Origin of the sequence: Xanthomonas sp. WHRI 1810A (genome assembly GCF_040202885.1) — a bacterium.
In the GTDB taxonomy this organism is placed as follows: Bacteria; Pseudomonadota; Gammaproteobacteria; order Pseudomonadales; family Pseudomonadaceae; genus Aquipseudomonas.
On sequence record NZ_JBEGED010000007.1, the window covers coordinates 56,085 to 113,065 of the forward strand.

A 56,981-nucleotide genomic window follows, 5' to 3' on the forward strand; every position below is an offset into this window, starting at 1 on the left:
CCGGCTTCAAATCCTTGCGATCAACCTTCTGCCCGTGACCTTCGGCCATGGCGTTGGAGGTGCGCGGCAAATCGACTTCGCTCACGTCATTGAACGCATATTTAACCAAACCGCTGCAATCGAACCCTTTTGTTGGGCTGGTACCGCCCCAACGATAAGGAGTACCGATGGCATTCACTGCGCGGTTGACCACGCTGTTGCTTTGTTTGGTGTTGCCCGGTCCGGCATTGGCCAGAGCGACAGTGTTCTTGGAAACCTTGTGAGACGACACACGGGTCGACGTCTTGGTGTTCCGGGTCTTGCGCTTGGAGTTGGCCAGGGGAGTGGCGGTCTCTTCAAGCGCAGCCATCGCGGCACGTTGGGCGGCGACATTGCGGGTGACTGTTTCCGATGACTGCGTCTTGGCGGTGAAGCCGTTGAAGCTTGCAGGTAACGGTTGCTCACGGTTGGTGGCGTGGGCGGCCAGTGGCACAAATAGGCAAATAGTTAGCCATGTCTTGAAAAATGGACGCATTAGGCAGGGCTCATAGTGGTCAGCGCGCAACTTTATAACAGCTTTTTTTGTCAATTCAGACCCTTCGGTCGAATCATTTATTGCCCCACGGGTCAATTTTGACGTCAATAAAGCCGCGTGACTGCGAGTATCCCCTTTAGTTACAAGGGTTTGCCGAATGCCTGGGAGGTTCCCGCCATACGTCGGATCGAGTCACAAAAGTCACAATCACGACGTCTATTTTTTTCTATCAGCACAAATGAGGCTGCAGATGAATACCTATCAAGTGGACGTTCAACGTCCGGATACACACAGCAAGGTCATGGGCTATTTGCTCTGGATTGTCGGCTTTACCGGCGCTCACCGGTTTTATTACGGCAAGCCGGTCACCGGGACGATCTGGTTCTTCACCTTGGGCCTGCTGGGGATCGGCTGGCTGATCGACCTGTTCCTGATTCCGGCGATGGACCGTGAGGCGGACCTGCGCTTTACCGCAGGCACCACCGATTACAGCGTCGCCTGGATTCTGCTGACGTTTCTGGGCGTGTTTGGCGTGCACCGGATGTACCAGGGCAAATGGATCACCGGGATCATCTACGCGCTGACGGGCGGGTTGTTCTTTTTGGGGATTTTGTACGACTTCTGGACGTTGAATGACCAGATCTCGATGAAGAATGCACGCAGGACATAAAGTTGGAGCATGGGCTTGTAGAAGCGAATTCATTCGCGAAGCTCTCTTAAAGACGCCAATGCAATGGCGTATGTCTAAGCGTCTTCGCGAACAAGTTCGCTCCTACAGCGTGAGGTGTCAGACGGTGTAGCTGATCCGCCCATCCACAAACGTGTACTTCACCGCACTCGGCAGGCAGTGGCCGAGGAAGGCGCAGTTATCGCCTTTGGACAGCCACCGCTCGCCCGCGACGGTTGAAGCCGCCGGGTCGAACAGCACCAGATCGGCCGGCGAGCCCGCCGCCAACCGTCCAGCCGGCAGGCGCAACGCCGCCGCAGGACCCGCACTCAGACGCGACAGCAGCGTCGGCAGGTCCAGCAAGCCATCCTCCACCAGCGTCATCGCCAGGGGGAGCAGCAGTTCAACACTGCTCATGCCGGGCTCTGTCGCGCCGAACGGTGCCAGCTTGGCGTCACGTTCGTGGGGCTGATGATGGCTGGAGATCGCCTGGATCACCCCCGACTTAACGCCTTCACGCAGCGCATCACGGTCGGCGCGGGTGCGCAGCGGTGGTTGCACGTGGTAAACGCTGGAAAAGTCGATCAGCGCCTCGTCCGTCAAAATCAATTGATACAGCGCCACGTCAGCAGTGACCGGAAGCCCTCGCGCCTGGGCCTGCGCGATCAGTTCAACACCGCGTGCGCTGGTCAGCTGGCTGAAATGCGCGCGTACGCCGCTTTGCTCCACCAGTAACAAGTCACGGGCCAGCGCCACGGTTTCAGCCGTTTCCGGAATGCCTGCCAGACCGAGGAACGCCGCTGTCGGGCCGTCATGGGCCAGACCGCCTTCGGCCAGGTCGAAGTCCTGGGAATTGAAGATCACCGTCAGGTCGAACGTTGCGGCGTATTCCAGGGCGCGGCACAGCGTGCGGTTGCTGCGAAAGCTCACCAGACCATTGGTGAACGCCACACAACCGGCGTCGCGCAGCGCGATCAGCTCGGCCAGTTGCTCGCCCTCCAGGCCTTTGCTCAGCGCGCCAATCGGGAACACCTTGCTGTGCCCGGCTTCACGCGCGCGATCCAGGATCAGCTCGGCGACAGCGGAGGTGTCCAGCACCGGTTTGGTCCGTGGCGGGCAGCACAGGCTGGTGACGCCACCGGCAGCGGCGGCCCGGGTTTCGCTGGCGATGCTGCCTTTGCGGCTGTAGCCCGGTTCGCGCAGTGAAACGTTGAGGTCCACCAGCCCAGGGGCCGCGATCAGCCCCTTGGCGTCGATGGTCTGCGACGGGACGAAGTCGGCGGGCGCGGCGCCAAAGGCCAGGACCTTGCCGGCCTCAAGATGTATATCGGTGACCTGATCCAGACCGATGGTGGGGTCGATGACGCGAGCGCCGAGGATGCTGAACTTCACTGCGCGTTCTCCTGCTCGAACTGACGTTGCGCGGTCTGGCCGCTCATGGCCATGGACAGCACCGCCATGCGCACGGCAATGCCGTACGTGACTTGATTGAGGATGACCGAGTGCGCGCCGTCGGCGACGGCCGATTCGATTTCCACGCCGCGGTTGATCGGGCCCGGGTGCATGACGATGGCATCCGGCTTGGCGCCCGCCAGTCGTGCGGTGGTCAGGCCGAACAAGCGGTAGAACTCGCCCTCGCTGGGCAGCAGCCCGCCCGACATGCGCTCACGCTGCAGGCGCAGCATGATGACGACATCGACGTCCTTCAGGCCTTCGCTCAGGTCGGTATAGACCTTGACGCCATATTGCTCGACGCCAATGGGCAGCAGGGTTTTCGGCGCAACCACCCGAATGTCCGGGCAACCCAGCGCCTTGAGGGCGATCATGTTCGAGCGCGCCACGCGTGAGTGCAGGATGTCGCCGACGATGGCCACCGAAAGGTTCTCGAAGCTGCCCTTGTGCCGGCGAATGGTCAGCATGTCGAGCATGCCCTGAGTCGGGTGAGCATGACGCCCGTCGCCGCCATTGATGATCGCCACTTGCGGGGAGACGTGTTCGGCAATGAAGTGCGCAGCGCCCGAGTCGCCGTGGCGCACGACGAACATGTCGGCGGCCATGGCTTCCAGGTTGCGCAGGGTGTCGAACAGCGTCTCGCCCTTGCTCGTCGAGGACGTCGACACGTTCAGCGTGATCACGTCCGCAGACAGCCGCTGAGCGGCGAGTTCGAAGGTGGTGCGGGTGCGTGTCGAGTTCTCGAAGAACACGTTGCACACGGTCTTGCCGCGCAGCAACGGGACCTTCTTCACCGCCCGCGCCCCGACTTCCAGAAAGGAGTCGGCGGTGTCGAGGATTTCGGTGAGTAACTCGCGGGGTAAACCGTCGAGGGAAAGGAAATGCTGCAGCTGACCCTGATGGTTGATCTGCAGCGGGCGCTTGGCGTCGAGAGGCGTCATCGCAAGGGACTCGTGTTAGAGGGCGGCGGATTCGGTAGACAGGTCTTGCAGCTCGAGCGTCAGCGGCGTGGGGCCTGACAGCTTGACGCGTTCGGTGGGGGCCAGCGACAGGGTCGCGCCCACGACGTTGGGCCGAATCGGCAACTCGCCGGCGTCCAGATCCAGCAACGACACCAGGGTCACGCTGGCCGGGCGGCCGTAGTCGAACAGTTCGTTGAGCGCGGCGCGAATCGTGCGACCGCTCATGAGCACGTCGTCGACCAGGATCAAGTGCTGGCCTTCGATCTCGAACGGCAGCTCGGAAGGGCGCACTTGAGGGTGCAAGCCGTTCTGGCTGAAGTCATCGCGGTAGAACGAGACGTCCAGCGTGCCCAGCGGCGCATCGCTGCCCAGCGCTTCCAGCAACGCCTGGGCGACCCAGACGCCACCGGTGCGAATGCCGATGAAGCGGGTTTCAGTGATCCCGCGTTTATTCAGGTGCGCGGTCAGATCACTCGCCATCTGGCTGATCAGTTCGGCGGGGTTGGGCAGGCTCATGGTTGCTCCTTCAGGTGCCCGAGGGCGTTCGCGTGAACGCTCGGGTCAAAACTCGAATTCGGTAGGGCGCTAAGGTCAGACGTTGAACAGTGCGGTATTGGCGTCCAGCCAGCCCTGCAATAACAGTGCGGCGGCGATGGCGTCCACCGGGTTGTCCCGATAACTGCCGCGCTGCCCGCCACGGGCCATGCGTTCGCCCTTGGCTTCAAAGGTGGTCAGGCGCTCGTCATGGGTGTACACCGGCACGTTGAAGCGGCCGTTAAGCTTGCGTGAAAACTTTTCGGCGCGGGCGCTCATGTCACTGGGCGTCCCGTCCATGTTCAGGGGCAGGCCGACCACAATGGCGTCTGGCTTCCATTCGGTGATGAGCGCCTGAACCTGGTCCCAGTCCGGGACGCCGTTCTGGGCTTTCAGCGTGCACAGCTCACGGGCTTGACCGGTAATCACCTGACCGACCGCGACGCCGATCTGTTTGGTGCCGTAGTCGATACCCAATAACAGGCGCAGGTTGGCCATCAGGCGTGGCCCGCCTGGCTGGTCAGCAGATTCAGGTTGATGCCGAGCTTGGCAGCCGCTGCGTCAAGGCGCAGTTCGCTGTCGACGTCGAACAGGATGGCCGGGTCAAACGCGCAGTTGAGCCAGGCGTTGGCCGCAAACTCCGCCTCCAGTTGCCCTGCGTCCCAACCGGCATAGCCCAGGGTGATCAAATTTTGATCAGGCCCGTAGCCGTCGGCAATCGAGAACAGCACGTCCTGGGACGTCGACAGCGCGACACCGCCCAGATCAACCGTGGCCTGGAAGACTTGCCCTGGTGGATGCAGCACGAAGCCGCGATCGGTCTGAACCGGGCCGCCGAGGTGAATGGGGATTTGCTGGCAACGCACGGGCGGGGCCATTTCCGGTCGCAACTGCTCAAGAATGTCCGCCAGGGACAGGCTTTGCGGACGATTGATGATCAGGCCCATGGCGCCATCGGCGTTGTGCTCGACGATGTAGGTCAAGGTCTGAGCGAAGTGCTGATCGTGCATGTGGGGCATAGCGATCAGGAACTGATGCTTGAGGTAGGACGCAGTGACGTTTTTCATGAGCCCTAGTGTGGCGCCGTGTGGCAGCGCTGACAACTGGCAGATAGAACCGCTTTGCGTATTTGGGACATTGGGCGGTTCGGTGTTTTTTGGCGTGGCGAATGTGTAGGAGCGCGCTTGCCCGCGATTACGGTATTTCTGGCGACGAATAGGTATGCGCCACACCGACGCCATCGCGGGCAAGCGCGCTCCTACAAGTGTTATCACCTACAGGCAGTATCAATTGCTGGACAGCTTATCCCCGCGGGCAAACTTCCAGGTGCGGATGATCTCCAGCCGGTCGATGTCGGCCAGATCACCGGTGAACGGCGAAAAAGGCGCGGCCAGGCGCACGATCTTCTGCGCGGCCTGATCCAGCAACGGCTGGCCGGACGATTCCAGAATGAGCACTTCATACAGCGAGCCGTCATGATTGATCGACACCATCATCCGCAGGCTGCCGTAGATCTGCTTGCGCCGCGCTTCTTCGGGGTAATTGAGGTTGCCGACGCGTTCGATCTTCTTGCGCCAGTCCTCTTTGTACCAGGCGCCCTTGTCCTTCATGGTCGACGCGGCGCTCAGGCGATGAATCTTCGGGCGCTTGGCGTAGGCCTGCTGCTCGTTGGAGAGCTCGGCCTCAAGGCTGGCGATCTCGCTGTTCAGTTGAGTGCTGTCGAAGGTCGGGGCAACCTTTTTGGCTTCTTCGGGCTTGACCTCTTCGCGCTTGGCGACGGTCTTCTCCTTGGCCGGCGCCTTGGTGGCGACCGCGGTCTTCGGCGCTTCCTGCTTGACCACCTGCTTGGCGGAAGGGGGCGGCGTGACCTTGTTGATCTCGGTGTCCTGGTACTGCGCGACCTCGGTGACCTTGGGCACCGCTTTTTTGTCGAGCGTGCCGCTGCCCTGCTGGTTTTCCTGAGCGAGGAAATCCGCATCCTTGGGCTTGGTGTCGCTTTTGAAGGGGGCGAGGGTAATCTCGAGGGTCTGGCTGATGGTCTCTGGTTTGACGTAGCTGAACCCTACGCCAAGGATCAACGCCAGGTGCACCAGCGCCGCAATCAACAGGGTAAAACCCAGACGATCAGCGGGGCGCACGCCGGGGCGGACGAAATCCATCGGGAGATCTGTGTCGACCGCCGCGTTCATCGGCGGTCCCGGATCACAAAAGCCAGCATTGCAGGACCAACCTGAGGCGTATTACGGGCCGCGCATGATAACGCACTGTTCGCGGATTTCAGGGCTTTGATGCGGGCGGGCCGATTAGTGGGTGGGGTGGCATGTAATTCTGTAGGAGCGAATTTATTCGCGAAAGGCCAGCGTCTGGCGACGCATCGCTGTGTTCACAAAACCGATTCGCGAAAAAATTCGCTCCTACAGACAGGAGTCATGCCTTTTGCAGCTTCTTCTCGATCACATCCATCAACATCCCGCCGATATCGGTGCCGAACGCGTTGTCGATCTCGCGGATGCACGTCGGGCTGGTGACGTTGATCTCGGTCAGGTGCTCGCCGATCACGTCGAGGCCGACAAACAGCAGGCCTTTTTCCCGCAGGGTCGGGCCGATTTCGGCGGCGATCCAGCGATCACGGTCGGTCAGCGGGCGTGCTTCGCCCCGGCCACCGGCTGCCAGGTTGCCACGGGTTTCACCGGCAGCGGGGATGCGCGCCAGGCAATACGGGACTGGCTCGCCGTCGACCATCAGGATGCGCTTATCGCCGTCCTTGATCGCCGGCAGGTAGGCCTGGGCCATGATCTGCTCCTGGCCGTGCTTGGTCAGGGTTTCCAGAATCACCGACAGGTTCGGGTCTTCAGCGCGATGGCGGAAGATCGACGCGCCGCCCATGCCGTCCAGCGGCTTGAGGATCACGTCGCCGTGCCTGGCGGCGAACTCGCGCAGGATGTCCGAACGACGGCTGACCAAGGTCGGCGGCGTGCACTGCGGGAACAGCGTGGCGAACAGTTTCTCGTTGCAGTCGCGAAGGCTCTGGGGCTTGTTCACCACCAGCACGCCGGCGCGCTCGGCCTGTTCCAGCAGGTACGTGGAATACACGAATTCCATGTCGAACGGCGGGTCCTTGCGCATCAGGATCACGTCCAGATCGTCCAGGCCGCTGTCGACTTCGGCCTCCAGCTCGAACCAATGCGCAGGGTCGGCAAACACTTTCAGCGGTTTCATCCGCGCCCGGGCCTGGCCCGCGTCTTGATACAGGTCGTGCTGTTCCATATAGAACAGCGACCATCCGCGCGCTTGCGCTGCAAGGAGCATGGCCAGCGAGCTGTCCTTTTTATAGGAGATGCGCTCGATGGGGTCCATGACAATTCCTAGGCGAACGCTCATGGGCAAATATCCTCTGGTCGGTAATGGCCGCAATGGCCTGAAAACAGGCGTCAGGGTGGCGCCGTGCTTGCTCCGGGTCAAGGGGCACACGCTTTATGGATTGCGTCTGGAGAGTGTGCTAAAAAGGCTCGGCATCCGGCGTCACGCCCGTTGCCTTTGACCCGTCTAGATCGGGGTTTGACGATCCCGGCCCGTACCATACACCCGGCGCAAGGCGATCCATCTGATTCGCCGCGGCGAGGGTAAAGCAGACATGGAACAGCATCCAGCCCCACTGAAAGTGATGGTCATCGACGATTCCCGGACGATTCGTCGTACCGCCGAAACGCTGCTGAAGAACGTCGGCTGCGAGGTCATTACCGCCATCGATGGTTTTGACGCGCTGGCCAAAATTGCCGATAACCACCCGAGCATCATCTTTGTCGACATCATGATGCCGCGCCTGGATGGCTATCAAACCTGTGCCTTGATCAAGAACAACCGGGCGTTCAAGTCCACCCCGGTGATCATGCTGTCCTCCAAGGACGGACTGTTCGATAAAGCGAAGGGCCGAATCGTCGGCTCCGACCAGTTTTTGACCAAGCCTTTTAGCAAGGAAGAACTGCTGAGCGCGATCAAGGCGCACGTGCCGGGTTTCGTCGCAGTGGAACAACAACTATCTTGATACCGACCCACTGTTAATGGGCGGCTGTTCCTATTGGGGATTCACCATGGCTCGAATTCTGATCGTCGATGACTCGCCGACCGAAATGTACAAGTTGACCGGTATGCTCGAAAAGCACGGTCACGAAGTCCTCAAGGCTGAAAACGGCGCCGACGGTGTCGCTCTGGCGCGTCAGGAAAAGCCCGATGCCGTATTGATGGACATCGTCATGCCGGGCCTCAACGGCTTCCAGGCTACCCGCCAGCTGACCAAAGACGCTGATACCAACATGATCCCGGTGATCATGATCACCACCAAGGATCAGGAAACCGACAAGGTCTGGGGCAAACGCCAGGGCGCCCGGGATTACCTGACCAAGCCGGTGGACGAAGAAACCCTCATGAAAACCCTGAACGCGGTTCTTGCGGGCTGATCGCCGGCAGGTAGCCATGGCTCAGTCGCAAACCGCCTTTCAACTGCTGCTCGATATCGATCAGCGATGCCGCTCGCTTGCCGCCGGTCTTCCCTTGCAGGAGACCCGGCAGCAAGGCTGGACCGGCATCGGCTTTCGCATGGGTGAGCGTTTTTATGTCGCGCCCATGGGGGAAGTCAGTGAAATTCTCCACGAACCGCATGTTGCCGCGCTGCCGGGCGTCAAGCCTTGGGTCAAGGGCGTGGCCAACTTGCGCGGGCGATTGTTGCCGGTCATGGACCTGTGCGCCTTTTTCGGTCTTGAGCTCTCGGCGCAGCGTAAACAGCGGCGCGTGCTGGTGATCGATCATCAGGATGTGTTCGCCGGCCTGCTGGTCGATGAGGTGTTGGGCGTGCAGCACTTTAACGAGCGCAGCCTGATGCCTGAGACACCGGGCGCGTGCGAGGCCAATGTGGCCACATTCGTCAGGGGGCAGTTTTTGCGCGAACAGGCCTGGTTGGTGTTCAGCCCCGGGATGTTGGCGCAATCGCCTGGTTTTATGGAGGTAGCGCTGTAATGTTGGGCGTCAATGACGTGCTGAGACTTTTCCCACGCCCGATTGCGGCGCGTACAGGCGAGAACCTGAGTTCATGAGTACCACCGGCCGATCACTCGAAGGCGCGCGCAGTCGCTCGCTGATCCTTGCGCTGTTCGTCGCGCTGATCATCTTCATCATGCTGTTGTTTGCCAACTTCGCTTACCTGAGCACGCAGTCGAACTACGACAAGCAGTACATCGGCCATGCGGGCGAATTGCGTGTCTTGTCCCAGCGTATCGCCAAGAACGCGACGGAAGCGGCGGCCGGCAAGGCTGCCGCGTTCAAGTTGCTGGCGGATGCGCGCAACGACTTTGACGTGCGCTGGCAAATTCTGAGGAAAGGCGACAAGAACACGGGCCTGCCTGCCGCGCCGCACGCGGTTGAAGAGGAACTCAAGGCGGTGCAGACCGACTGGGAAAACCTGCGCAAAAGCACCGACGTGATTCTTTCCCGCGAGCAGACGGTGCTGTCCCTGCATCAAGTGGCGGCAACCCTGGCCGAGACCATTCCGCAGTTGCAGATCGGCTCCGAAAAAGTTGTCGACATCCTGCTGCTCAACCGCGCCCCCGCCAGCCAGGTGGCGTTGGCGCAGCGTCAGTCGTTGCTGGCCGAACGCATCCTCGGCGCGGTCAACACCGTGCTGTCCGGCGATGAAACCGCAGTCCAGGCCGCTGATGCTTTCGGTCGCGATGCCAATCAGTTTGGCCGCGTGCTCAACGGCATGATCAACGGCAATCCCGCCATGAAGATCGCTCAGGTCGAGGACCCCGACGCCCGCGCGCGTCTGGCCGAGATCGCCGAGCTGTTCCAGTTCGTATCGGGATCGGTGGACGAAATTCTCGAGACCTCGCCCGAGCTGCTCGACGTGCGCGAGGCGGCCGGCAACATTTTCAATCTGTCCCAGACCTTGCTCGATGAAGCGTCGGTCCTGGCCAACAGCTTCGAGCACATGGCCGGCGGTCGCTTGCTGCACAGTTACGGCGGCTATCTGCTGGGCTTGCTGGCGCTGGGCTCGATCATCCTGATCGGTCTGGTGATGGTTCGCGAAACCAACCGCCAGTTGCGCGAAACAGCGGAAAAAAATGAGCGAAACCAGACGGCGATCATGCGTCTGCTGGATGAAATCGAAGACCTGGCCGACGGCGATCTGACGGTGGCCGCTTCGGTGACCGAAGACTTTACCGGCGCCATCGCAGACTCCATCAATTACTCCATCGACCAGCTGCGCGAGCTGGTGGCGACCATCAACCTGACCGCTGAACAGGTCTTCGGCGCCGTCAAGGACACCCAGACCACCGCCACCCAACTGGCCGCTGCGTCCGAACATCAGGCGCTGCAAATCGCCGCCGCGTCGAACGCCATTCACGACATGTCGGCGTCCATCGAGCAGGTCTCGGCCAATGCGTCGGAATCCTCGTCGGTGGCTGAGCGTTCCGTGGCAATCGCCAACAAAGGCAATCAGGTGGTGCACAACACCATCAATGGCATGGACAACATTCGCGACCAGATTCAGGACACCTCTCGGCGCATCAAGCGGCTGGGCGAGTCTTCTCAAGAAATCGGCGATATTGTCAGCCTGATCGACGACATTGCCGATCAGACCAACATCCTGGCGCTCAACGCCGCCATTCAAGCCTCGATGGCCGGTGATGCCGGTCGCGGTTTTGCCGTGGTCGCCGATGAAGTGCAGCGGCTGGCCGAGCGTTCATCCTCGGCCACCAAGCAGATCGAGACCCTGGTGCGGGCGATCCAGAACGACACCAACGAGGCGGTCATCTCCATGGAGCAGACCACCACCGAAGTGGTGCGTGGAGCGCGATTGGCGCAGGATGCGGGAGTGGCCCTCGAAGAAATCGAAGGCGTGTCCAAGGTGCTCGCGGCGCTGATCGAAAGCATCACCAACGCGGCGCAACAGCAGGCCGCGCTGGGGCAGCAGATTTCAGAAACCATGACCGTGATCCAGCAGACCACCACGCAAACCACCTCGGGCACGGCCGCGACCGCCAAGAGCATGGGCAACCTGGCGAAGATGGCCAGCGAAATGCGCCGGTCAGTGTCCGGTTTTACCTTGCCCACCCGAGAACGGCATTGATCGCCTTGAGTAATGAGCGGAGTCATCATGGCTGATCGGCACGACTACGTGGCCCTTGAGTGGGTCAAGGGCGAAATAGCCGAGACCCTCAAGCAGGCCAGACTGGGGTTGGAATCCTTCGTCGCGAGCCCTGATGACTCGACGGCAATGGACGCCTGCCTGGACGCTATCCATCAGGTTCACGGCAGCCTGCAGATGATCGAGTTCTACGGCGCAGCGTTGCTGGCCGAAGAAATCGAGCAACTGGCCCTGGCACTGCAACAGGACCGCGTCGGGCAGCACGCCGAGGCCGTCAGACTGCTGACCTTCGCGCTGGGCCAATTGCCGGTGTATCTGGACCGCATTCATTCGGCGCGTCGCGATCTGCCATTGGTGGTGCTGCCGCTGCTCAACGACCTGCGCAGCGCCCGAGGCGAAAGCCTGCTGTCGGAGACAAGCCTGTTTGCCCCGCAGCTGCTGTCGGTGCCGGAGCTGGACGCCCAGACCCTGGCCCGCCGTGACTCGCCCGAATTACCGACCTTCCTGCGCAAGCTGCGCCAGACCCTGCAAACGGCGCTGGTCGGCTTGCTGCGCGAGCAAGACCTGCAAACGCAATTGGGCTACATGACCAAAGTCTTTGCCCGGCTCGAACTGCTGTGCAAAGACGCACCACTGGGCCCGTTGTGGCGCATTGCGTCGGCGTTGGTGGAAACCATGGCCAGCGGCAATTTCGCCAACAGCCCGGCCCTGCGCAGTCTGTTCAAGGACGCCGACAAGGAACTCAAGCGCCTGCTCGACCAAGGCATCGTCGGCATCAACCAGCCAGCGCCGGACGAGCTGCTCAAAAGCCTGTTGTTCTACATCGCCAAGTCCGACAGCCAGGCGCAGAAGATGCTGGACCTGAAGGATCAATACGGGCTCGCCGACGCCCTGCCGCACAACGCGTTGGTCGATGAGGAGCGCGCGCGCATGGCCGGCCCCGACCGCGACGCCATGCGCTCGGTGATCGTGGCGCTGTGTGACGAGCTGGTGCTGACCAAAGAGCGGCTGGACGTCTTCGTTCGCGGAGACCGGCAGCACGTGAGTGAACTCAGTGCCTTGCTGCCGCCGTTGCGGCAGATCGCCGACACGCTGGCCGTATTGGGTTTTGGTCAGCCGCGTAAAGTAATCATCGACCAACTGGCGGTGGTGCAGGGCCTGGCGCAAGGGCAGCGCGAAGCAAGCGACGCGGCGTTGATGGACGTCGCCGGCGCCTTGCTCTACGTCGAAGCGACGCTGGCGGGCATGGCCGGCACGGTGGACCAGAGCAGCCGCGAACAAAGCCGCTTGCCTACCACCGACCTGAGCCAGATTCACCAGCTGGTGATCAAGGAAGCCCGCGTCGTTTTGCAGCAGGCCAAGGATGTGATCGTCGATTACATCGATGGCGAATGGGATCGCGAACGGCTGGCGCCGCTGTCGGCATTGCTGGTCCAGGTGCGTGGCGCGCTGGCGATGATTCCGCTGGCGCGTGCCTCCGGGCTGTTGTCAGCGTGCAATGACTTCATTCTCGAGCACTTGCTGGTGGAAGAAGGGCGCCCGGCCCAGCCGCAGCTCGACAGCCTCGCCGAAGCCATCACCGGCGTCGAGTATTACCTCGAACGCATGGCCCAAGACCCGGAAGCGCCGGGCGAACACGTGTTGGACCTGGCCCAGGCCAGCCTGGCCAAACTCGGTTACTCCCCGGCATTGGATGCCGTCGATCTGCCCGTGCTCGAAGAAGTCGTCAGCGATCAGGAAATGCTCGATCTGCGCGCCCGCCAGGCGCTGGTCAGCCCGACCCAGACCATCGCCGAAGTGCTGGCTGTTCCGGTGCGGGCCGTTAACCCGCCTGCGCGTTACGTACCGGCCAGTCTATTGCCGCCGCCCATGGGCGAAGAGGCCGTGGATGAGGAACTGCGCGATGTCTTTCTGGAAGAAACCGATGAAATGCTGGCCGCGCTGCACCGCTATCTGCCGCGCTGGTTCGCCGACACCGACGATTTCCCTGCGCTGACCGAAATACGCCGTGCGTTCCACACGCTCAAGGGCAGTGGCCGCATGGTGCGGGCGCTGATCCTCGGCGAACTGGCCTGGTCGGTGGAAAACCTGCTCAACCGCGTGCTGGAAGACAGCGTCGAGCCGGGTCCCGGCGTGCTTCAATTGCTGGCGGACGTGCAGGTGATACTGCCGGACGTCATTCGTGATTTCGCCGAAGATGTGCAGCGCCAGCGCGACGATGTCGATGTGTTGGCCGCCCGCGCCCATGCGTTGTCCCGAGGCCTTGAGCCCATGGACGGCGACTTGGCGGCGGAAATTACTGAGCCGGTGGTTGAAGCTGTGCCCGCCGACGGGGCCGAGGAGGGCTTCGACCCGCAGTTGCTGGAGATCTTCCGTCAGGAAGCCCAGACCCACCTTGAAACGCTCAATCGCTTTACCGATTCGGCCCACGATCTCGACGCGCTGGCGTTCAGCGATGAACTGCTGCGCGCGCTGCACACGCTCAAAGGCAGCGCGTACATGGCGGGCGTGCTGCCGATGGCCGAACTGGCGAGCCCGCTGGATCAATTGGTGCGCGAGTTCAAGGCCAATCAGATTGCTGTCGCCGAGTCCGAAGTCGAGCTGTTGCGCGCCAGCGAGCCCTTGTTCCGGGCCGGGTTGGCGCAGCTGGATGAAGACCCGTTGCGGCCTATTCCAGGTGCGATGCAGTTGATCGAGGCGGCCCGTGCCCTGCTGGACGAACGCCTGGCAACCGCTTTGAGCGCCGCCGATAACGGTTTGCGCACGCGGCGTGATCCGACGTTGATTGAAGCCTTTCTGGCCGAAGGCATGGACATCCTGCTGGACGCCGAAGGCTTGCTCAAACGCTGGCGAGCGCATCCCGGCGAGCGCCAGGAACTGACTGCGTTGCTGGAGGAATTGACCACCCTTGGCCATGGCGCGCACATGGCCGATCTGCCGCAGATGGATGAGCTGTGCGAAGCGTTGCTGGATTTGTATGGTGCCGTTGAAGAAAGCAGTCTGGGCGTCAGTGAACGCTTCTTTCATGAGGCCGAGGCGGCCCATGAAGCGCTGATCAACATGCTCGATCAGGTGGCGGCCGGGCAGCAGGTCGAGGCCTGCCCCGAGCGTATTCGCGCACTGCGGGAATTGCTCGATGAAGCACTGGACCCCGGCGCCATGGGCGTGATCAAGACCGAGGACGACGGCACGCTGACCCTCTCGGATCTGCCCCCTGTCCCGGCGCTGCCTGAACCCCCTGCGCCGCAGGATTCGCGGGATGCGCTGGACCAGGAAATCGTCGAGATCTTTCTCGAAGAGGCCGTCGACATCCTCGACAGCGCCGGGCAGGCCTTGCAGCGCTGGCTGGACGATCCTGAAAACCCGATGCCGCTGTCCTCACTCCAACGGGACCTGCACACGCTCAAGGGCGGCGCGCGGATGGCGGAAATCCAGCCGGTGGGTGATCTGGGCCATGAGCTGGAATCACTGTACGAAGGGCTGATTGATCGACGCTGCGGCTACAGCCCCCAATTGGGCGAGCTGCTGGTGCGCAGTCACGACCACCTGGCGCTGATGCTTGAACAGCTGCAAGACCACCAGCCGCTTTCCGCCCCGGAGTCGGTGATCGACGCGATTCGCACGTTCCGGCAGAACAACTGCTACGGCGCCCCTAGTGACCCCGAACACCCGCCGTCGACGCGCAACGTCGAGTCGATGATCCAGACGCTGGACGAGCGCGATCCCGAGTTGCTGGAGATCTTTCTCGAAGAAGGCTACGACATCATCGACAGTTCCGGCGCGGCGCTGTTGCGCTGGCAAGCCGACCCGCAGAACACGCTGGAAGTGGAGAACCTGCTGCGCGACCTGCACACGCTCAAAGGCGGCGCGCGGATGGTGGAAATCGCGCCCATTGGCGACCTGGCCCACGAGCTTGAATCGCTGTATGACAGCCTGGCGTCCGGTGGACTGAAACAGAACAGCGCGCTGCTCAATGGCCTCCTGCAAAGCGGCCATGACATGCTGGCGGACATGCTCGACGCGGTGCGCGGCTTTGAGCCGTTACCCAACCCGGCCTTGTTGATCGACAGCATTCGCCAGTATTCGGCGTCGGGTGGGCTGAGTGAGGCGGCTAACAAACCGCTGGAAGCACTGGCCGCCGCACCGTTATCGGCGGACACCCCACCAGCCACAGCCAACGCCGATGGCGAGCGTTCCGGCCCGGAAATGGTAAAGGTCCCGGCTGAACAGCTGGAGGATCTGGTCAACCTGGCAGGCGAAACGTCGATCTTCCGGGGTCGTATCGAACAGCAGGTCAGCGACGCCCAAGGCACGCTGGTCGAGATGGAAACCACCATTGAACGGATGCGCGATCAGTTGCGGCGTCTGGACATCGAAACCCAGGGCCGGGCCGTCAGCCGCGACCAGCATCATGCGGACCGGCTGGGCTACGAGGAATTCGACCCGCTGGAAATGGATCGGCATTCGATGCTGCAGCAGTTGTCTCGCGCGCTGTTCGAGTCCGCGTCCGACCTGATGGACCTCAAGCAGACCCTCGACACCCGTGCCCACGACGCCCAGACCCTGATGCAGCAACAGGCGCGGGTCAACACCGAACTGCAGGAAAGCCTGATGCGCACGCGCATGGTGCCGTTCGAGCGGATGGTGCCGCGCCTGCGTCGCATCGTGCGGCAGGTGTCCGGCGAGCTGAACAAGAAGGTCAAGTTCGACGTCGTCAATGCCGAAGGCGAGATGGACCGTAACGTGCTGGAACGCATGGTCGCGCCGCTGGAACACATGCTGCGCAACGCCATCGATCATGGCCTGGAGAGCGCGGAAAAACGCCTCGAAACCGGCAAACCGGAAACCGGGCATATCACCCTCAGCCTGTCCCACGAAGGTGGCGACATCGTCATCGAAATGAGCGATGACGGCGCCGGGGTCGATTTTGAGGCGGTGCGGCGCAAGGCGATCAAGCGCGGAATGATCGGGCCCAATGCCGTGCTGAGTGACCACGACACCCTGCAGTTCATCCTGCAGGCCGGCTTCTCCACCGCCGAAACCCTCACCCAGATTTCCGGGCGCGGGGTCGGCATGGACGTGGTTCACGCTGAGGTCAAAGAGCTGGGCGGGTCGATGGTTATCGACTCGCAATCAGGGCAGGGCGCGCGCTTCAGGATACGCCTGCCGTTCTCGGTGTCGGTCAACCGGGCACTGATGGTGCAGTGTGGCGATGAACAATATGCCGTGCCGTTGAACAGCATTGAAGGCATCGTGCGCGTGATGCCCAATGAACTGGAGACCTATTACCAGGCCAGTCCGCCGCGCTATCAGTACGGCGGGCGTACGTACGAATTGCGTTATCTGGGTGAGCTGCTGAGCAACGCCCATCCGCCCAAGCTGATCGGCCAGACGCAACCGCTGCCGGTGCTGCTGGTGCATGTGCATGACCAGTGGCTGGCGGTGCAGGTCGATGCGCTGGCGGGTTCGCGGGAGATCGTGGTGAAAAATCTCGGCCCGCAGTTTGCCGGGGTCCAGGGGATTTCCGGCGCCACCATTCTGGGCGATGGGCGGGTGGTGTTGATCCTGGACCTGTTCGCCCACATCCGCAGGTTCCACGCGCAAGAGCTGGCGCTGCGCGCGTCCGGCCAGGCCCCGACCCGCTATGTCGAGGCCGAGCAGGTGAAACCGCTGCTGGTGTTGGTGGTGGACGACTCGGTCACCGTGCGCAAAGTCACCGGGCGCCTGTTGGAGCGTAACGGCATGAACGTCCTGACCGCCAAAGATGGCGTCGACGCCATGGCGCTGCTGCAGGAGCACACGCCGGACATCATGCTGCTGGACATCGAAATGCCGCGCATGGACGGGTTCGAAGTGGCCAGCAGGATTCGCGCGGACGAAGGCCTCAAGCATTTGCCGATCATCATGATCACCTCGCGCTCCGGTCAGAAGCACCGCGACCGGGCCATGGCGGTCGGAGTCAACGACTACATGAGCAAGCCTTATCAGGAAGCCGCGCTGCTGGAGAGCATCGCCCACTGGAGTCATGCGTATGTCTGACACCTCCAGCCAGACCGCGCGCCTGTCTAGCCTGACCGGCTTGCTGCTGCCGCTCAGCGATCGGCATTTGCTGCTGCCCAACGTAGCCGTGGCTGAGCTGATCGACTATCAGGACAGCGTCGCCGACCCCGCTGCGCCACAGTGGTACCTGGGCCCGATCCACTGGCGCCATCGCACCTTGCCGTTGCTCAGCTTTGAAGCCGCGTGCGGCAGCCGGGCACTGGTAGGCGGTCGAGCACGGATCGTGATCCTCAACGCCCTGGGCGGCCGGCCGGACCTGAAATTCGTCGCACTGCTCACCCAAGGCATCCCCCGCTCGTGCAAGGTCGACAGTCAACTGAGCTACGTCGACGTGCCGTTGGACGCACTGGAACTGGCCGCTGTGCAAGTCGGCGACACCGTCGCGAAAATCCCCGATCTAGTGGCGCTGGAACAGCTATTGGTGGATGCCGGACTGGTGCAGGTGGTCGAGCCGGGGATTTAAGGCGGGAACGATCAAGGTTTCAACAACGCCGCATCTTTCATTGTGGGAGGGAGCTTGCTCGCGATGGGTTGTGCCAGGCGACAAAGAGGTGCTGGCTGTAACGCCCTCTTCGCGGACAGGTCCGCTCCCACCAGTACGATGCCATCCTGTTGGAGCGAGGTATGCCCGCGAATGGGTGTGATCGTCCCCACGCTCTGCTTGGGAACGATCAAAATTTGAGCAGCGCCAGAAACCCCATGTGGTGCGATGCCATCCTGTTGGAGCGAGGCTTGCCCGCGAATCGATGTGCTTCTGCCGAAGGCGTGGGAGCGCGACTTGTTCGCGATCTGGCGCGAAGCGGCAGCAAAGAGGCTGGACGGTGAGCCGAATAGAAGCCATATTCGGCTCATTGTGTGAGCCGAATACAGCTATTATTCGGCTCATCTCCTTAAAGTCTGCAGCGAACGAAATGAACGACTGGATCTGGCAACACCCCCTTTGGCCCGGCTTTACATGGGATGTCGATCAGTTGGCGGCTGTCCTCCGCGCCTGTTCCCAGGCTCAAGGCCGCTTGCTCGGTATGCTCGAAGCGCAAGGTCTCGACGCCAGCGCGCAGTCCGAACTGGACGCCTTGCTACAAAACATCATCACCTCATCGGCGATTGAAGGCGAACAGCTCAATGTCGGTTCAGTCCGGTCGTCGCTGGCGAAACGATTGGGCCTCACGGCCGATCATCGCGTCAGCCCTCGCAGTGAGGGGCTGGCCGAATTGATGCTGGACGCCACGCAACAGCACCACCTCCCGCTGACGCTGAAGCGATTGCTTCACTGGCACCAACTCCTGTTTCCGACCGCCGAAACATTGGTTGCCCACAAAATAAGCGTCGGTGCCCTGCGGGGTCAGGAACCGATGCAGGTGGTGTCCGGGCGCCTGGATCGACCGGTCGTGCATTTCGAAGCACCCCCGCGCGAAGGCCTTGAGCAGCAACTGGAGAATTTCTGCGACTGGTTCAAAAACAGCCAGTCAGACGCCACACTCGACCCACTGCTCCGGGCCGGCATTGCGCACTTCTGGTTTGTGACCCTGCATCCGTTTGACGACGGCAACGGCCGCTTGACCCGCGCCATCACCGACCTGGCACTGGCGCAGGCAGAAAACCAGTCCATCCGCTTTTATGCGATGTCCGCCAGTATTCTTGCCATGCGCCAAGACTACTACCGTATCCTTGAAACCACGCAAAAAGGCGGAATGAACATCACCGCCTGGCTCAAATGGTTTCTCCAGACCCTGCTGCATACCCTTGAGCAAGCGGCCCAGCGCATAGACCGCGTCCTGGCGAAGGCGCGCTATTGGCAGCGGCACCGCGACCAGTCGCTGTCCGCCGAACAGATGAAAGTCCTGAACCGGCTGCTCGACGGCGATCTGCTGTCAGACAAACCGGGATTCGAGGACGGCATCAACGCGGCGCAATACCAGGCCGTCGCCAAAGTCAGCAAAGCCACCGCCACCCGTCACCTTGCCGACTTGCTGGAGAAGGGCTGCCTGCGAAAACTCCCCGGCGGCGGGCGCAGTACCCGCTATCAAATAAACCGATCAACCTGATCGTTACCTTCAGCGTAACGATCGCGCCTTATGCTTGATTGATGCGCCATACCCATCGCTCCTAAGGTGACCCACGACAGCGAACTCGTGGAGTCAGCATGACAACGTTCATGACTACAAAAACAACGAAACTCGACCCGCGCTGGTCGCGTCGTCGCAGCGAAAAACTGCGGCGGCTCGAGCTGGTGCGTTCACTCGCCGATGGCGTGGTGTTGCCGACCGACAAGATCGTCGCGGCGCTGGAAGCGCTGATTGCGCCCGGTGATCGCGTGGTGCTGGAGGGCAACAATCAGAAGCAGGCGGACTTCCTGTCACGCTCTCTGGTCAAGGCCGACCCCGCCAAGTTGCATGATCTGCACATGATCATGCCCAGCGTCGGCCGATCCGAACACCTGGACCTTTTCGAACGCGGCATCGCCCGCAAGCTCGACTTTTCGTTCGCCGGTACGCAAAGCCTGCGCATCAGCCAGCTGCTGGAAGACGGCCTGCTGGAAGTCGGTGCGATTCACACCTACATCGAGCTGTATTCCCGCCTGCTGGTGGACCTCATTCCCAACGTCGTCCTGTCGGCCGGATTCATGGCTGACCGCGCCGGCAATATCTACACCGGCGCCAGCACCGAGGACACCCCGGCACTGATCGAGCCGGCTGCGTTCAGCGACGGCATCGTCATCATCCAGGTCAACGAGTTGGTGGACGACGTCAGCGACCTGCCCCGCGTCGACATTCCCGCGTCCTGGGTCGACTTCGTGGTGGTGGCGGACAAGCCGTTCTACATCGAGCCGCTGTTCACCCGCGACCCGCGCCACATCAAGCCGGTGCACGTGCTGATGGCGATGATGGCCATCCGCGGCATCTACGAAAAACATAACGTCCAGTCCCTCAACCACGGCATTGGTTTCAACACGGCGGCCATCGAACTGATCCTGCCGACCTACGGCGAATCCCTCGGCCTCAAAGGCAAGATCTGCCGCAACTGGACGCTCAACCCGCACCCGACGTTGATCCCTGCGATTGAAAGCGGCTGGGTCGAAAGCGTGCACTGCTTCGGCACCGAATTGGGGATGGAGAACTACATCGCCGCGCGGCCGGACGTGTTCTTTACCGGCCGAGACGGCTCCATGCGCTCCAACCGGATGATGTGCCAGCTGGCCGGGCAATACGCCGTGGACCTGTTCATCGGCGCGACCTTGCAAGTGGACGGCGACGGGCATTCCTCCACCGTCACCCGTGGCCGCCTTGCCGGGTTCGGCGGCGCGCCGAACATGGGCCACGATCCCCACGGCCGTCGCCACGCGACCCCGGCCTGGCTCGACATGCGCCAACAAAGCGGCGACGGACCGGACGCTTACCTTGAGCGCGGCAAGAAACTGGTCGTGCAAATGGTCGAGACGTTCCAGGAGGGCGGCAAACCGACCTTCGTCGAAACCCTCGACGCCGTGGAGGTCGCCAGGAAAAGCGGCATGGCCCTGGCGCCGATCATGATCTACGGCGACGACGTCACCCACTTGCTCACCGAAGAAGGCATCGCCTATCTGTACAAAGCCCGCAGCCTGGAGGAGCGCCAGCAAATGATCGCCGCCGTGGCGGGCGTGACGTCCATCGGCCTGCGCCACAACCCCAAAGACACCGCCCGCATGCGCCGTGAAGGGCTGATCGCGCTGCCCGAAGACTTGGGCATCCGCCGCACCGACGCCAGCCGCGAACTGCTCGCCGCCAAAAGCATCGCCGAGCTGGTGGAATGGTCCGGTGGTTTGTACAGCCCACCTGCGAAATTCAGGAGTTGGTGATGCGTGCTCACAACACAGCTGTCGAATACCCGCGTCAGCAGCAGTCGTTGGCTGACAGGCTGGCTGATTTAGCGGTGGACGCGCTGATCGATGAAGCCGACCTGTCGCCCAAGCCCGCGCTGGTGGACCGGCGCAGCAATGGCGCGCACCAGGATTTGCACTTGGGCTTGATGCACGCGTCGGCGTTGTCCCTGTGGCCTGCGTTCAAGGGGATGGCCGAAGCCGCCCTTGAGATCGGTGAGATCGGCCAGACCCTGCGCGACGCCGTCGGGCGCATCGGCCGGGACGGTGAGGCCGCGATGATGCGCACCACCCAAGGTATCAACACCCATCGTGGCGCGATCTGGGCGCTGGGTTTGCTGGTCGCCGCCGCGGCGCTCAAGCCCGATGATTTGTCCGCCGCGGGTCTGAGCCTGCGGGCGGCAAAACTGGCGTTGATCGATGACCGTCATCTGGTCACGCAACCCCCCAGCCACGGCACCGAAGTGGCCCGTAAATACGGTGCGAAGGGCGCCCGCGAGCAAGCGCAGATGGGCTTTCCGGCGGTGATCCAGTACGGCCTGCCGCAACTGCAGCGCAGCCGCGCGGCCGACAGTGGCGAGCAGAACGCTCGGCTCGACGCGTTGCTGGCGATCATGACCACGCTGTCCGACACCTGCGTGCTCTACCGTGCCGGGGAAACCGGACTGACCGCCATGCAAACCGGTGCGCAACGTGTGCTCGATGCCGGCGGCAGTGCCAGCCTGAGCGGACGCCGCTGCCTGAACGAACTGGACCAGCAACTGCTCGGCCTGAACGCATCCCCCGGAGGCGCCGCTGACTTGCTCGCCGCCTGCCTGTTTATCGATTGCCTTGAGCCTGCGCTCGGCGACACACCGAGGACTTTTTAATGGAAACCCTGTCTTTTGAATTCCCAGCTGGTCAGCCGCCCATGGGCTGCGCGCTGGTGGGCTGCGTTGGCTCTGGCGATCTGGAAGTGCTGCTCGAACCTGGTCTGCCCGGCAAGTTGTCGATCCAGGTGGTCACCTCGGTCAATGGCAGCTCGGCACGCTGGCAACACCTCTTCGAACGCATGTTCGACGGTCAGAACCCGCCGGCCATGAGCATCGACATTCACGACTTCGGCGCAACGCCGGGCGTGGTGCGCTTGCGTCTGGAACAAGGTTTCGAGGAGATCGGCCATGACTGACAGCGCCCGCTTGTTGCAGCAGCACAGTTTTGTCGAACTCGGCGCCCGGCAGCGTGCGCGAGCCGTTCTGGATGACGGCACCTTTCGTGAACTGCTCGGCCCGTTTGACCGCTTGATGTCGCCGTGGCTGGCCAAACAGGGCGTCGTGCCCCAGGCCGATGACGGTGTGATCGTGGCCAAAGGCACCATCGCGGATAAACCCGTCGTGGTCTGCGCCATCGAGGGCGGTTTCCAGGGCGGCAGTATGGGCGAAGTGGGCGGCGCGAAAATGGCCGGCGCCTTGGAACTGGCGGCCGAAGACAACCGTAACGGCATTCCGACCGCCGCCGTATTGCTGCTGGAAACCGGGGGCGTGCGATTGCAGGAGGCCAATCTCGGCCTGGCGGCCATAGCCGATATTCACGCCGCCATTGTCGACCTGCGGCGCTATCAGCCGGTGATTGGCGTGGTGGCCGGCAGCGTCGGTTGCTTCGGCGGAATGTCCATCGCTGCCGGGTTGTGCAGTTATCTGGTGGTTACTCAGGAAGCACGCCTGGGTTTGAACGGCCCGCAAGTGATCGAGCAGGAAGCCGGCATCGAGGAATACGATTCCCGCGACCGGCCCTTCATCTGGAGCCTGACCGGCGGCGAACAACGTTTTGCCACCGGATTGGTGGACGCGTTCGTGGCGGACGACATCAGCGCCATCCGGCAGCAGGTCGAAACGTTGCTGCTCAAGGGCCCACCGGAGAAGGAACGCAGCGGCCAGTACGAGCTGTTCCTGCAACGCTTGGCGCGGCTGGATGCGGGGCCTCAAATCGACCCCGCAACCGTCCGCAGCCTGTATCAAGGAGAGCAGCCATGAGCACGTATTCCACCCGTGGCCTGAACTGGTTCAACGCGCTGACCGAACAGGCGGTTGATGTCGTCGGCCTTCCCGCATCGGTGAAGGCGGCGGACGGCCTACTCGGTGAAATGAACGCGCGCTTTCTCGCGGTGATCGCTGACCCGGAAAACCGCTTCCCTCGTGCGCAAAACGGCGAAGTCGGCCTGCTGGAAGGCTGGGGACTGGCCAAGGCCGTGGACGCTGCCATCGAGCTGGACCGCGACAGCGACAGCAAACGCGCGCTGATTGCGATCATCGATGTGCCGAGTCAGGCCTACGGGCGCCGTGAAGAGGCGTTGGGCATCCACCAGGCCTTGGCGGGCGCTGTCGACAGCTATGCGCGAGCACGACTGGCCGGGCACCCGGTCATTGGGTTGCTGGTGGGCAAGGCGATGTCGGGAGCGTTTCTGGCCCACGGCTATCAGGCCAATCGGCTGATCGCGCTGCGTGACCCGGGCGTGATGGTGCACGCCATGGGCAAGGCGTCGGCGGCGCGGGTCACGCTGCGCAGTGTCGAAGAACTGGAAAAACTCGCGGCCAGCGTGCCGCCCATGGCCTACGACATCGACAGCTACGCCAGTCTCGGTCTGCTCTGGGAAACCCTGTCGGTGGAGCGCATTGAACAACCGTCTGCTGCTGATCTCACGTCGGTCAGCGACTGCCTGATTGCTGCGATCAAGGACGCCCGCTCCGGGCCCGATGACCTCAGCAGTCGGCTCGGCGCCACCAACCGCGCTGCGTCCTCCAAAGTGCGCGAACTGCTGCGGGCGCAGTGGTAAATGAACGCGTCCGTTGCTGCGCAGCCCCATGACTTGTTGTGGGGCTTGCCCGTGTCCGCACTGGCCGATGACGCGCCTGCGTGGTGTGTCGAGGTGATGGGTCTCGGCCATCCGGTGGTGGTGCGTCGGGCGCTGGTCGATGCCGGGCAGGTGGCGGTGGGCGTGCGTGGTCATTCGCGTGATCAGCGTTATGCGACGGTGATGGCGCTGGCCGATATTCAGCGCCGGGTGCAGCCTGAACAGCTGGTTGACGCTTCTATCCAAGGTGCAGGCGATTGGCCGGCGCTGCGGGCGTTGCGGCAGATTCAGCCGGTGATGAAGGGGCTGGGTTTGCCCTGGGGCGTGGTCGGTAGCCTCGGTTTTGAATTGGCCTGTGGGGTGCCGGTCCTGCACCAAGGCAGCGATCTGGATCTGATTCTGCGCACGCCGCAATTTTTCAATCGTCGGGAGGCCGCGCATCTCGTTGGCGCCTTGGAACAGGTGGATTGCCGTATTGATCTGCAACTGCAAACCCCGTTGGGCGCCGTCGCATTGCGCGAATGGGCCGGAACGTCGCGTCAGGTATTACTGAAAGCCGCTGACGGTGCAAGGCTGGTGCGTGATCCGTGGCATGCCCACGAGCCTGCGGCATGAGCTGTTTCTGGGTGTATCCGGGCCAGGGCGCGCAACAGCCGAACATGCTGCACTTGCTGCCGGATGAGCCCTTGATCCGCGAATGTCTGCGCGAAGCCAGCGATGCGCTGAACGAAGACGTGATGCAACTGGACACGGCTCAAGCGCTGCAATCCACACGCGCCGTTCAGCTGTGTTTGCTGATTGCGGGTGTCGCCTGTTCGCGCTTGCTGATGGCGCAGGGCAGCACGCCGGATTTTGTTGCCGGGCTATCGATTGGTGCTTATCCCGCTGCGGTCATCTCAGGCGCGTTGGGTTTTGCCGACGCGGTGAGATTGGTCGCACTGCGCGGTGAGCTGATGCAGGCGGCGTATCCCGAGGGCTACGGCATGACCGCGTTGATCGGTCTGGATCAAGCCGTGGTGGAACAGATGATTGCGGACGTACATGGCGCCCAGACCCCGGTGTATCTGGCCAACATCAATGCCGACAACCAGTTCGTCATCGCCGGCAGCGTCGAGGCAATGGCTCAGGTTGCAGAACTGGCCAAGGCTCAAGGGGCGGCAACGGCCAAGCGTCTGGCCGTGAGCGTGCCGTCCCACTGCGAACTGCTGGCTGAACCTGCGAAGACACTGGCCGAGGCGTTCAGTCAGGTGTCAGTGCAGGCCCCCGGCATTCGGTATCTCAGCGGCAGCACCGCGCGGCCCGTGCTCAGCGCCGACAAGCTACGCGACGACCTGGCGTTCAACATGTGCCGGGTCATCGACTGGCGCAGCACCGTGCAAACCGCTTACGAGCGCGGCGTGCGCCTGCAAATCGAACTGCCGCCGGGGACCGTCTTGACCGGCCTTGCGCGCAGGGTTTTCGAACAAGGATCCGCAGTCGCCTTTCAGGGCGCCCGGCTGGATACGCTGAGCGCGCTGTCGCGAGAGGAGGAACGCCGCAACCCATAAACCGACTGCTGCTTTCGAAGGAACAAACACAACAACAACTTCGACGATGCAATTTGAGGATAAAAATAATGATTATTTATGGTGTCGCGTTACTCGCAATCTGCACCCTCGCGGGGGTGATTCTCGGCGATCTGCTCGGCGTGCTGTTGGGCGTCAAATCCAACGTGGGCGGGGTCGGGATCGCGATGATCCTGCTCATCTGCGCCCGTCTCTACATGCAAAAGCGCGGTGGCATGAGCGAAGGCTGCGAACTGGGCGTCGGCTTCTGGGGCGCGATGTACATCCCGGTCGTCGTGGCCATGGCTGCTCAGCAAAATGTCGTGACGGCATTGAAAGGCGGACCGATTGCCGTACTGGCCGCCGTGGGGTCTGTGGTGATCTGCGCCTGCACCATCGCCGTGATCAGCCGGACCAACAAAGGCGAGCCGCTGCCCAGGGAAGAAGCACCGGACGTCCTGCCGGTCGTAGCGCCAGCAGGAGGCCGCTGACATGTGGGATCTCATTCAGAAAGATTTGATCAGTCAGGGGCTGGTGACGGCGTTCGCGGTGGTGGGCGTGGTGATGTGGATTTCCGTGGTGCTGTCCAAGCGCCTGACGTTCGGGCGTATTCACGGCTCGGCGATCGCCATCGTCATCGGGCTGGTGTTGGCCTGGGTCGGTGGCACCCTGACCGGCGGGCAGAAAGGCCTGGCGGACGTGGCGCTGTTTTCCGGGATTGGCTTGATGGGCGGCGCGATGTTGCGCGACTTCGCCATCGTGGCCACGGCCTTTGAAGTACAGGCGACCGAGGCGAAGAAGGCAGGGATGATTGGTGCAGTGGCCCTGTTTCTGGGGACAGTTTTGCCCTTTATCGTCGGCTCGTGCGTGGCGTATGCGTTCGGTTACCGCGATGCCGTCAGCATCACCACCATCGGCGCGGGCGCGGTGACCTACATCGTCGGGCCGGTGACCGGTGCGGCGTTGGGTGCGAGTTCGGACGTGATGGCGTTGTCGATTGCGACGGGGTTGATCAAAGCGATTCTGGTGATGGTCGGCACCCCGATGGCCGCGCGCTGGATGGGCCTGGATAATCCGCGTTCCGCCATGGTCTTCGGCGGCCTGGCGGGCACCGTGAGTGGCGTGACCGCAGGCCTCGCAGCAACGGATCGGCGGCTGGTGCCTTATGGCGCGTTGACCGCCACCTTCCACACCGGGCTCGGCTGCCTGCTCGGGCCGTCGTTGCTCTACTTCATCGTGCGCGGGATTTTGGGGTGAGCCAGCGGGGATGATCGCGTATGACCTCTGTAGGAGCGCGCTTGCCCGCGAAATGGATTTCAGCCACGACATTCCATCTACTGACACACCGCCATCGCGGGCAAGCGCGCTCCTACAAGGTGAAATGGCCCCAAAAACGTTGATCGTTCCCACGCTCCGCGCGGTAACGCCGCTCTGGACGCTCCGCGTCCATTGCGGTGACGCAGAGCGTCAGGCGATGAATTCCCACGCGGAGCGTGGGAACGATCAAGACCGCATTTCAGTGAGTGGGCTTCATCGTCTGCTCTGACGTCTCGCGAGCAAGCTCCCTCCCACAGAGAGGGAAGTCAATTGTGGGAGGGAGCTTGCTCGCGATGAGGCCATTTGACTCACCGCATCTTTGATCGTTCTCACACGTACCGTGAGGCAATACAGCAAACTAGATCTGCGAATTGATTTGGCAGTTGGATTTTCAATATAAAATCATACGACGCAAATAATCCGCATAAGAAGTGTGAGGCGCCTAGGTTCTAAAGTTGGTTCAAGTCGAACTTCCATGTTTTTGAGTAAGGCCCATAAACTTGGATTAATTTTTTTCCTGTGTCTCCCCGGCTCAAACCCAAAGCGTGCCCAGCAAAGATCTCCCGTCCTATCATCATAAATAATGATATTTCCATCGTCCTGTACCGCGAGGAAGCTGTTATACCAGACCAACTTGTCAGTTGTGTGAGTGCTTTCTGCGATCCATGTACGCTTTCTTGCAGGGTCATAAAGAAATCCGCTGTTGCTCACTACGAATTTGGGCAGTCCTACCAATCGTTTATTTGCCAAAGTCAGACTATGGGGTTGGTTCGTATCGGCTACCCAAACCAGAGTTTCGTTGTCTTTCATCACGAGGTTTCCATCTCCTTGGAGCTCGAGTCGATATCGACCGTTTGCAGAGCATAGATATTGCCCTGGAGACATAGTCTGGTTGGGAGGCAGAATAGAAGAACCGATGTTGTGGAAAGCACTATATTGGATGCTCATCTTTATTTTCCTTATGTTAGTGGAGTCTTGAAATAATCAGAGGTCGGGTTTGATTGTCAAATATTTATTATGTTGCTCTGAACAGTTCACAAGTTTACTCAAGGGTTTTTGCCGCGACTAATATAAATCGGAAATGCCCTACGTGTTTTTCGGACTTTGACGTGTATCTCCTTACACCCCAATTTCATATGTTTCCAATAAAAGGGGGGTAGATATGAAGTTCATCATCATTTGGATCGTGTGTTTGTATCTTTATGGTTGTGTTTCCGCGGACTGCCAAAAAGAGTGCTACATCCTGGAGTTTCGTAAGCAAGTGGATGGCTTGGAATATAAGTGCCAAATGGGTTCAATTGAACCCGAATGTGAACCGCCCAAGTCTGCGGTGCAGATCGGATATTGAGCGTGGAATTTTTTGACTGTAGGAGCGCGCGTGCCCGCGAAATGGATTTCAGCCACATTCCCTCCGCTGACACACCGCCATCGCGGGCAAGCGCGCTCCTACAGGGTGAAACGGCCCCAAAAACGTTGATTGTTCCCACGCTCCGCGTGGTAACGCCGCTCTGGACGCTCCGCGTCCATTGCGGTGACGCGGAGCGTCAGGCGATGCATTCCCACGCGGAGCGTGGGAACGATCAAGACCGCATTTCATTGTCTGCTCTGACGTCTCGCGAGCAAGCTCACTCCTACAGGGGTTCGCGGTTAACTGTAGGAGCGCGCTTGCCCGCGAAATGGATTTCAGCCACGACATGCCATCCGCTGACACACCGCCATCGCGGGCAAGCGCGCTTCTACAGGCATCGCGCCTGGCGGGAGGCGCGGGGAAAACGATCATCAGCTTGCAGCTTGCAGCTTGCAGCTTGCAGCTTTTAGCTCTCGCGAAGCCGATTGGTGTACATCCGGCACTCTGCCAGCAATGCGAGAAGATTGGGGTCGCGTTCGCGGGTTTTGAGGAAGACCAGGCCGATGTGTTGCTGCATGCGGTAGCGCTGCTGCAGGGGGATCAGCCGTACGCGGTTCTCGTAGACGGCGGCGATGCGTCCCGGCAGCAAGGCATAACCCACGCCTGAACTGACCATGCTCAACAGCGTGAAGATGTCGTTGACCTGCATCGCCACCTTCGGCTCGAAGCCCGCCTGCTGGAACACCATCGCCCCGTCGCGGTGGGTGGCGAAGCCTTGGGTGAGGGTGATGAACGTCGCTTCGCGCAGGTCGCTCAAGTCGACTTCGCTGTGCTGGGCGAAGGGCGAATCAACCGGCGCCGCGAGGAAGATGTCATCGGAAAACAGCGGAAGATGCTCGCAGTCCGGGTCGTTCACCGATTCGTTGAGCGACACCAGAATCGCGTCCACTTCCATGTTCTTGAGCTTGTAGAACAGGTCGATGTTGGAGCCCAGGATCAGGTCGATGTTGAGTTCACTGCGGCGGATCTTCAGGCCCATGATCAGTTGCGGCACGGTTTTCACCGTCAGTGAGTACAGCGCCCCGAGCTTGAAGCGTGCTGCCGAAAATCCCGCGGCCTGGCGCGTCACTTCAACCGTGGCCAGTACGTCCTGCACCAGTTTCTGCGCGCGTTCTTCCAGCACATAAGCGCTTTCGAGCGGCGTCAGGTTACGGCCTTCGTGCTTGAACAACGGACAACGCAACGCGCTCTCCAGCGAGTGAATCGCCCGGTGCACGCTGACGGTGCTGGTCTGCAATTCCACGGCGGCGCGGGACAGATTGCCCAGGCGCATAAAGGCCAGGAAGATCTCCAGCTTCTTGAGGGTCAGCTCTTCGTCGATCTGCATGCGGCCTTCTTGTGGGCGGACATTGTTATTGCCGCGATTGTGCCCAACTCATCAGCAACTGGCTGCATTAATCGACATGAGCGCGCACACGCGCATTGCGCTTTCGCCTCATAAGCTGGAGCCTTGTTCGCTGATGTGGTTTTGCGAGGTCATTGAGGCATGTATTACGGTGAAAAATTCAACGCCTGGTCGCACTTGATCGGGGCCATTCTGGCGTCCATCGGTGCGGTCTGGCTGCTGGTAATCGCCATTTTTACCGGTGATGTGTGGAAAGTCGTCAGCATCGCCGTCTACGGGGTGGCGTTGGTGTTGTTGTACAGCGCTTCCACGGTTTATCACAGCGTGCAGGGACGCAAAAAGGCGATCATGCAGAAGGTTGATCACTTTTCGATCTACCTGCTGATTGCGGGCAGTTACACGCCGTTTTGCCTGGTGACGCTGCGGGGGCCGTGGGGCTGGACGCTGTTTGGTATCGTCTGGGGTTTGGCGATCATCGGGATATTGCAGGAAATCAAACCGCGCACCGAGGCGCGCATCCTGTCGATCGTAATCTATGCGGTCATGGGTTGGATCGTGCTGGTGGCGGTCAAGCCGCTGATTGCAGCGTTGGGCACCGCAGGTTTCCTGTGGCTGGCCGGTGGCGGGATTTTGTACACGGTGGGCATTATCTTTTTTGCCCTGGATCACCGCCTGCGCCATGCCCATGGGATCTGGCATCTGTTCGTGATTGCCGGGAGTTTGCTGCACTTTGTGGCAATAGCGTTTTACGTGCTTTGATGCGTGGCCGCGCCGCCGTTATCGCGAGCAAGCTCCCTCCCACCTGGCTGTGCAGCCGATGTGGGAGGGAGCTTGCTCGCGATGGCATTGGGTCTGACACCCCAATGTCGTTTGCCACACCGAATCGCGGGCCAGCGCAGTTGGCTGATCACGCCCTGCTTCGGTGCACCCCTCTCTACATCTCCCTCGATTTCCTCCGTCTTTCAGCAGCCCATAAGCCTCACACGGCTGCACCAATCCGGAAAACTTTCGCCCCGCATTGAAGCATTTAATTCACTAATTATATTTGTTGAATTATTTGATTCGTAACCCTAGTCTGATCCTCGAAACGCCTGCTCAAGCGGTGAGGCGCCCTTCTTGGACTGACTGATTAATCGGGGAGCAAGACATGAATGTGAAAGTACTCTTGAGCATGGCCGTGGCAACTGCTTTTTCCGCCACCACGTGGGCGGCTGACTGGACCGTAGGTGCCAACGTGGGCAACGTGCCCTGGGAGTTTCAGGACGCCAAGGGCGAAATCGTCGGCTTCGAAGTCGATGTCGTCAAAGAAGTCGCCAAGCGTGCCGGCAAGACTGTCGAATTCATCAATATCCCGTTCAACGGCCTGTTCAGCGCCGTGCAGTCCAAGCGTGCGGACATCGCCATCTCCTCGATCACCATCACCCCGAAACGCCTCGAGTCGGTCGGTTTCGCCCAGCCGTACTACGACAGCGACCAGTCCCTGTCGGTACTGGCCAAATCCGGCATCACGGGCCTTAAAGACATGGACGGCAAGGTCGTCGGCGTCGATACCGGCTCCACCGGCGACATGTGGGTAGCGGCGCACCAGGCCGAGTACAAATTCAAGGACGTCTCACGCTACGAAGGGCTGTCGCCTGCGATGCTCGACCTCGCGTCCGGCCGCATGGACGGCTACATCAGCGACATTCCGGCGGTCCTGTACTACATCAAGGACAAGCCGCAGTACAAAGTGGTCGCGCGCATTCCCACCGGTGAAAAGTACTCGTTGATGCACGCCAAGGGTTGGGCATCGGCCACCCAGGTCAACGACATCATCTCCGCCATGAAGAAAGAAGGCGTGATCGCCGGCCTGCACAAGAAGTGGTTTGGCGCTGACGCCGACGCGGAGTCGAGCACCGTGAAAGTGGTCGACGTCCTCAAATAACCCCCGGACCGTCCCGCACCAGCCGCCGTCAGCCAGTAAGGAATTGCAATGGAGTTGTTACAGACTTTCTTCAATTGGAGCGTGTTCGTCGATGCGCTGCCACTGATGCTGCGCGGCCTCGGCGTGACGGTGATGCTGGGGGTCGTCAGCATCATCCTTGGTCTGGTTGGAGGGCTGTTGCTGGCGATGTTGCGGCTGTATTCCTACGCGCCGATTCGCTTTATCGCCCGTGTGTACATCGACGTCATGCGCTCGATTCCGCTGCTGGTGTTGCTGGTGCTGATCTACTACGCGCTGCCCTTCGTGGGCATTCGGCTGTCGTCGTTCGCGGCGGCCACGGCGGCGTTGTCACTGGTGTCGTGCGCCTATTCGGCGGAGATTTTCCGTTCCGGGATCGAAGCCATTCCGCGCGGTCAGTTCGAAGCGGCGGCCTCCCAGGGCATGAGTTTTTTCAACACCATGCGCGACGTGATCCTGCCGCAAGCCATGCGCATCGTCATGCCGCCCATGACCAGTAACTGCATCAACGTCATGAAAGACACCGCACTCGCGTCAGTGGTGGCCATGCCTGATCTGCTCAAGCAAGCCACCCAGGCGCAGGCGCTGGCTGCCAACCCGACGCCGCTGGTAGGGGCGGCCGTCATGTATTTGCTGTTGCTGTTGCCGCTGGTGCAACTGGTGAGCTGGATCGAACGGCGCAACGGCTCCGCGAGGAAAAGCGCATGAGTACCGTCATCGAAATCGAACGGATGGCCAAGTTCTACGGCGCCTTCCAGGCGCTGGCCGACATCAACCTGACGGTCGAGCAGGGCGAAGTGGTGGTGATCATCGGGCCGTCCGGCTCGGGCAAGTCCACCTTGATCCGCTGCATCAATCTGCTGGAGGAATACCAGGAGGGCGATATTCGGGTCGCCGACCAGCGCGTCGAAAACGGCCCGAATCTGTCGAGCATCCGCTGCGAAGTCGGCATGGTGTTCCAGAATTTCAATCTGTACCCGCACCTCACGGTCCTGGCCAATGTCGCGCTGGCGCCCGTGCGGGTGCGCGGTATGTCCCGGCGTGATGCCAACGAGCGTGCCCGCCTGTTGCTGGACAAGGTCGGCATGGGCGCCCACGCCGACAAATACCCCAGCCAACTCTCCGGCGGACAGCAGCAACGTGTCGCCATCGCCCGCACCATGGCCATGGAGCCCCGGGTCATTCTGTTCGACGAACCCACTTCAGCCCTGGACCCGGAGATGGTCGGCGAAGTGCTGGACGTCATGCAGAACCTGGCGCGCTCCGGTGTGACCATGGTGGTGGTCACCCATGAAATGGGCTTTGCGCGCAAAGTCGCCGACCGGGTGATCTTCATGGAGAACGGACGGATCATCGAACAGAACACCCCGCAAGCGTTCTTCACGGCCCCGCAAGAGCCGAGAACGCGCGCGTTTTTGCAGGCCATCCTGCATCACTGATCAGACCTTGGAGATAACGCCCTTGAATGCCTTGGACATCGATTACGTACGCAGCCAGTTCCCCGCGCTCAGCAGCGGCTATGCCTATCTCGACAACGCGGGCGGTTCCGCCGTGCTCAAGCCGGTTGCGGATCGCATCACTGATTACTTGTTGAACAGCGCGGTGCAGCTGGGTGCGTCCTACAGCGAGTCGGTGGACGCCGGCGCGCGGGTCATGCAGGCACGCGAGTCGGTGGCGCAGTTGATCAACGCTTATCACCCGGAAGAATGCGTGATGGGCGGCTCGACCACTCATTTGCTGCAGATCCTCTGCCGGGCCATCGCGCCGTCGATCCAGCCGGGCGATGAAATTATCGTCACCAGCTGCGACCACGAAGCCAACATCGGACCGTGGGTGCGTTTGTGCGAGCAGCGCGGCGCGACGTTGCGCGTGTGGGCGGTCGACCCGGACAGCATGGAGCTGGAGTTGAACGATCTCGACGCGCTGCTCAGCGAAAAGACCCGCTACGTGGCCATGACCCACGCCTCCAACATCCTCGGCAGCGTCAACCCGGTGGCCGAAGTCGCGCGCCGGGTGCACGCAGTGGGCGGCAAACTGTGCGTCGACGCTGTGGCCTACGCACCCCATCGTCTGGTGGATGTGCAGGCCAGCGGCGCTGATTATTACGTGTTCAGTTTCTACAAAACCTTCGGCCCGCACTTCGCGGTGCTGTGGGGCAAGCGCGATGCGTTGCTTGAGCTGCCAAGCCTGAACCACTTCTTCATCGGTCAGGACGTCATCCCCTACAAGCTGCAGCCGGGCAACCTCAATTACGAACTGTCCTACGGCTGCATCGGCATCAGCGATTACCTGATCGACGTCGGCCAGCGCCTGGGTACCAGTGGCACCGAGCGGGAAAAGATGCAGGCGGCCTTCGATGCGTTCGAAGTGCAGGAAGACCTGCTCGCCGAGACCTTGCTGGCCTTCCTGCGGGAAACGCCGGGCGTACGAATCATCGGAAAACCGCGTGTGACCGATGGCGACCGTGTGCCGACCATCAGCTTTGTCGTCGAAGGCGTCCAGTCCGAAGCCATCGTGCGCCGCGTTGATGGCCACCGCATGGGCATCCGCTTTGGTGACTTCTACGCTCGGCGGCTGATCGAACAACTGGGCCTGACTCCGTACGGCGGCGTGGTACGGGTGTCGATTGCCCACTACAACAGCGTCGATGAGTTGAATCGTCTGGTGGAGCATCTGGCCAAGGCGATCACCGAGCTGCGACCGTCCTGACTTTTATCGAGCAATTTTATGCCTGCACCTCTCACCCTTGCCGAGCTGCGCTCCGCCATCGTCGAACATCAGGAACGCCTGACAGCGCGCCAGCGTGACGCCGCGCATTACCTGAACGAGCATCCCCACGACGTTGCGCTCAATACCGTGGCGGCGCTGGCGAAAATCTCCGGGATCCCGTCGTCGGCGTTCATTCGGCTGGCGCAGGCCTTGGGTTTCGGTGGGTTCAGCGATTTGCAGCGCCTGTTCAAGGAGCCGCTGCAACAGGCCGGGCAGGGCAGTTTCAAGGAGCGGATTCGTCACTATCGCGGCGAGCAGTTGCTCGATGACCCCACCGATGTCGGCGCCATGCTCTCGGCGTTCAGCCGCGCGAACATCGTGTCGCTGGAGCATCTGGCCGAAGGGCAGCAAGTGGAGGCCATCGAAAAAGCCATCGCCTTGTTGCAGCAGGCGCGTACGACCTTTGTGGTCGGCATGCGCCGTTCGTTTCCCATGGCGTCCTACCTGAGCTACGCACTGAGCCGTGTGGGAAGACGCGCCGTTCACATCAGCGGATTGGGCGGCAGCCTGCGCGAACAGGTCGGAGCGCTGCACGGCGATGACGTGTTGGTGGCGGTGAGTTTTCCGCCGTACTCGCAGGAAACCATTGATGCCTGCACCCAGGCGGTGGCAGCGGGGACGCCGATTGTGGCGATTACCGACAGCATTTTGAGCCCTATCGGACAAAAAGCGTCGGTGATGATCGAGGTCAATGACGCCGAGCTGTTGGGCTTTCGTTCATTGACGGCCGCGTTCTGTATCGCGCAAACCCTGGCCATGGGCCTGGCCTTTCGCGACGGCCAGAGCCTGGATGGACCCGATCACGATGCATTGAAAAACATCGACTGCTGAGCACGCGCTCGGCGGTTTTTTCCGAACATCCGTACGTCGCAGGAGACTGTTCCCATGGCTTTACCCCTACGAGATCTGGTCGGCTATGGCCGGCAGCGCCCTCAAGGCACCTGGCCCAACGGCGCGCGACTGGCCATCAACTTTGTCATCAATTACGAAGAAGGCTCCGAGCGCTCGCTGGCCATGGGCGATCCTGACCAGGAGAGCATGACCGAGTGGGGCAGCTACCAATTCCCGGACGGCGTGCGCAACCTGGCCATGGAATCGATGTACGAATACGGTGCGCGCGTCGGCATCTGGCGGATTCTCGACATCCTGGAAAAAGCCAATGTCCCGGCGACCTTTCATGCCTGCGCCGTGGCGTTCGAGCAGAACCCGGACGTGGCCAAGGCGGCCGTCGAACTGGGTCACGAAATCTGCAGCCACGGTTATCGTTGGGAAGAGGTGTTCCGCCTGACTGAAGCCGAGGAGCGCGAGCATATCCGGCTGGCCATCGAATCCTTCGAACGCACCTGCGGCAAGCGTCCGGTGGGTTGGTATTGCCGCTACGGCGCCAGCGTTCACACCCGTCGGCTGGTGGTGGAAGAGGGCGGTTTCCTCTATGACTCCGACACCTACAACGACGACGTGCCGTACTTCGTCGACGTCGACGGCAAGCAGCATCTAGTGGTGCCGTACACCAGCGACGTCAACGACTTCCGTTACTGGAACTCGCCGGGGCTGTCACAGGCGTCGGACTTCCTCGAATACATGAAAGAAAGTTTCGACGTGCTGTACGAAGAAGCCGCCGACGGCCTGCGAATGATGTCCATCGGGCTGCACCCGCGCATGGTCGGTCGTCCGGGGCGAGTGCGAGCGATCAAGCAGTTCATCGAATACGCCCAGGCGCAAGAAGGCGTGTGGTTCACCACCCGCGAAGAGATCGCCAAGGCCTGGATGACCCGCGCCTGACGGAGAGCACGACATGCACGGTTTCGATCTGATCATTCGCAACGCCAACGTCGTCACCGCGGCCGACAGCTTTGTGTGCGACATCGGCGTGCGGGACGGCACCATCGTCGCGCTGGGCCTGGGCTTGCAAGGCGCGGCGCAGGAAGTCGATGCGGCAGGCCGCACCGTAACGCCGGGCGGCATCGACAGCCATGTGCACCTGGATCAACCGACCGGCGATGGGTCGGTGATGGCGGACGATTTCGTGAGCGGTACGCGCTCGGCGGCGTGCGGCGGGACCACGACCGTGATTCCGTTTGCCTGCCAGCAGAAAGGCCAGAGCCTGCGCGCCGCCGTGGAGGATTATCACCGGCGTGCCGACGGCAAGGCACTGATCGACTATGCCTTTCACCTGATCGTCACCGACCCCACCGAAGATGTGCTGCGCCGCGAACTGCCAGCGCTGATCGCCGAGGGCTACACGTCTTTCAAGATCTACATGACCTACGACGCGCTCAAACTCAACGACCGGGAGATTCTGGAAACCCTGTCGGTGGCGCGGGCCGAAGGTGCGATGGTCATGCTCCACGCCGAAAACAGCGACTGCATCGCCTGGCTGACCGAGCGCCTGCTGGCCGCCGGGCTCAGCGCGCCGCGTTATCACGCCACGTCGCGACCCATGCTGGTGGAGCGCGAAGCCACGCATCGGGCGATTGCCCTGGCCGAACTGGTGGACGTGCCGATTCTCATAGTCCATGTCTCCGGGCGTGAGGCAATCGAGCAAATCCGCTGGGCGCAAAGTCATGGCTTGAAGGTCTACGGCGAGACGTGCCCGCAATACCTGTTTTTGACCGCAGACTCCCTGGGCTGCGACGACAGTTTCGAAGGCGCCAAATGCATCTGCAGCCCGCCGCCCCGGGACGCGGCCAATCAGCAAGTGATCTGGGACGGTTTGCAGAACGGCTCGTTCGAGGTGTTCTCGTCGGACCACGCGCCGTTTCGCTACGAGGGCCCCGACGGCAAGCGCGCCCATGGCGAGCATGCGCCGTTTTCCGAGGTGGCCAACGGCATCCCCGGCATAGAAACGCGCATGGCGCTGCTGTGGTCCGAAGGCGTCAGAACCGGGCGCATCACGCCGCAGGCCTTCGTTGCGCTGACGTCGACCAACGCGGCACGGCTTTATGGCCTGTATCCGCGCAAAGGCAGCATCGCCATTGGCGCCGACGCGGATCTGGTGATCTGGGACGAAGGCCTGGATTTCGAGCTGACCAACGCATTGCTGCATCACCAGGTGGATTACACGCCCTACGCAGGCATGCGCTTGAGCGCCTGGCCGGCGATGACCTTCGCCCGCGGCGAATGCGTGTGGGATGGCCAGGCGCAGGGCACGCCGGGGCGAGGGAGGTTCTTGCCATGTGCGCGGCCGGAACCGGCGAAAGCGCGGCGGCGGTTGACGGAGTTGCCAGAGTGAGATCCAAAGCGCCGACTTGACCTGTAGGAGCGCGCTTGCCCGCGAATGCGCCGTGTCAGGCGATATCTATGTTGGATGTGCCGACTTATTCGCGGGCAAGCGCGCTCCTACAGTGGGCATTTATCAACCCCTAGAAATCCCCCCACAACTGCTGCGCAATGCTCAACGCCACCACCGGCGCGGTTTCGGTGCGCAGCACCCGCGGGCCGAGGCGGGCGGCGTGGAAGCCGGCGTCCTGGGCCTGATCGACTTCCGCATCATTCAAACCGCCTTCCGGGCCGATGAGAAACGCGAGGCTGCCAGGCTTTTCATGGCTGATCAACGGTTCGGCCACCGGGTGCAGGACCAGCTTCAGGTCGGCTTCGGTGTGCTTCAGCCAATCGGCCAGGGGCACGGGCGGATTGACCACCGGCACCACTGAACGACCGCACTGTTCGCACGCGCTGATCGCGATCTGCTGCCAATGGGCCTGGCGCTTTTCGGCCCGTTCGTCCTTGAGCCGCACTTCGCAGCGTTCGCTGATGATCGGGGTGATTTGTGTCACGCCCAGTTCCGTGGCTTTTTGAATCGCCCAGTCCATGCGCTCGCCACGGGACAGGCCCTGGCCCAGATGGATCTGCAGGGCTGATTCGGCGAGGCCGGGGAAGCTTTCATCGATCTGCACGCGCACGCGCTTTTTACCGACTTCCACCAGCCTGGCGCGAAACTCCGTGCCGGAGCCATCAAACAACTGCACGGCGTCGCCTTCGGTCATGCGCAACACACGCCCGATGTAATGCGCCTGCGCTTCAGGCAGCTCGTGTTCGCCGTGGCTCAGCGGGGCGTCGATAAAAAAGCGGGACAGTCTCATGGTTGTTTCTCTTCGGTGTTCGCTGTCCCCTGTAGGAGCTGACGAGCCCGTGCGAGGCTGCGATGCGGTGTGTCAGATGAATCGCATCGCAGCCTCGTACCTCGTCAGCTCCTACAGGGATCCTCGTTCAGTTCAGACAGTGGATCAGCCCGGATCACGAAAATCCGGATGGAAATTCTCACGCACCGCCACGCTGATGCTGCTGCGCGTCGCGATGTCGATGCCTTCGGTGGCCACTTCTGCAAGAAAGTCGATCTGCTCCGGCGTGATGACATACGGCGGCAGAAAGTACACCACGCTGCCCAACGGCCGCAGCAACGCGCCGCGGGTCAGCGCATGCTCGAAGACTTTCAAGCCGCGACGTTCCTGCCACGGATAAGCCGCCTTGGTCGCCTTGTCCTGCACCATCTCGAACGCGATCGCCATCCCGGTCTGGCGGACTTCAGCCACGTTCGGGTGATCGGCCAGGTGCGCGGTCGCGGTCTTCATGCGCAACGCCAGCGCCTTGTTGTTCTCGATGACGTTGTCCTGCTCGAAGATATCCAGCGTCGCCAATGCCGCCGCGCAGGCCAGCGGATTGCCGGTGTAGCTGTGGGAATGCAGGAAGGCCCGCAGCGTCGGATAGTCGTCATAAAACGCATCGTAGACGTCGTCGGTGGTGATGCAGGCGGCCAGCGGCAGGTAGCCGCCCGTCAGCGCTTTGGACAGGCACAGGAAGTCCGGACGGATGCCCGCCTGCTCACAGGCGAACATGGTGCCCGTGCGGCCAAAGCCCACAGCGATCTCGTCATGAATCAGGTGCACGCCGTAGCGGTCGCAGGCGTCGCGCAGCAGCTTGAGGTAGATCGGGTCGTACATGCGCATGCCGCCGGCGCCCTGAATCAACGGCTCGATGATCACGGCAGCCACGGTGTCGTGGTGCTCGGCCAGGGTCTGCTCCATGGCCACGAACATATTGCGCGAGTGTTCTTCCCAGCTCATGCCTTCGGGGCGATGGTAGCAATCCGGGCTCGGCACCTTGATGGTGTCCAGCAACAGCGCCTTGTAGGTCTCGGTGAACAGTGGCACGTCGCCCACCGACATCGCCGCCATGGTTTCGCCGTGGTAACTGTTGGTCAGGGTGACGAAGCGCTTTTTGTCGGGTTTGCCGCGATTGAGCCAGTAATGAAAGCTCATCTTCAGCGCGACTTCGATGCAAGACGAACCGTTATCGGCGTAGAAGCACCGGGTCAGGCCCTCGGGCGTCATGGCAATCAGGCGCTCCGACAGCTCGATCACGGGCTGATGGCTGAAGCCGGCAAGAATCACGTGCTCCAGCTGATCGACCTGGTCCTTGATGCGCTGATTGATGCGCGGGTTGGCGTGGCCGAATACGTTGACCCACCAGGAACTGACGGCGTCCAGGTAACGCTTGCCTTCGAAGTCCTCAAGCCAGACGCCTTTGCCCCGTTTGATGGGTATCAGCGGCAGGTTTTCGTGGTCTTTCATTTGAGTGCAGGGATGCCACAGCACCTTGAGGTCGCGCTGCATCCACTGATTATTCAGGCCCATCGTTGATCTCCTCAGGCAGTCCCGTTGACGACTCGCTTACAACGAGGCCAAACAATCGCGCAAGCCTATGCAATGCGTTGCCACGGAACAACCTTTAGCGCCGCTGCGGCCAGTTTTAGATGCCCGACGGACATTGCTGGCGGGCGTTCATTGGCTGGCGTATCCTTCGCGCCTCTTCAAAGAATCGGACGTCAAAGTCCGACAATTCCCCTGATTTTTCCGGAGTTTGCTGAATGCTTTCTGGTTGGGTTCGCGCCTTTGCGCTGGTGATGATTGGGCTGGCAAGCGCTTCGGCGCTCGCTGTCGATAAACCCCAAACGGCGATCGTTGTCGGTGGCGGTCTGGCGGGACTCACGGCGGCTTACGAGCTGCAGTCCAAGGGCTGGCAAGTGACCGTGCTCGAAGCCAAGGCGGCCGCCGGCGGGCGTTCGGGCCTTGCTGGCAGTGAATGGATCGGTAACGCCAAGGCGCAGCCGGTGCTGAATCAGTACCTGGAGCGCTTCAAGCTGGCGTCTGTCCCGGCGCCTGAGTTCGTGCGCACCCCCGGCTATTTGATTGACGGCGAATATTTCTCGGCGGCGGACCTTGCGACCAAGCAGCCCGCAACCGCCGAGGCGATCAAGCGCTACGAGGCGGCCATCGACGACATCGCCCGCTCGATCACCGACCCGCTCAACCCTGCCGCCAACAGCACGTTGTTCGCCCTGGATCAGATCAACGTCGCCAACTGGCTGGACCGTCTGAGCCTGCCAGCGACGGCGCGTCAGCTGATCAACCAACAGATTCGTACTCGTTATGACGAGCCTTCGCGCTTGTCGCTGCTGTACTTCGGTCAGCAAGCCCGGGTCAACCGCGACATCCAGGACCGTGATCGCCGCGCCGCTCGCCTGCCAGGTGGCAGCGCTGTGCTGGCGGACGCGTTCGTCAAGCAGATCAAGGTCATCAAGACCAATTCGCCGGTGTCTGCGATCAACCAGGACAAGGACAGCGTGACCGTCAAGGTCGGCGCGGTCGGTTATGAAGCCGATTACGTGGTGCTGGCCGTGCCGCTGCGTGCGCTGAGCAAGATTGCGATGACGCCCGCGCTGGACGCTCAGCATCAGGGCGCGATCAAGAGCACCAACTACGGCTGGCACGACCAGATCATGCTCAAGTTCAAGACCCCGGTCTGGGAAAGCAAGGCGCGCATGACCGGAGAGATTTACAGCAACACCGGCCTGGGCATGCTGTGGATCGAGCCGGCGCTCAAAGGCGGCGCCAATGCCGTGATCAACCTGGCTGGCGATAACGCCCGGATCATGCAGGCGTTTGGCGACAAGCAGATGGTGGATCAGGTGCTGATTCGTCTGCACACCTTTTATCCACAGGCCCGCGGCGCGTACACCGGCTATGAGATTCGCCGGTCCAGCGTCGACCCGTCTACCGGTGGCGCGTACCTGGCGTTCGGTCCTGGGCAGATGAGCAAATACTGGCGCCTGTGGGAACGTCCTCTGCAGCGCGTAGCCTTTGCCGGCGAACACACCGACGCGTTGTATCCGGGCACCCTGGAAGGTGCGTTGCGCACCGGTCAGCGTGCGGCCAGCCAGGTTGAGGATCTGGCGGCTGGCAAGTCGTTTGAGCCTGTCAAGGCGCCGCCGCCGAAAGCACCTGAAGCACCGAAAGCCACAGGCGGCGGTGTAGGCGCGTTTTTCTCGAACATGTTTGGCGGCGCCAAGCCTGAGGCCAAGCCAGTTGAGAAAGCCCCTGAGCCTGCGCCGGCTCCAGCCCCTGCACCGGCGCCCGTCACGCCGCCGCCCGCGCCGGTGGTCGAGCCTGCGAAGCCTGCGGTCGTCGAGCCGGCCAAAAAGGCGCCGGTCAAGAAAACACCGGTCAAGAAAGAGCCCGCCAAGAAGGAGCCTGCGAAAAAGGCCCCGGCCAAACCGGCAGCGACACACAAGCCTGCGGCTAAAGCTGCAACACCGGCGGCTCCGGCCACTCCGGCGGCGGACACCAAGAACTGATTGGTGAAACGCTGAAACAACAAAGGCGCGGTTTACGAACCGCGCCTTTTTTTATGCCCGTTGGAGGCTGGCCTTGTTGGAGCGAGGCTTGCCCGCGAAGGTGGCTGCACATCCAATATGGATAGCGTCTGGCATATCTCAATCGCGGGCAAGCGCGCTCCTACAAGCGGCGACTGCATAACACTGGCTTAATCAAACTCACCAAAAATGCGACAAGACGTTTCAATCGTATTTACTGATCTTTCAAAGCAAAAAATTGCGCTTTCTTTCGATAGGTAAAGCGCTAGTCTTCTCACAACATTTACAGGGTACCCGCGATGCAACTACGCAACTCTTCTTCTCGATATGGCTGGGTCAGCATCGTTTTGCATTGGGGCGTCGCGCTCACGGTTTTTGGTATGTTTGCGCTGGGCCTGTGGATGGTCGGACTCGGCTACTACGACACTTGGCGCAAGGCAGGCCCGGACCTGCACAAAAGCATTGGCATCACCCTGTTTCTGTTCATGCTGCTGCGTGTGGTCTGGCGTTTTGTCAGCCCGCCGCCGCCAGCACCGGCCACTCAGAGCCGCCTGGTCAGGGTGGCCGCCACACTGGGTCACGCCTTTCTGTACCTGGACCTGTTCCTGGTGATGTTCGCCGGTTACCTGATTTCCACCGCCGACGGCGTTGGGATTCCGGTATTCGGTTTGTTCGAAGTGCCTGCACTGATAAGCGGACTGCCCGACCAGGCGGACCTTGCCGGTGAAGTGCATTTGTATCTCGCCTGGGTGCTGGTGATTTTTGCAGGACTCCATGGCCTGGCGGCTCTCAAGCATCACTTTATTGATCGTGATGCGACCCTTGTTCGTATGCTGGGCCGCAAGGCCTGACTTGCTCATTCATTGAAAGGAAAACTCGCATGTTGAAAAAGACCCTTGCTGCACTGGCCCTCGGTACTGCGTTGCTGTCGGCCGGTCAGGCCATGGCCGCTGACTACACCATCGACAAAGAAGGCCAGCACGCCTTCATCAACTTCAAGATCAGCCACCTGGGCTACAGCTTCATCTACGGCTCGTTCAAGGACTGGACCGGCACGTTCAGCTTCGACGCGGCCAAGCCTGAAGACAGCAAGATCAACATCGACGTCAAAACCGCCAGCGTCTTCACCAACCATGCCGAGCGCGACAAGCACATCAGCAGCAAGGACTTCCTGGACGTTGCCAGCTTCCCTGACGCCAAGTTCGTCTCCACCAGCGTGAAGACCACCGGCAAGAACGCCGACGGCAAAGTCACTGCTGACGTGACCGGCGACCTGACGATGCACGGCGTGACCAAGCCGGTTGTGGTCAAGACCACGTTCCTGGGCGAAGGCAAGGATCCATGGGGCGGCTACCGCGCAGGCTTCGAGGGCACTACCTCGATCAAGCGTTCTGATTTCGGCAAGATGATGGACCTGGGTCCACAGTCCGACACCCTGGACCTGATCATCTCGTTCGAAGGCGTCAAAGCCAAGTAAGACAGGCTGCTCCAACGAAAACGCCGACCCCAGGGTCGGCGTTTTTGTGCGCGCATTTCAGACACAAAAACGCCCCGAACCAGTCGGGGCGTTTTTGTTTCAGCGCGGCTTAACCTTCGCGGTTGCGGGTCAGCAGGGCTGGTTTTTCACCGCGTGGGCGGCTTGGCAACTGATCGAGCTGTTCGGCCGACGGGAAACGATCGCCCTTGGACTCTTTGTGCATGATCTTCGGCGCGGGCTGACCGTCACGTGGACCACGAACGGCTGGCTCCTGACGCGCTGGTTGATCTTCACCGGCTGGACGACGGCCGCGCGGCTGGTCATCACGACGCGGCTGGCCGTCGCGGGCCGAACCGTTGCGTGGGCCACTGCGCTTGGCCGCAGGAGCACCGGCAGATGCCGGAGCGCCGGTGCCAGATGGTGCGCCGCTGCGAGGACCGCTGCGGCCCTGGCTCGGGCCACGTGGCGCTGGAGCAGCGCCGGTGGCTGGCGCGCCTGGACGACGGCCACGGCTCTGCGTCTTGTTCGGGTACGGGCTGACGTAATCGGCTCGGTTACCGAAGTTATCCACTTCGTCATCCAGAAACTCGTCCGGTGCACGGTCGCCGCGCGGTGCAGACGGCTGAGCCTGACGTGCTTCGCCTGCCGGTGTTCCCTGGCGAGGTTTCTGCGGACGGGCCGGACGGGCAGGGCGTTCACCCGATGCCGCGGCGGCTGCCGGTTTGTCCTTGCCCTTGTCTTTGCCTTTGTCCTTGCGACCGCCACCACCGCCGCCGCCGTTCGGGCCATCGCCACGTGGGCCACGGGCATTGCGCGGGTTGCGCACGTCCGGACGTTCACGCACTTCAGGCTTTTCAGCTTCGACCGAATTGACGTCGAAGCCCATCAGGTCGCCGTCAGCCAGCTTCTGCTTGGTCATGCGCTCGATGCTTTTGAGCAGCTTCTCTTCGTCCGGGGCAACCAGCGAGATGGCTTCACCGCTACGACCGGCACGGCCAGTACGGCCGATACGGTGGACGTAGTCTTCGTCGACGTTCGGCAGCTCGAAGTTGACCACGTGCGGCAGTTGGTCGATGTCCAGACCACGAGCCGCGATGTCGGTAGCCACCATGATGCGTACGTCGCCGGCCTTGAAGTCAGCCAGGGCCTTGGTCCGTGCGTTCTGGCTCTTGTTGCCGTGGATCGCGACGGCGGCGAGGCCGTGCTTGTCCAGGTACTCGGCCAGACGGTTGGCGCCGTGCTTGGTGCGGGTAAACACCAGCACCTGCTCCCACGCGCCTGCAGTGATCAGGTGCGCCAGCAGCGAGCGTTTGTGGTTGGCCGGCAGGCGGAACACACGCTGTTCGATGCGCTCGACCGTGGTGTTCGGCGGCGTGACTTCGATGCGCTCGGGGTTGTGCAGCAGCTTGCCCGCCAGCGACGTGATGTCCGAGGAGAACGTTGCCGAGAACAGCAGGTTCTGACGCTTGGACGGCAGACGCGCCAAGACTTTCTTCACGTCATGGACAAAGCCCATGTCGAGCATCCGGTCGGCTTCGTCCAGCACGAGGATTTCCACGTGGGACAGATCGACGCTGCCTTGGCCGGCCAGGTCAAGCAAACGGCCCGGGCAGGCGACCAATACGTCGACGCCGCGCGCCATGGCCTGAACCTGAGGGTTGGTGCCGACGCCGCCGAAGATGCAGGCGCTGACGAACTTCAGGTTCTTGGCGTATACCTTGAAGCTGTCATGAACCTGGGCTGCCAGTTCGCGGGTGGGGGTCAGGACCAGGACGCGCGGTTGGCGCGGGCCATGACGTTGAGATTTGTCCGGGTGACCGGCGGGGAAAAGGCGCTCCAGAATAGGGAGGGCGAAACCACCGGTTTTACCAGTACCTGTCTGAGCGGCGACCATCAGGTCGCGGCCTTGCAACACGGCGGGAATAGCCCGCTGTTGCACCGGAGTAGGCTGGGTATAGCCAGCTGCCTCGATGGCGCTGACTAAAGCCTCGGAGAGACCGAGGGAAGCAAAGGACATGAGTAATCCTGTCTTAGTTAGGGCCACGTTGGCCCAAGGGGGAATAATCTACCCGGCGCGAATGTGCGTGCAGATGACGCAATCCCGTCCGGTACTGTCGGGTCTTTAAGTTCAACTCGAGACATGAGCGCGGGAAAAGAAAAGTGCGCTGCCGGTGTAATCGAGTGCCTTCTGCAAGACCGAGCATCCGGGCGTAAGCCTGGTGGGGACGCCGGAGTATAACAGAGCAATCACAAAGCGCTGTGTTCATGGTGCTAAACGGTTTTGTTGCTGTTATCGAGGGTTTTGGCGCTGCAGCATGTGCTGATACACCGCTTTGCGCCGGTGCCCGAGTATCTGCCGCACCGCCCAGTGATCCAGCCACTGTTTGATCTTTTCCGGCGCGAGCGGCCGGTCCATGCGCTGCTCGGCATTGCTCAAGGCCTTGTCCCACCAGACCTGGGAGCAGGCCTGGTCAAATTCGTTGGGATACTCACAGCAACCGTAAAGCACTTCGCGCACAAACTGACGCTGGTCCTGCGGCACCGCGAGCATGGCGCCTTTGTACATCACGCGTTGCCAGGCAGGCGGGCGCGGCAACTGCGCGGTGACCTTGCGCGTGTCATCCAGACCCCGCTGGCTGGTGGGGTTGTCACCGTGCTTGCTGAGCCAGGCGCGTACCTTGGCGCGAAACAGCTGCTTTCGGCTCCAGTAGTGATGAATCAGGTCCGGGCACTCGTTGACCTCTACCGTGCGATACGCCGCCACGGCCAGGCAGAATTCTTCAAGGGTGATCGCACCGGGGGTGATCGCAAAAAACTCATCCATCATTTCGACGGAGCGGTCGAGAATCGCGGCGTCGTCCCGGGTCAGACCGATCACGCCGGAGTTGAGCAAGGGCATGTGGTCATCGGCCAGACCGCGTTGCGCCAGCGTATCGGCCAGTGCGGTGTAAAGCACGGTCTGCTTGCAGGCGTCATAGCGCAACGTCAGGGCATTGCACAGCAGCTTGCCGGGCTGAACGCGATCAAACAGCTTTATCGGGCTTTCGTGAAAGAAGGTGTCGGTGTCGATCAGAATGGCTTTGTCACACTCCTCCAGCACCTTGCGCACCAGCACTTGCTTGCAGCGGAAGTGGTAGGCGTGCGGACCGCTCCAGGCGCTTCGTGTCTGCGGGTCGAAGCGTCGAACGCGAACGGGCAAATGACGGTAGGGTGCGGGGTCGTCGGCGAACACCTGGATGTCCAGAGCGTCTTCGGGCGTGTCGCGCAGTCCGGCGAGGGCACTGGCAATGCTGAACACCGCTTCCTGATGATAGGTCTCGGCACCAAAGGCCAGGTAAACGAGTTGGGGGCGTGTCGCGAATGTATTGATGGAGGTCAACTGCTGGATTTCCGTCTCGATTAAGGCGTCGGCAGGCCTCGCTTGAGGAAACCTACCGATGAAACGTTGCCCTAATGTGACGGAACTGACCAGACCGAGATCGTGCGGTCCTAACGAGCGAGTTTCAGGTTGTTCCACACCGCCAGGCTAGGCTCTGCCTGGTTCAGCGTGTAGAAATGCAAACCTGGCGCGCCGCCTTGTAACAAGCGCTCACACATTTCTGTGATGACCTGTTCACCAAATTTCTGAATGCTCGGCGAATCATCGCCGTAGGCTTCCAGTTGCTTCCTAACCCAGCGTGGGATCTCTGCACCACACGCGTCGGAAAAACGCGCGAGCTTGCTGTAGTTGGTGATCGGCATGATGCCCGGCACAACCGGGATGTCCACACCCAGCTTCTGAACGCGGTCGACGAAGTAGAAATAGCTGTCGGCGTTGAAGAAGTATTGAGTGATCGCGCTGTCGGCACCGGCCTGGGCCTTGCGCACGAAGTTCTTGATGTCGTCCTCGAAGTTGCGCGCCTGCGGATGCATCTCCGGGTAGGCCGCGACTTCGATGTGGAAATGATCACCGGTTTCTTCGCGAATGAAGCTGACGAGGTCGGCCGCATAACGCAGTTCACCGCTGGACATGCCCATGCCGGAAGGCAGGTCGCCGCGCAGGGCAACGATGCGCTTGATACCGGCCTCCTTGTATTGCCCGAGCAGGGCGCTTAACGCGGCCTTGCTGTCGCCAACGCAGGACAGGTGCGGGGCGGCAGGGACGGGGGTTTCTTTTTCCAGCTGGAAAACGGTGCTGATCGTACGATCACGCGTCGAGCCGCCCGCACCGTACGTGCAGGAGAAAAAATCGGGGTTGTAGCCAGCCAGTTGGCGAGCCACGTTCATCAGTTTTTCATGCCCAGCGTCGGTCTTCGTAGGGAAGAACTCAAAGCTGAAGCCAGGGTTTTGGGACATGACAATATCCTTGGAAACGCAAACGACAAACGCCGACGTCCTGTAGGAGCGCGCTTGCCCGCGATATCGGTGTGTCAGTCAACATATGTGTGTCTGACGCATCTCATCGCGGGCAAGCGCGCTCCTACAGGAACAGCGTTTCAGGCTAGACCATCAGTAGCGGTAAGCATGCGGCTTGAACGGACCTTCAACTGCCACGCCGATGTAGTCGGCCTGGGTCTTGGTCAGTTTGGTCACGACGCCGCCGAAACCGCGGACCATTTCCAGGGCCACTTCTTCGTCCAGCTTCTTGGGCAGCACTTCAACGGTCAGGCGTTCGGCTTTCTGAGCGGGGCTCAGGTCAGCGTACTTCTGGCCGAACAGGAAGATCTGAGCCAGCACCTGGTTGGCGAACGAGCCGTCCATGATGCGGCTTGGGTGACCGGTAGCGTTGCCCAGGTTCACCAGACGGCCTTCAGCCAGCAGGATCAGGTAGTCATCGTTGTGCGGGTCGAAGCTGCCAGCGCCGGTGCGGTGGATCTTGTGCACCTGTGGCTTCACTTCTTCCCATGCCCAGTTCTTGCGCATGAAAGCAGTGTCGATTTCGTTGTCGAAGTGACCGATGTTGCACACCACGGCGCGTTTTTTCAGCGCTTTGAGCATGTTCGAGTCACAGACATTGACGTTACCGGTGGTGGTCACGATCAGGTCGATCTTGCCCAGCAGGGCTTTGTCTATGCTCGCTTCGGTGCCGTCGTTTTCGCCATCGATGAACGGCGAAACCAGTTCGAAACCGTCCATGCAGGCTTGCATGGCGCAGATCGGGTCGACTTCGGTCACTTTGACGATCATGCCTTCCTGACGCAGCGACTGCGCCGAACCCTTGCCCACGTCACCGTAGCCGATGACCAGCGCCTGCTTGCCGGACAACAGGTGGTCGGTACCGCGCTTGATGGCGTCGTTCAGGCTGTGACGGCAGCCGTACTTGTTGTCGTTCTTGCTCTTGGTGACCGAGTCGTTGACGTTGATGGCCGGGATTTTCAGTTCGCCCTTGGCCAGCATGTCCAGCAGGCGGTGAACACCGGTGGTGGTCTCTTCGGTCACGCCGTGGACGTGGTCCAGGATGGCGGGGTATTTCTTGTGCAGCAGCTCGGTGAGGTCGCCGCCGTCGTCGAGGATCATGTTGGCGTCCCATGGCGCGCCATCCTTGAGGATGGTCTGCTCCAGGCACCACTCGTATTCTTCTTCGGTTTCGCCTTTCCACGCGTACACGGCGATGCCGGCAGCAGCGATGGCAGCAGCGGCCTGGTCTTGCGTCGAGAAGATGTTGCAGGAGGACCAGCGTACTTCGGCACCCAGGGCAACCAGGGTTTCGATCAGCACGGCCGTCTGAATGGTCATGTGGATGCAGCCGAGGATCTTGGCGCCCTTGAGCGGTTGCTCGCCGGCGTATTTGCGGCGCAGGCCCATCAGGGCAGGCATTTCGGATTCAGCGATGATGGTTTCGCGACGGCCCCAGGCAGCCAGGGACATGTCGGCGACTTTGTAGTCGGTGAAATCGGTAGGCGTCAGTACAGCGCTCATAGGAAGCTCCATTCGTAGGGTGCGAATGGGCGCCGTTGTGCGTTTAAAGCTTGACCGGCAAGAGGTGCCTGATCAAACAACGCCCTATCCGAGCCTGACAGGATTGACCTGCTGCAGCGCCCCTCGGACAGGTGGCGGGAAAACGGTATCAGGATGTAATGACCGTTTTTTGAAGCGGGGGCGATTATCTTGCTTTGAGCTGCAAGTGGCAAGCTGCAAGCGACAAGCTGAAGCGGCCGTTTTTACTTGCAGCTTGCGGCTTGAAACTTGAAGCTGGGGCTCATCTACTACCCGCTTCCAAATACCGTCGGAGCCCCCCATGAACTTCCACACCCGCAAGTGGGTTAAACCCGAAGACTTGAACCCCAACGGCACGCTGTTCGGCGGCAGCCTGTTGCGCTGGATTGACGAAGAAGCCGCGATCTACGCCATCGTTCAATTGGGCAACCAGCGCGTGGTGACCAAGTACATTTCGGAGATCAACTTCGTCAGCGCCTCGCGCCAGGGCGACATCATCGAACTGGGGATTACCGCCACCGAGTTTGGCCGCACCTCGATCACGCTGACCTGCCAGGTGCGCAACAAAATCACCCGCAAGAGCATTCTGACGGTGGAGAAGATGGTGTTCGTGAACCTGGGTGAAGACGGATTGCCCGCGCCCCACGGCAAGACGCAAATCAGCTACGTGAAAGACCAGTTCAAGGACGAAATGATCAACGAGTGAATGCGTGACCTGTAGGAGCGCGCTTGCCCGCGATTGCGGTTCGTCAGCGACAGATGTGCAAACTGACAGGACGTTATCGCGGGCAAGCGCGCTCCTACAAAATCAAAAGCGTCAGACCGGGTTTTTCGCCTGCCAGTCGCGCAACCACTGCAACCCCGCACTGGTATCCCCCTTCGGCCGGTACTCGCACCCGACCCAGCCGGTGTAACCCAGGCGATCGAGCTCCTCGAACAGCCACGGGTAGTTCAGTTCACCGATGTCCGGCTCATGCCGATCGGGCACGCCTGCAATCTGGATGTGGCCGATGCCGGCGAAGTCCCGACGCAACGTACTGGTCACGTCGCCTTCGACGATCTGGCAGTGATAGCAATCGAGCTGCACTAGCAGATTGTCAGCGCCCACGGCCTTGCGTACTTCATGGGCCTGGTCCTGACGATTGAGAAAGAAGCCCGGAATATCCCGCGTGTTGATCGGTTCGATCAGCACCGTGATGCCCACCTTGGCCGCTTCCTGGGTGGCGTAGCGCAGGTTTTCGAGATAGACCGCGTGATGCCGCTCGCGCAGGTCCTCCCTCGGCAACAGGCCTGCCATTGCATGAATACGGTCGTTGCCCAGCACCGCGGCGTACTCAAGCGCTTTCTGAAAACCGCTGCGGAATTCGCTTTCCCGTCCTGGCAGTGACGCAATGCCACGCTCGCCCTTGGTGAAGTCGCCGGGCGGCATATTGAACATCGCCTGCTCCAGGCCGTGATCGTCCAGGCGCTGTCTGATCTGCGCAGCGGCGTATTCGTACGGGAACAGAAACTCGATCGCACTGAAACCGTCCGCCGCGGCAGCGGCAAAACGGTCGAGAAAGTCGTGCTGTGGGTACAGCGTGCTGAGGTTGGCGGCGAATCGTGGCATCGTGACACCTGTCTGCAAAAACATCAGGGCGAAAGGAGAGGTACTCGTCAGATTGCGCTCGGCGGGGCCGTGTCAGCGCGAACCGTCCGCCGACGCCAGCAGCAGCTCGATGCCTTGCCGGCGGATGGCGTCGGCTGCGGCTTCGGCCAGGTTTTCATCGCTGATGATCGCGTCGAACTGCTCAAGCCCGGCCACTTTGTACATGCCGAACGTGCCGTATTTGGAGCTGGTGGTCAGCAGCACCGAGCGCGACGCCGCTTGCATCGCCGCCTGCTTGACCTCGACCTTGAGCGCAGAGGGCGTGGTCGTGCCGCGCTGCAGGTCCCATGAGCTGGTGGACATGAAGGCCACGTCGGTGGCGAGCTGACGCAACGTCGCTGCCGCCAGACCGCCCACGCAGGAGCGGTTGGGGTGATCCAGCAGCCCGCCGGTGTGAATCACGTTCACATGCACGGCGTCGGCCAGCGCGTGGACCACGCCAAAATCGTTGGTCACCACGGTCATGCCGGTCAGCGCCACGATGTGCGGCACGATCTCCAGCGTGCTGGTGCCCGCGTCCAGATACACCGTCATTTCGGGGTGCAGCAAGCTGGCGGCCAGGCGCGCCATCGCCTGCTTGTGCGGCAACTCGATCACGGCTTTGGATTGATGGCTGGGTTCGCTGTGCACTTGGCTGGCGATGCGCACACCGCCGGTGACCGAGTAGGCGCGGCCGCTTTGTTCAAGCAGTGCGATGTCGCGACGGATGGTCATGTGGGAGCAATCGAACATCTCCACCAGTTGATGCACGCTCAACACCTGGTGTTTGCGCAACTGACGCAGCATCAGTTCCCGACGCTGTTCGGGAATCATCGGTGCTGCGCCCGTGATCGCAGTGTCCTCGTTGCTGGCCATTCATGCTCCTGGAGGTCATCACGGCCAGCTGAGGCTGGCGCTGGTGGCATCTTAGCCAATCGCGCCAGCCCTGACAGCAGATGTTGTGACATCAGTGGTCCGAGGCGGGCTCGGCTTTCGCCGGCTCACGGGTCACGGCCTTGACCAGCTTGCCGATGCTCAGACCCTGCAGCAGGATCGATGACAGCACGACGATGTAGGTGATGCTCAGCAAAAGATCGCGCTCCGGCCCCAGGGGCAACGCCAGCGCCAATGCCACCGACACCCCGCCGCGCAGGCCGCCCCATGTCAGGATGCGGATGGTGCCACGCGGCACCTCACGCCAGCGGCGCATCAGCAGAATCGCCGGTGCCACCGTCAGCAGGCGTGACAGCAGAATCGCCACCGCCAACAGGCTGGCCGCCAGCAAGTGCAGCCAGGAGAATGGCAGCAGCAACAGCTCCATGCCGATCAGCGCAAACAGCAGCGCGTTGAGGATGTCATCCAGCAGCTCCCAGAAACCGTCCATGTAACGACGGGTCATGTCGTTCATCGCCAGGTTGCGTCCCAGATTGCCGATGATCAGGCCGGCCACCACCATCGCGATCGGCCCCGAGACATGCAGCTCGGTGGACATCGCCGAGCCGCCGATCACCAGGGCCAGGGTCAGCATGACTTCGATCTGATACTGCTCGATGCTCTTGATCATCAGGTACACCGCGTAACCGATCAGCCCGCCAAACAGCGCGCCGCCCACGGCCTCATGCACGAACAGCATCGCCGTTTCGGTCACGGTCGGCGTTTCGCCCAGCTGTGCGATACCCAGCAAGACGGTAAAGACCACGACCGCCGTGCCGTCGTTGAACAGCGACTCGCCGACGATGGTGGTTTTCAGTGGTTTGGAGGCGTTGGCCGTACGCAGCACGCCCAGTACCGCAATCGGGTCGGTGGGGGAAATCAGCGCGCCGAACAGCAGGCAGTACAGAAAGCTCACGTGCCAGCCGAACATCGCGAAAATCCAGTACGCGAGGGCGCCGATCACGGTGGTCGCGATCAATACACCGAAGGTGGCGAGCAGGCCAATGGGCCAGCGGTAGTTCTTCAGATCGGACAGGTTGACGTGCAAGGCGCCAGCAAACAGCAGAAAAGACAGCATCCAGTTCATCAGCAGATCACCGAAATCGATCTGGCCGATCAGGCTCTGCACACGCTCTTCCATCCCGGGAAAGCCCAGCAGGCTCAGTGATTGAAGGATCAGCGAAAACATCAGCGCCGTGACCATCACACCGATGGTGGGTGGCAGCCCGATGAAGCGGAAATTCACATACGTCAGCAGCGAAGTAAGGCAGATAAATGCAGCGGCGAGTTCAAGCATTCGGAGTCCTGTTATTGCGGTTCAAATCCTGTGCGGTGGCTGAAGGGCAGGCACCGGACGAGGGTTTGATGTGCCCGCGACGGATGCAGGCACATCTGTCGCAGGCCCTGGTTGAGGTCAGGCATTGACCGCAGTGGCACCTGTGCGTTGCAAATGGATGCCGCCAGTTGAATAACGGGCGTCCCGTGGGGCCACCCGCTCAAGCGAGTATTGGCCGGATTGATGGCCTGAAAGAACCTTTCGGTCGGCCGCGCCTCTTAGCCTGTGGGCTGGTATCACTCGGATGCTTCTGATGAAGCTCGAATCTTAAAAAGGATGTGGCTATGACCGTTGCTTTCTGGTGCGTGTTGATCGTGATTCTGTTGCCGCTGGTGTGTACTTCAATCGCGAAGTTTGGCAGCGGTAAATTCAGCGGACGGCAGAATCACGACCCCCGTGATTTCCTCGACCGCCTCGAAGGACTGCCGCGCCGGGCCCACAACGCGCAGCTCAACAGTTTCGAAGCGATCCCGGGTTTCGCTGCGGCCGTGATCATTGCGCACATCGCCGGCGTGGCTCAGCTGGTGACCATCGATGTGCTGGCGGTCTTGTTTGTCACCACGCGCCTGCTCTACATCATTTTTTATCTGGCGGACTGGGCGGCCTTGCGTTCGCTGGCCTGGCTTGCAGGCTTGGCCTTGGTGGTATCGCTGTTTGTCGTGTCGGTCTGATCACGTTGATCAACAGGCCGATCAAGCATCTGGGACTGATCGCGCTGGCTTGTCTGGCGCTGAACGCGTGTGGCGGGGTCGACCCGAATTCGCCGCTGGGTCAGCGCAAGGCCATTTTCAAGGAAATGCTCAAGACCAGCGAGGACCTGCGTGACATGTTGCGCGGGCGCGTGCCCTTCGATGGTCAGCGATTCGCCGATGGCTCAGTCAAACTCGACGGTTTATCCCACGAACCGTGGAAGCACTTTCCTGCGGTCCGCGAAGCCGATCACACCAGCGCCACGGATGACGTCTGGCAGAAACAGGCACGTTTTCAAGAGCTGGCGCGGTCGCTGGAGTCAGCGACCGGCGAATTGGTCATCGCCAGCCAGGTTCGGCCCTTTCGCAAAAGCGTGTTGAGCCCTGCGATGGAAAAAGTCGAAGGCGCGTGCGATGCGTGTCATAAAGAATTTAGGGATCACTGACACTCGCCTGTAGGGGCGCACTTGCCCGCGATTGCGGTCTGTCAGTGACTTCTTTGTTAACTGACAGAATGCTTTCGCGGGCAAGCGCGCTCCTACAGCTGATCAGTCACTCATCCACCTGATCCGGCTGCACCTTCTCAAGCTCGGTCTGGGCGTCCTGCAGTTCTTTGCGTGATTCGGCGAGTTTGTCTTTGCGCTTGTCGATCTTCTCCGGATCGCCCTTGCTCATGGCCTTGTTCAGGTCCGCCTGGCGGCGGCTGACTTCCCGTTTGGCGTCCAGCACCTTCTGCTCTTGTTGCTTGAGCAAGCCGGCATCGGTGCAATTGGCAGTGGCTTCACTCAGGGCTGTTTCCAGCCCGGCCTGCTGACCTCGGTTGCCGGCGGCTTTGGCCTGTTCCAGCTGGGTGCTGATCTCCTGGCGTTTGGCGGCGCATCCGCTGAGTTCGGGGGCGGGCTCGGCGGCCAGCGCAGGCGCGGCCAACAGTGCGCACGTGGCCAGTACAGCCAGCGATGAGAAGAATTTCATGAGCGCTCCTTGGAAACATAACGGCCGGGTGCTCGACACAATCACCCGGACCACAAAAATAAATCAGAACCCTTCGATACCCGCGTCGCGCAATTGCTGGCTCAAGGCCTGAACGGACGGGTCCTGGAAAAACGCCACCAGCTGTGCGGCACGGCCAGGGCCAACGCCCGGCTCGGCCTGCCATTGCGCCTGGCTACGCGCGGCCAGCTCGTGCCACTGATCGCTCAAGCGCGCATTGCCGGTGGGTGGCAGGCCGATCGCTTTGAGCCATTGCTGGAACGGACGCTCGCGAGCGCTTGCAAAACTGCCAAGCAGTTTAGCGCTGCTGCGCTCGCCAAGGCCGGGAATATTAGCAAGCCGAGCGCTGTCGAGTGTCATCCAATCCAGTAAACCGTTGATGTGACCGGCCTTGATCAGCTTGTCCCACGTGCCTGGGCCTACGCCGCTCAACGCCAATCCCTTCTTGCCGCTCAGCCAGTTCAGACGCGCCTGGAACTGCGCTTCGCACCCCTCGCTGGCCTGCCAACAGCTCAGCGAATGGAAGTCCTCGGCAACCGGTGCATTGAGTTCAGCGCGTTCCGTATTGCGTGATACCACCCCGTCGAGGCGTGGAATGGTCATGCCCGCGAGACTGACAGCGACCTGATCTCCCGGCCGAATATCCAGCTCCTGCCAGCGCTGCAACGAACCGACACTGATGCGGCTGACCGTGCGGTCGTCCAGCCGCACCGGGACAAGATCGAGCACCGGGGTGATCTTGCCGGTTCGTCCGACCGTGAAATTCACCTTGCGCACGTCGGCCAGCACTTGGGCGTAGGGGTATTTCCACGCCGCGATCCAGTAAGGCGCCTTGGCCTGCCAGCGTTGCGCTGCAGGTCGTTCCCCCTGGCGCATGACCACGCCATCGGTGGCGAACGGCAATGGGTTGCGATACCAGTGATCCCGCCAGTTCCGTGCCTGTTCGAAACCTTCCAGCGGCTCGCTGAAGCGCACGCAGTCTTCGAAACCCAGCGCTTGCAGGCCGTCCAGGCGCTCTTTCATTCCCGCCGGGCCATCCGGCCAGTCCCAGACAAACAGGCCGATGCTGGCGCCTTCCTGTTCAGTGATCGACGTGCGCGCCAGCAGCCCTGCGACTTTGCTGCGGGCGTTCAAACTGCCAGCCTGCGCCTGAACATGGCCGTCGAGTGACCAATACAACTCGCCCTGCAGCACCAACGTCTTTTCCCACGCCAGATGCCGGGGAATCGCCGCGATCTGATGAGCGTGTCCGGTCCAATCCTGGCCGTTGACTCCGTCGCCGCGACTGATTGCCTTCACCAGCTTTCCGTTTTCGTACACCAGCGTGACTGCCACCCCGTCCACCTTCGGCTGAATCCACAGATCACTGCGCCCTTTAAGCCAGGCCTGCACGGCCAGCTCGTCGGGCAACTTGGTCAGGCCGGTGTGAGGGATGGGATGAAGCACCGTCCCTGCCGAGGTTTTCAGCGGATCGTCGGCGGGGTCAGGCTCTTTGGCGAAACAGGCTCTTAACTGGGTCAGACGCTGGCGAGACTGGTCATACAGCTCGTCGGCGACCAACGAAACCCCCTGACGGTGATAACTGTCGTCCCACTGCGCGATCTGCGATTGCAGTGCAGTGATTTCGCTTCGGGCTTTGGTGGGGGGCCAGTCGGGGCAGGGGGTGGCGTAGGTGGTGAACGAGTAAGAAGCCAGAGCGGCACAGGCGAGCAAGCGGAGAGAGAGCATCATCGAAGCGTCCTTGCTTGGGAGTTGCGCAAGAGGCTAGCTGCTGTTGATCCGAAATCGGTATTGGCGTGGTTACGAGGTTTTGCCAATACGAGCAAGAAATACCTGCTGCTGATCGTCCCGACGCCCCTGATGGGAGGATCAATGACGGCTGTAGGAGCGCGCTTGCCCGCGATAGCCATCTGCCTGTCATGAGTGCATTGAGGCAATGACCGGATTCGCGGGCAAGCGCGCTCCTACAGGGGCAGCGTCAGATGCGAAAAAGCCCCCGACGGCTCGCACCGTTGGGG

Annotated in this window: 51 protein-coding genes, 1 pseudogene and 1 riboswitch (1 of these 53 only partly in view); of the genes and pseudogenes, 31 read left to right on the plus strand and 21 right to left on the minus strand. The window is 61.4% G+C overall.

All coding sequences use genetic code 11. The annotated features are described in order from the left end of the window. Nucleotides 1-514: the 5' portion of a C40 family peptidase gene (locus tag ABQX22_RS12185; protein WP_349799780.1), read on the minus strand. It extends 221 nt beyond the left edge of the window; 514 of the gene's 735 nt are visible here — the first part of the coding sequence; its start codon is at nt 512-514; its stop codon lies beyond the left edge, outside the window. 250 nt (nt 515-764) lie between these two features. Here ABQX22_RS12185 and ABQX22_RS12190 point away from each other — a divergent pair, with 250 nt between their 5' ends. Beyond that, nucleotides 765-1,184, plus strand: a complete 420-nt coding sequence (locus ABQX22_RS12190) for a TM2 domain-containing protein (RefSeq protein ID WP_349799781.1) — start codon at nt 765-767, stop codon at nt 1,182-1,184. 117 nt (nt 1,185-1,301) lie between these two features. Here ABQX22_RS12190 and ABQX22_RS12195 read toward each other — a convergent pair whose 3' ends face one another. The 7 genes from ABQX22_RS12195 to gshB form a co-directional block, all read right to left on the minus strand. Continuing rightward, nucleotides 1,302-2,573 carry a dihydroorotase gene (locus ABQX22_RS12195; RefSeq protein WP_349799783.1) on the minus strand — a complete coding sequence of 424 codons (1,272 nt, stop codon included), beginning with the start codon at nt 2,571-2,573 and terminating at the stop codon, nt 1,302-1,304. Further along, nucleotides 2,570-3,574 (minus strand): aspartate carbamoyltransferase catalytic subunit, encoded by a 1,005-nt coding sequence (locus ABQX22_RS12200; RefSeq protein WP_349799785.1) that lies wholly within the window; start codon nt 3,572-3,574, stop codon nt 2,570-2,572. Before ABQX22_RS12200 ends, ABQX22_RS12195 begins: the two co-directional genes overlap by 4 nt. 15 nt (nt 3,575-3,589) lie before the next feature. Further along, on the minus strand, nt 3,590-4,111 hold the full coding sequence (gene pyrR / locus ABQX22_RS12205; protein ID WP_349799787.1) for a bifunctional pyr operon transcriptional regulator/uracil phosphoribosyltransferase PyrR: 522 nt from the start codon (nt 4,109-4,111) through the stop codon (nt 3,590-3,592). 75 nt (nt 4,112-4,186) lie between these two features. Then, nucleotides 4,187-4,627, minus strand: a complete 441-nt coding sequence (gene ruvX / locus ABQX22_RS12210; protein ID WP_349799789.1) for a Holliday junction resolvase RuvX — start codon at nt 4,625-4,627, stop codon at nt 4,187-4,189. Then, a complete protein-coding gene (locus tag ABQX22_RS12215) occupies nt 4,627-5,196 on the minus strand; it encodes a YqgE/AlgH family protein (RefSeq protein WP_349799790.1) in 570 nt (189 codons plus the stop codon). Before ABQX22_RS12215 ends, ruvX begins: the two co-directional genes overlap by 1 nt. Nucleotides 5,197-5,415: 219 nt before the next feature. After that, complete coding sequence (locus ABQX22_RS12220; RefSeq protein ID WP_349799792.1) at nt 5,416-6,288, minus strand: energy transducer TonB; 873 nt, start codon at nt 6,286-6,288, stop codon at nt 5,416-5,418. 268 nt (nt 6,289-6,556) lie between these two features. Further along, the gene (gshB, locus tag ABQX22_RS12225; protein WP_349799794.1) at nt 6,557-7,510 is read right to left on the minus strand and encodes a glutathione synthase; all 954 of its coding nucleotides are present in this window, start codon (nt 7,508-7,510) and stop codon (nt 6,557-6,559) included. 253 nt (nt 7,511-7,763) lie between these two features. On the opposite strand from gshB, the gene pilG reads away from it, so the two are divergent. The 16 genes from pilG (at nt 7,764) to madM (ending at nt 26,820) form a co-directional block, all read left to right on the plus strand. Continuing rightward, nucleotides 7,764-8,174 (plus strand): twitching motility response regulator PilG, encoded by a 411-nt coding sequence (gene pilG / locus ABQX22_RS12230; RefSeq protein WP_349799796.1) that lies wholly within the window; start codon nt 7,764-7,766, stop codon nt 8,172-8,174. 46 nt (nt 8,175-8,220) lie between these two features. Then, nucleotides 8,221-8,586, plus strand: a complete 366-nt coding sequence (gene pilH / locus ABQX22_RS12235; RefSeq protein WP_002551739.1) for a twitching motility response regulator PilH — start codon at nt 8,221-8,223, stop codon at nt 8,584-8,586. 16 nt (nt 8,587-8,602) lie between these two features. Next, nucleotides 8,603-9,142 carry a chemotaxis protein CheW gene (locus ABQX22_RS12240; RefSeq protein WP_349799799.1) on the plus strand — a complete coding sequence of 180 codons (540 nt, stop codon included), beginning with the start codon at nt 8,603-8,605 and terminating at the stop codon, nt 9,140-9,142. A gap of 73 nt (nt 9,143-9,215) precedes the next feature. After that, the gene (locus tag ABQX22_RS12245; protein ID WP_349799801.1) at nt 9,216-11,255 is read left to right on the plus strand and encodes a methyl-accepting chemotaxis protein; all 2,040 of its coding nucleotides are present in this window, start codon (nt 9,216-9,218) and stop codon (nt 11,253-11,255) included. 27 nt (nt 11,256-11,282) lie between these two features. Continuing rightward, a complete protein-coding gene (locus ABQX22_RS12250; RefSeq protein ID WP_349799803.1) occupies nt 11,283-17,312 on the plus strand; it encodes an Hpt domain-containing protein in 6,030 nt (2,009 codons plus the stop codon). Beyond that, on the plus strand, nt 17,305-17,796 hold the full coding sequence (locus tag ABQX22_RS12255) for a chemotaxis protein CheW (RefSeq protein WP_349799805.1): 492 nt from the start codon (nt 17,305-17,307) through the stop codon (nt 17,794-17,796). The genes ABQX22_RS12250 and ABQX22_RS12255 overlap by 8 nt, the downstream gene beginning before the upstream one ends. A 448-nt stretch (nt 17,797-18,244) precedes the next feature. Next, entirely contained in the window at nt 18,245-19,378 is a 1,134-nt protein-coding gene (locus ABQX22_RS12260) for a Fic family protein (RefSeq protein WP_349799807.1), read from the plus strand. Between the two features lie 110 nt (nt 19,379-19,488). Beyond that, nucleotides 19,489-21,168 (plus strand): malonate decarboxylase subunit alpha, encoded by a 1,680-nt coding sequence (gene mdcA, locus ABQX22_RS12265; RefSeq protein ID WP_349799809.1) that lies wholly within the window; start codon nt 19,489-19,491, stop codon nt 21,166-21,168. Continuing rightward, nucleotides 21,168-22,058, plus strand: a complete 891-nt coding sequence (locus ABQX22_RS12270; RefSeq protein WP_349799811.1) for a triphosphoribosyl-dephospho-CoA synthase — start codon at nt 21,168-21,170, stop codon at nt 22,056-22,058. The genes mdcA and ABQX22_RS12270 overlap by 1 nt, the downstream gene beginning before the upstream one ends. Continuing rightward, a complete protein-coding gene (locus ABQX22_RS12275; protein ID WP_349799813.1) occupies nt 22,058-22,357 on the plus strand; it encodes a malonate decarboxylase subunit delta in 300 nt (99 codons plus the stop codon). Before ABQX22_RS12270 ends, ABQX22_RS12275 begins: the two co-directional genes overlap by 1 nt. Then, complete coding sequence (locus ABQX22_RS12280) at nt 22,350-23,201, plus strand: biotin-independent malonate decarboxylase subunit beta (protein WP_349799815.1); 852 nt, start codon at nt 22,350-22,352, stop codon at nt 23,199-23,201. Before ABQX22_RS12275 ends, ABQX22_RS12280 begins: the two co-directional genes overlap by 8 nt. After that, on the plus strand, nt 23,198-24,001 hold the full coding sequence (gene mdcE / locus ABQX22_RS12285) for a biotin-independent malonate decarboxylase subunit gamma (protein WP_349799817.1): 804 nt from the start codon (nt 23,198-23,200) through the stop codon (nt 23,999-24,001). The genes ABQX22_RS12280 and mdcE overlap by 4 nt, the downstream gene beginning before the upstream one ends. After that, nucleotides 24,002-24,634, plus strand: coding sequence for a malonate decarboxylase holo-ACP synthase (locus ABQX22_RS12290; RefSeq protein WP_349799819.1), 633 nt, complete (start codon nt 24,002-24,004; stop codon nt 24,632-24,634). Then, nucleotides 24,631-25,566: a malonate decarboxylase subunit epsilon gene (mdcH, locus tag ABQX22_RS12295; protein WP_349799821.1), complete on the plus strand. Its 936-nt coding sequence runs from the start codon at nt 24,631-24,633 to the stop codon at nt 25,564-25,566. Before ABQX22_RS12290 ends, mdcH begins: the two co-directional genes overlap by 4 nt. Nucleotides 25,567-25,634: 68 nt before the next feature. Then, nucleotides 25,635-26,054, plus strand: coding sequence for a malonate transporter subunit MadL (gene madL / locus ABQX22_RS12300; RefSeq protein WP_349799822.1), 420 nt, complete (start codon nt 25,635-25,637; stop codon nt 26,052-26,054). 1 nt (nt 26,055) lies between these two features. Continuing rightward, nucleotides 26,056-26,820 (plus strand): malonate transporter subunit MadM, encoded by a 765-nt coding sequence (gene madM, locus ABQX22_RS12305; protein WP_349799824.1) that lies wholly within the window; start codon nt 26,056-26,058, stop codon nt 26,818-26,820. Between the two features lie 462 nt (nt 26,821-27,282). Here the strand turns inward: madM and ABQX22_RS12310 are convergent, their stop codons facing one another. Together ABQX22_RS12310 and ABQX22_RS12315 are read right to left on the minus strand one after the other, a co-directional pair. Further along, on the minus strand, nt 27,283-27,690 hold the full coding sequence (locus ABQX22_RS12310; RefSeq protein ID WP_349799826.1) for a hypothetical protein: 408 nt from the start codon (nt 27,688-27,690) through the stop codon (nt 27,283-27,285). A gap of 1,004 nt (nt 27,691-28,694) precedes the next feature. After that, a complete protein-coding gene (locus ABQX22_RS12315) occupies nt 28,695-29,615 on the minus strand; it encodes a LysR family transcriptional regulator (RefSeq protein ID WP_349799828.1) in 921 nt (306 codons plus the stop codon). 159 nt (nt 29,616-29,774) lie between these two features. Here ABQX22_RS12315 and trhA point away from each other — a divergent pair, with 159 nt between their 5' ends. The 8 genes from trhA (at nt 29,775) to hydA (ending at nt 37,576) form a co-directional block, all read left to right on the plus strand. Beyond that, entirely contained in the window at nt 29,775-30,392 is a 618-nt protein-coding gene (gene trhA / locus ABQX22_RS12320; RefSeq protein ID WP_349799830.1) for a PAQR family membrane homeostasis protein TrhA, read from the plus strand. 388 nt (nt 30,393-30,780) lie between these two features. Beyond that, entirely contained in the window at nt 30,781-31,557 is a 777-nt protein-coding gene (locus tag ABQX22_RS12325; protein WP_349799832.1) for a transporter substrate-binding domain-containing protein, read from the plus strand. Nucleotides 31,558-31,605: 48 nt separating this feature from the next. Next, nucleotides 31,606-32,283 carry an amino acid ABC transporter permease gene (locus ABQX22_RS12330; protein WP_349799834.1) on the plus strand — a complete coding sequence of 226 codons (678 nt, stop codon included), beginning with the start codon at nt 31,606-31,608 and terminating at the stop codon, nt 32,281-32,283. Beyond that, nucleotides 32,280-33,014 (plus strand): amino acid ABC transporter ATP-binding protein, encoded by a 735-nt coding sequence (locus tag ABQX22_RS12335; protein WP_349799836.1) that lies wholly within the window; start codon nt 32,280-32,282, stop codon nt 33,012-33,014. Before ABQX22_RS12330 ends, ABQX22_RS12335 begins: the two co-directional genes overlap by 4 nt. 22 nt (nt 33,015-33,036) lie before the next feature. Further along, nucleotides 33,037-34,284 carry a cysteine desulfurase-like protein gene (locus ABQX22_RS12340; protein ID WP_349799838.1) on the plus strand — a complete coding sequence of 416 codons (1,248 nt, stop codon included), beginning with the start codon at nt 33,037-33,039 and terminating at the stop codon, nt 34,282-34,284. Nucleotides 34,285-34,302: 18 nt separating this feature from the next. Next, nucleotides 34,303-35,175 (plus strand): MurR/RpiR family transcriptional regulator, encoded by an 873-nt coding sequence (locus ABQX22_RS12345; protein ID WP_349799840.1) that lies wholly within the window; start codon nt 34,303-34,305, stop codon nt 35,173-35,175. Nucleotides 35,176-35,229: 54 nt separating this feature from the next. Continuing rightward, nucleotides 35,230-36,126, plus strand: a complete 897-nt coding sequence (locus ABQX22_RS12350) for an allantoinase PuuE (RefSeq protein WP_349799842.1) — start codon at nt 35,230-35,232, stop codon at nt 36,124-36,126. A gap of 13 nt (nt 36,127-36,139) precedes the next feature. Continuing rightward, nucleotides 36,140-37,576: a dihydropyrimidinase gene (gene hydA, locus ABQX22_RS12355; protein ID WP_349799844.1), complete on the plus strand. Its 1,437-nt coding sequence runs from the start codon at nt 36,140-36,142 to the stop codon at nt 37,574-37,576. 130 nt (nt 37,577-37,706) lie between these two features. Here the strand turns inward: hydA and ABQX22_RS12360 are convergent, their stop codons facing one another. Next, entirely contained in the window at nt 37,707-38,426 is a 720-nt protein-coding gene (locus ABQX22_RS12360; RefSeq protein WP_349799846.1) for a 16S rRNA (uracil(1498)-N(3))-methyltransferase, read from the minus strand. Nucleotides 38,427-38,570: 144 nt separating this feature from the next. Further along, nucleotides 38,571-39,977: an adenosylmethionine--8-amino-7-oxononanoate transaminase gene (locus tag ABQX22_RS12365; RefSeq protein ID WP_349799848.1), complete on the minus strand. Its 1,407-nt coding sequence runs from the start codon at nt 39,975-39,977 to the stop codon at nt 38,571-38,573. 233 nt (nt 39,978-40,210) lie between these two features. On the opposite strand from ABQX22_RS12365, the gene ABQX22_RS12370 reads away from it, so the two are divergent. The 3 genes from ABQX22_RS12370 (at nt 40,211) to ABQX22_RS12380 (ending at nt 43,472) form a co-directional block, all read left to right on the plus strand. Continuing rightward, on the plus strand, nt 40,211-41,977 hold the full coding sequence (locus tag ABQX22_RS12370) for a flavin monoamine oxidase family protein (RefSeq protein ID WP_349799850.1): 1,767 nt from the start codon (nt 40,211-40,213) through the stop codon (nt 41,975-41,977). A 317-nt stretch (nt 41,978-42,294) separates the two neighbouring features. Beyond that, nucleotides 42,295-42,846 (plus strand): cytochrome b, encoded by a 552-nt coding sequence (locus tag ABQX22_RS12375; RefSeq protein WP_349799852.1) that lies wholly within the window; start codon nt 42,295-42,297, stop codon nt 42,844-42,846. Nucleotides 42,847-42,875: 29 nt separating this feature from the next. Next, nucleotides 42,876-43,472 (plus strand): YceI family protein, encoded by a 597-nt coding sequence (locus ABQX22_RS12380; protein WP_349799854.1) that lies wholly within the window; start codon nt 42,876-42,878, stop codon nt 43,470-43,472. Nucleotides 43,473-44,085: 613 nt separating this feature from the next. Here ABQX22_RS12380 and ABQX22_RS12385 read toward each other — a convergent pair. From ABQX22_RS12385 to ahcY, 4 genes and pseudogenes are all read right to left on the minus strand, one after another. Then, nucleotides 44,086-45,489 (minus strand): annotated as a pseudogene (locus tag ABQX22_RS12385) (DEAD/DEAH box helicase); the annotation flags it as partial. A gap of 273 nt (nt 45,490-45,762) precedes the next feature. Then, on the minus strand, nt 45,763-46,851 hold the full coding sequence (locus ABQX22_RS12390) for a hypothetical protein (RefSeq protein WP_349799858.1): 1,089 nt from the start codon (nt 46,849-46,851) through the stop codon (nt 45,763-45,765). A 110-nt stretch (nt 46,852-46,961) separates the two neighbouring features. Next, complete coding sequence (gene metF / locus ABQX22_RS12395) at nt 46,962-47,807, minus strand: methylenetetrahydrofolate reductase [NAD(P)H] (protein WP_349799860.1); 846 nt, start codon at nt 47,805-47,807, stop codon at nt 46,962-46,964. Nucleotides 47,808-47,960: 153 nt separating this feature from the next. Beyond that, nucleotides 47,961-49,370: an adenosylhomocysteinase gene (ahcY, locus tag ABQX22_RS12400; protein WP_349799862.1), complete on the minus strand. Its 1,410-nt coding sequence runs from the start codon at nt 49,368-49,370 to the stop codon at nt 47,961-47,963. Between the two features lie 20 nt (nt 49,371-49,390). Then, nucleotides 49,391-49,501, minus strand: a riboswitch (S-adenosyl-L-homocysteine riboswitch). Between the two features lie 188 nt (nt 49,502-49,689). On the opposite strand from ahcY, the gene ABQX22_RS12405 reads away from it, so the two are divergent. After that, nucleotides 49,690-50,094: an acyl-CoA thioesterase gene (locus ABQX22_RS12405; protein ID WP_349799864.1), complete on the plus strand. Its 405-nt coding sequence runs from the start codon at nt 49,690-49,692 to the stop codon at nt 50,092-50,094. 111 nt (nt 50,095-50,205) lie between these two features. Here ABQX22_RS12405 and otnI read toward each other — a convergent pair whose 3' ends face one another. From otnI to ABQX22_RS12420, 3 genes are all read right to left on the minus strand, one after another. After that, on the minus strand, nt 50,206-50,997 hold the full coding sequence (gene otnI / locus ABQX22_RS12410) for a 2-oxo-tetronate isomerase (protein ID WP_349799866.1): 792 nt from the start codon (nt 50,995-50,997) through the stop codon (nt 50,206-50,208). 72 nt (nt 50,998-51,069) lie between these two features. Continuing rightward, nucleotides 51,070-51,891, minus strand: a complete 822-nt coding sequence (locus tag ABQX22_RS12415) for a DeoR/GlpR family DNA-binding transcription regulator (RefSeq protein WP_349799868.1) — start codon at nt 51,889-51,891, stop codon at nt 51,070-51,072. A 91-nt stretch (nt 51,892-51,982) separates the two neighbouring features. Beyond that, the gene (locus ABQX22_RS12420; protein ID WP_349799870.1) at nt 51,983-53,245 is read right to left on the minus strand and encodes a cation:proton antiporter; all 1,263 of its coding nucleotides are present in this window, start codon (nt 53,243-53,245) and stop codon (nt 51,983-51,985) included. Between the two features lie 323 nt (nt 53,246-53,568). Here ABQX22_RS12420 and ABQX22_RS12425 point away from each other — a divergent pair, with 323 nt between their 5' ends. Both ABQX22_RS12425 and ABQX22_RS12430 read left to right on the plus strand, forming a co-directional pair. Continuing rightward, nucleotides 53,569-53,955 (plus strand): MAPEG family protein, encoded by a 387-nt coding sequence (locus ABQX22_RS12425; protein WP_349799872.1) that lies wholly within the window; start codon nt 53,569-53,571, stop codon nt 53,953-53,955. Nucleotides 53,956-53,960: 5 nt separating this feature from the next. After that, nucleotides 53,961-54,419 (plus strand): c-type cytochrome, encoded by a 459-nt coding sequence (locus ABQX22_RS12430; RefSeq protein ID WP_349799874.1) that lies wholly within the window; start codon nt 53,961-53,963, stop codon nt 54,417-54,419. A gap of 106 nt (nt 54,420-54,525) precedes the next feature. On the opposite strand, the gene ABQX22_RS12435 is transcribed toward ABQX22_RS12430, so the two are convergent. Together ABQX22_RS12435 and ligB are read right to left on the minus strand one after the other, a co-directional pair. Continuing rightward, a complete protein-coding gene (locus tag ABQX22_RS12435) occupies nt 54,526-54,945 on the minus strand; it encodes a DUF1090 domain-containing protein (RefSeq protein WP_349799876.1) in 420 nt (139 codons plus the stop codon). Between the two features lie 63 nt (nt 54,946-55,008). Then, a complete protein-coding gene (gene ligB, locus ABQX22_RS12440) occupies nt 55,009-56,694 on the minus strand; it encodes an NAD-dependent DNA ligase LigB (protein ID WP_349799877.1) in 1,686 nt (561 codons plus the stop codon). Nucleotides 56,695-56,981: the final 287 nt, after the last annotated feature.

Bases quoted from the DNA above. Each gene is read 5' to 3' on its own strand.
- ABQX22_RS12365 (WP_349799848.1), bottom strand. From the start codon at position 39,977: ATGGGCCTGAATAATCAGTGGATGCAGCGCGACCTCAAGGTGCTGTGG.
- ABQX22_RS12275 (WP_349799813.1), top strand. From the start codon at position 22,058: ATGGAAACCCTGTCTTTTGAATTCCCAGCTGGTCAGCCGCCCATGGGC.
- ruvX (WP_349799789.1), bottom strand. From the start codon at position 4,627: ATGGCCAACCTGCGCCTGTTATTGGGTATCGACTACGGCACCAAACAG.
- ABQX22_RS12420 (WP_349799870.1), bottom strand. From the start codon at position 53,245: ATGCTTGAACTCGCCGCTGCATTTATCTGCCTTACTTCGCTGCTGACG.
- ahcY (WP_349799862.1), bottom strand. From the start codon at position 49,370: ATGAGCGCTGTACTGACGCCTACCGATTTCACCGACTACAAAGTCGCC.
- ABQX22_RS12330 (WP_349799834.1), top strand. From the start codon at position 31,606: ATGGAGTTGTTACAGACTTTCTTCAATTGGAGCGTGTTCGTCGATGCG.
- ABQX22_RS12425 (WP_349799872.1), top strand. From the start codon at position 53,569: ATGACCGTTGCTTTCTGGTGCGTGTTGATCGTGATTCTGTTGCCGCTG.
- madL (WP_349799822.1), top strand. From the start codon at position 25,635: ATGATTATTTATGGTGTCGCGTTACTCGCAATCTGCACCCTCGCGGGG.
- ABQX22_RS12215 (WP_349799790.1), bottom strand. From the start codon at position 5,196: ATGAAAAACGTCACTGCGTCCTACCTCAAGCATCAGTTCCTGATCGCT.
- hydA (WP_349799844.1), top strand. From the start codon at position 36,140: ATGCACGGTTTCGATCTGATCATTCGCAACGCCAACGTCGTCACCGCG.
- otnI (WP_349799866.1), bottom strand. From the start codon at position 50,997: ATGCCACGATTCGCCGCCAACCTCAGCACGCTGTACCCACAGCACGAC.
- pyrR (WP_349799787.1), bottom strand. From the start codon at position 4,111: ATGAGCCTGCCCAACCCCGCCGAACTGATCAGCCAGATGGCGAGTGAT.
- ABQX22_RS12250 (WP_349799803.1), top strand. From the start codon at position 11,283: ATGGCTGATCGGCACGACTACGTGGCCCTTGAGTGGGTCAAGGGCGAA.
- ABQX22_RS12240 (WP_349799799.1), top strand. From the start codon at position 8,603: ATGGCTCAGTCGCAAACCGCCTTTCAACTGCTGCTCGATATCGATCAG.
- ABQX22_RS12315 (WP_349799828.1), bottom strand. From the start codon at position 29,615: ATGCAGATCGACGAAGAGCTGACCCTCAAGAAGCTGGAGATCTTCCTG.
- ABQX22_RS12200 (WP_349799785.1), bottom strand. From the start codon at position 3,574: ATGACGCCTCTCGACGCCAAGCGCCCGCTGCAGATCAACCATCAGGGT.
- ABQX22_RS12345 (WP_349799840.1), top strand. From the start codon at position 34,303: ATGCCTGCACCTCTCACCCTTGCCGAGCTGCGCTCCGCCATCGTCGAA.
- ABQX22_RS12260 (WP_349799807.1), top strand. From the start codon at position 18,245: ATGAACGACTGGATCTGGCAACACCCCCTTTGGCCCGGCTTTACATGG.
- trhA (WP_349799830.1), top strand. From the start codon at position 29,775: ATGTATTACGGTGAAAAATTCAACGCCTGGTCGCACTTGATCGGGGCC.
- ABQX22_RS12220 (WP_349799792.1), bottom strand. From the start codon at position 6,288: ATGGATTTCGTCCGCCCCGGCGTGCGCCCCGCTGATCGTCTGGGTTTT.
- pilG (WP_349799796.1), top strand. From the start codon at position 7,764: ATGGAACAGCATCCAGCCCCACTGAAAGTGATGGTCATCGACGATTCC.
- ABQX22_RS12405 (WP_349799864.1), top strand. From the start codon at position 49,690: ATGAACTTCCACACCCGCAAGTGGGTTAAACCCGAAGACTTGAACCCC.
- ABQX22_RS12280 (WP_349799815.1), top strand. From the start codon at position 22,350: ATGACTGACAGCGCCCGCTTGTTGCAGCAGCACAGTTTTGTCGAACTC.
- ABQX22_RS12415 (WP_349799868.1), bottom strand. From the start codon at position 51,891: ATGGCCAGCAACGAGGACACTGCGATCACGGGCGCAGCACCGATGATT.
- mdcH (WP_349799821.1), top strand. From the start codon at position 24,631: ATGAGCTGTTTCTGGGTGTATCCGGGCCAGGGCGCGCAACAGCCGAAC.
- ABQX22_RS12325 (WP_349799832.1), top strand. From the start codon at position 30,781: ATGAATGTGAAAGTACTCTTGAGCATGGCCGTGGCAACTGCTTTTTCC.
- pilH (WP_002551739.1), top strand. From the start codon at position 8,221: ATGGCTCGAATTCTGATCGTCGATGACTCGCCGACCGAAATGTACAAG.
- ABQX22_RS12255 (WP_349799805.1), top strand. From the start codon at position 17,305: ATGTCTGACACCTCCAGCCAGACCGCGCGCCTGTCTAGCCTGACCGGC.
- ABQX22_RS12435 (WP_349799876.1), bottom strand. From the start codon at position 54,945: ATGAAATTCTTCTCATCGCTGGCTGTACTGGCCACGTGCGCACTGTTG.
- ABQX22_RS12360 (WP_349799846.1), bottom strand. From the start codon at position 38,426: ATGAGACTGTCCCGCTTTTTTATCGACGCCCCGCTGAGCCACGGCGAA.
- ABQX22_RS12380 (WP_349799854.1), top strand. From the start codon at position 42,876: ATGTTGAAAAAGACCCTTGCTGCACTGGCCCTCGGTACTGCGTTGCTG.
- ABQX22_RS12335 (WP_349799836.1), top strand. From the start codon at position 32,280: ATGAGTACCGTCATCGAAATCGAACGGATGGCCAAGTTCTACGGCGCC.
- ABQX22_RS12310 (WP_349799826.1), bottom strand. From the start codon at position 27,690: ATGAAAGACAACGAAACTCTGGTTTGGGTAGCCGATACGAACCAACCC.
- ABQX22_RS12190 (WP_349799781.1), top strand. From the start codon at position 765: ATGAATACCTATCAAGTGGACGTTCAACGTCCGGATACACACAGCAAG.
- ABQX22_RS12350 (WP_349799842.1), top strand. From the start codon at position 35,230: ATGGCTTTACCCCTACGAGATCTGGTCGGCTATGGCCGGCAGCGCCCT.
- madM (WP_349799824.1), top strand. From the start codon at position 26,056: ATGTGGGATCTCATTCAGAAAGATTTGATCAGTCAGGGGCTGGTGACG.
- ABQX22_RS12245 (WP_349799801.1), top strand. From the start codon at position 9,216: ATGAGTACCACCGGCCGATCACTCGAAGGCGCGCGCAGTCGCTCGCTG.
- gshB (WP_349799794.1), bottom strand. From the start codon at position 7,510: ATGAGCGTTCGCCTAGGAATTGTCATGGACCCCATCGAGCGCATCTCC.
- ABQX22_RS12370 (WP_349799850.1), top strand. From the start codon at position 40,211: ATGCTTTCTGGTTGGGTTCGCGCCTTTGCGCTGGTGATGATTGGGCTG.
- ABQX22_RS12290 (WP_349799819.1), top strand. From the start codon at position 24,002: ATGAACGCGTCCGTTGCTGCGCAGCCCCATGACTTGTTGTGGGGCTTG.
- mdcE (WP_349799817.1), top strand. From the start codon at position 23,198: ATGAGCACGTATTCCACCCGTGGCCTGAACTGGTTCAACGCGCTGACC.
- ABQX22_RS12375 (WP_349799852.1), top strand. From the start codon at position 42,295: ATGCAACTACGCAACTCTTCTTCTCGATATGGCTGGGTCAGCATCGTT.
- ABQX22_RS12270 (WP_349799811.1), top strand. From the start codon at position 21,168: ATGCGTGCTCACAACACAGCTGTCGAATACCCGCGTCAGCAGCAGTCG.
- mdcA (WP_349799809.1), top strand. From the start codon at position 19,489: ATGACTACAAAAACAACGAAACTCGACCCGCGCTGGTCGCGTCGTCGC.
- metF (WP_349799860.1), bottom strand. From the start codon at position 47,807: ATGTCCCAAAACCCTGGCTTCAGCTTTGAGTTCTTCCCTACGAAGACC.
- ligB (WP_349799877.1), bottom strand. From the start codon at position 56,694: ATGATGCTCTCTCTCCGCTTGCTCGCCTGTGCCGCTCTGGCTTCTTAC.